The following is a 57,258-nucleotide window of genomic DNA, read 5'->3' as shown; positions in this document are numbered from 1 at the left end:
TCGGCGTCGCGGGTCGCGTACAGGCTGCCCTCGGCGCCCAGGGTGACGACGACCTGCGGGACCCGCTCCAGCAGGGCGAGGGCCGCTGAGCGCGGGTCGGTGCGGCCAGTGAGGGCGGCGGCCTCGTGTTCGTTGGGCAGCAACAGGTCGGTGGCGGCGAGGAGTTCGGGGAGCAGGGGCTGGGCGGGCGCCGGTGTGAGGATCGTCCGGACGCCGTGGGCGCGGGCCGCCTGGGCGCCGGCGAGAACGGCGGCGAGCGGGATCTCCAGCTGGAGCAGGAGGGCGTCGGCGGTGGCGATGAGGCCCTCGTCGCCGGGGACGAGGTGGTCGACGGTGCCGTTGGCGCCGGGGATCACCACGATCGCGTTGCCGCCGTGGTCGTCGACGACGATGTGGGCGGTGCCGGAGGAGCCCTCGGTGGTGCGCAGATGGTCGGTCTCCACGCCGGAGTGCTCCAGGGTGGAGCGCAGCCGGGCGCCGAAGGAGTCGTTGCCGACCGCGCCGATCATGGAGACGGTGGCGCCGGCCCGGGCGGCGGCGACGGCCTGGTTGGCGCCCTTGCCGCCGGGGATCGTACGGAACTCGCGGCCCGTGACCGTCTCCCCGCGCTGGGGGGCCTTCTCCACGAAGGCGACGAGGTCCATGTTGGTGCTGCCGAGTACGGCGATGTGGGTCATGGGCGGAGCGCCTCCCGGTGGGTGAGGTGGGCCAGGGTGTCGAAGCCGATGCCGTCGAAGTCGCCGACCGAGGTCGACAGCCGGTTCTTGAGCGGGGCCGTCCAGTGCTCGGGGAGCGCGTCGGGCCGGCCGGCCAGGAGCCCGGCGACGCTCCCGGCCGTGGCGCCGTTGGAATCGGTGTCCCAGCCGCCCGACACGGCCCGGGAGACGGAGCCGGTGAAGTCGCCGTCGGCGTGGGTGAGGGCGGCGGCGATCAGCGCGGTGTTGGGCACGGCGTGGACCCAGTGGTGGCTCGCGGAGTAGGTGGCGTGGAGCGTGTCCACGACCGTGTCGAAGTCGGTGTGCTCCGCGGCGAGCCGCACGGCGTCCCGGACGGCCGAGGCCAGCCGCGAGGCGGGCGGGACCACGGTGAGTCCGGTGCGCAGACAGGCGTGCACGTCGTGGGTGCCGGTGGCCGCCCGCGCGATGACGGCCGCGGCGAACATCGCCGCGTAGACGCCGTTGGCGGTGTGGGAGAGGGTCGCGTCGGCGTGGGCCCGTTCGGCCGCGGCCGCCGGGTCGCCGGGGTGGGTCCAGCCGTGCAGGTCGGCGCGGATCAGCGCACCGATCCACTCGCGGAACGGGTTGCGGTGGTGGGCCGTTCGCGGGGGTTCCAGACCGGAGAGCAGATTGCGGTAGGCGACGCGTTCCGCGGTGAAGGTGCGGCCGGCGGGGAGTTCGGCGAGCCAGAGTTCCGCGACGTCCGTGGTGGTGAAGCCGCTGCCGTGGCGCTGCCTCAGGAGCAGGTTGAGCAGCGGGTAGTTGAGGTCGTCGTCCTCGGGCATGCCGTCGATGTTCTCGGCGAGGGAGGTGCCGGCCGAGCGGCGGTTCCAGGGGTGTGCGGCGAGCAGGTCGCCGGGGACGCCCTTGGCGGTGAAGTACCGGGTCGGGGGCCAGTTGCCGGTCGGCCGGGCGAGGGCGCGGATGGCTTCCAGGGGGAGCTTCTCCACCGGTTTGCCGAGCAGGCAGCCCGCGGCCCGGCCGAGCCAGGCGGCCTCCAGGGCGGCGGGTCCCGGCGGGTCCGTCGTGGTGGGCGGGCCGGGCCAGTCGGGGCACAGGGCCTTGATCCCGGCGAGGTCCGTCGGTTCGTGCTCCCGCAGGCCGCTGGGCAGATCGGCCAGTTCGTCGAGAAGGTCCGCCGCGAGGAGCCGGAGGTAGCGGGAGGCCGGCTGGGGGGAGGCCCCGGCCCGTACGGGGGCCTCCAGCCCGCCCGCCGCCCTCCAGCGCGCCGCGATCCTCGACGGCTCGCGGCCGTCCTGGGCCGCCTGCCGCAGTTCGTGGCCGATCAGGTCCTCGGGCTGGACCCAGGTCAGTCGGAGCATCCGGCGCCTCCGAGCCCGGCGAACGCCGCTTCGTGGGCACGGTTGCGGCGGACGTCCCGGTCGAAGACCTCGCGGGTCACCCCGGCCAGGGTGCGGGCCGGTTCCCACAGGTCAAGGCGGCTGGCGTCGGCCACCCGCTTCGCCCACTCCTCCGGGACCGGGGAGCCGAGGGCGCCGGCCAGGGCGCCGGACATGGTGGCGATGGAGTCGCAGTCCCGGCCGTAGTTGACCGAGCCGAGGACCGTCCGCCGGTAGTCGCCCGCGGACAGCAGCAACATGCCGAGCGCGACGGGGAGTTCCTCGATCGAGTGCAGCCGGGAGGGGCGGCGGGCGCCCAGCGACGGGGAGCGGTAGTCGGGGCCCACCGTGTCGTAGGGGGCCACCGCCCGGCGCAGCGGGACCAGGGCGGACTCGAACTCGCCGTGCCGGGCGGCGACTTCGCAGACCTTCTCGATCGCCTCGCGGGTGCCGTCCTTGGCCAGCGACAGACAGGCGGAGATCACCGAGTCGGGTGTCGCGCCGGGCGCGCAGGCCGCCGCCACCGCCGCCGCGAACACCCCCGCCGCCTCGCGGCCGTACGAGGACTGGTGGGCGCCGGCGATGTCCAGGGCCTCGGCGTAGGCGGCGCGCGGGTTGGCCGCGTTGACCAGGCCCACCGGCGCCATGTACATCGCGGCACCGCAGTTGACGATGTTCCCGGTGCCGGCCTCCCGGGGGTCGACGTGGCCGTAGTGGATGCGGGCCACCAGCCACTTCTCGGCCAGGAAGACCCGGTGCAGGGGGAGTGCCTCCGCCTCCAGCTCCGGGATCCAGCGGGGCGTCGTCATCAGGTCCGGGACCAGGTGGTCGGCGACGGCGTAGGCGTCCAGGTGGTCGCGGACCGTGGCGTAGACCCGGATCAGGGCGTGTGTCATCAAGGTGTCGTCGGTGACGTGCCCGTCGCCCTTGTGGTACGGCGCGATGGGGCGGGCCGTGCGCCAGTCCTCGCCGTTCCAGGGGCCGACGATGCCGTGCACCCGCCCGCCGTGCCGTTCGCTGATCTGCTCGGGGGAGTAGCCCTCGACCGGGCCGCCCAGGGCGTCGCCGACGGCGGCACCGACGAGGGCCCCCGTGATCCGCTCGTCCAGGCCGACCGTTGTGCCGTTTTGTGGTGATTTCGAGTTCATGCGGCGCATCATCCTCCTGCTTCGGCCGGTTGCGTGGCTTCGAGGAGTTCGGCGAGTTCCACGAGGTCGGTGCCGGTGAGACGGGGGAGGGCGCAGCCGGAGAGGGTGCGGCAGGTGTCGCGCCAGGACGCGGGGATCGTGGCGCCGCCGCCCAGGGCGCCGGTGAGCGCGCCGGCCAGGGCGGGCGCGGAGTCGGCCACCCGGGACAGGCAGGCGGCGGCGGGCACGGCCTCCGCGATCCGGCCCTGGGCGGCGGTGGTCAGGGCGAGGGCCACGGGGACGGTCTCGGCGGCGGCGATGCCGTAGCTGTAGACGTGGTCGACGATCTGGTGCTCCAGGTGCGGGACCAGTGCGAAGGCGCTGTCGGCGTCGCGGGCGAGGGCCAGGGCGTGGCGGGCGTTGCGGCCGATCTCGGTCGTGGGCGGGAGTTCGGCCAGGGCGGCGGCGACGCAGGTGTCGGGGTCCGCGCCGGACAGGGCGAGGGCGAGGGCGGCGGCCATGGCGCGGGCGCCGTGCACGCCGTCGCCGTCCTGGGTGTAGCGGGCGTCGAACTCGGCCAGCTCCGCGGCGAGTCGCGGGTCGCCGGGGTGGGCGACGGCGAGGACGCAGGCGCGGACGCAGGCGGCGTCGTCGAAGTAGTGCGGGTTGTCGTGGCCGGTGGCGGGCGGGCGGAGCCCGGCGGCCAGGTTGCCGAGGCCCGCGCGGACGGAGATACGGGCGCGCAGCGGGAGTACGGCGGACTCGACCTCGGGGGCGCGGTCGGCCGCGGCGGCGACCTCGCTGGCCACGGCGTTCCAGGTGAGGTCGATCGCCGCGCGCATCCGGCGGTGGCGGCTGAGGTCGCCGAGGACGGTGTCGTCGCCGGCGCGGAGTACGGCCTCGGCGGCGAAGGCCGCCCACTCGGCGTCGTCGGAGGGGCCGAGGCGCAGCGGCTCGGGGGGCTGGTTGAGGGCGATGGGGACGGGGAGGGTGGTGGTGGCGTTCTGTTCGGCGAAGGTGTCGAGTTCGCGGGTGAGGCGGCGGGTCCACTCCGGCATCCGGGCGGCTCGGTGGCGGGCGGCGGGCCAGCCGGCGGCGTCGCCCGCGGCGAGGCCGAGGAGGAGGCCCTCGATTCTGCGGAGTCTCGGTCCTGCCCAAGGGGCTTCGCCCCCTGGACCCCCGTCGGCCCGAAGGGTCTCGTCCTCAAACGCCGGACGGGCCGGGTGGTGCGGGGTTTCGTCGTCCAGGGCCAGGCCGGTCGAGGGGGTCGTGGGGTGGTCCTCGAACGCCGGACGGGCCGGGTTGGGCGGGGCCTCGTCCAGGTAGAGGGAGGAAGAGTCGAGGGGCTCCGGGGTCATGCGGGGGTCTCCGTTTCCGCGGTGTCCGACGCCAGGACGTACTCGCCCGGGGTGAGGAGGTCCGCCACGTCCAGGACGTGGTGGCCGCGCATCGCCGGCAGGCAGGTGCCCCGGGCCGGGCCGATGGCCGCCGCCCAGTCGGCGGGGACCGCCGAGGCGCCCTGGGTCGCACCGGACAGAGCGCCCGCCACGGCCGCCGTGGTGTCGGCGTCCCGCCCCATGTTCACCGCGGTCAGCACGGACTGGACGAAGTCGCCGTCGGCCGCCGCGTACGCGCCGAAGGCCAGGGCCACCGCCTCGGGGGCCAGGTCGGTCCAGGGGTAGCCGCCGATGACCACCGCGGAGCGGACCGCCCGCTCGCCCCGGTGGGCCACCGCCACCGCCCGGCGCAGCGAACGGGCCGTCCAGGAGTCGTCGGGGACCACCGCGAGCGCGGAGGCCACCACCGCGATGGCCGGGGCGCCCGCCATCGCCGCCGCGACGCCCGCCGCCACCGCCTGGCCGCCGTAGATGCCCTCGCCGTCGTGGCTGACCGAGCCGTCGATGGCGACCAGGCGCGCCGCCTCGGCCGGGCGGCCCGCGGCGAAGACGCCGAACGGCGCCGCCCGCATCGCCAGCCCGTCGCTCCAGGCGTGCCGGTGCTGGGCGGAGATGGGGGCGGCGAGGCCGCGCCGCAGGTTCTCCAGGGTGCCGCGCTCGCTGAAGCCCGCGCCGCGGAAGGGGCCCTCGTCCCGGTCCGCGATCCACTCGTGCCAGGCCGCCTCCACATGCGCCGGGGTGAGCGCGGAACCGTGCCGGGCGAGCAGCAGCCCGGAGAAGATCGCGTACTCGGTGTCGTCGGTGCCGGACGGGCGGTCCACCACGTACCCCGTGATGCGGCCCCAGCGGGCCCGGATCTCCGACGGCTTCATGTTCTCCGCCGGGGCGCCGAGCGCGTCGCCCACCGCGAGACCGAGGAGCGCGCCGCGCGCCCTGTCGTGGAGTTCGGCGGCGTCCCCCGGCGCCGGGACCGAGGGAATGCAGGCGGTCGATGCCATGTGCGGCCTCTCCTCCGGGGGCTCGCAGGGCGCGGAGCCCTTTGCGCATGTGTCCCACGGGAGGGGGGCACCAGAGCCTCTCCGGTCCCAGCGTCACCCGGTCGACATCTGTGCGGACTCCATATCGAATGAGCGCTCGGATGGAAAACCGCAGGTTAGCCCAGCCTTTCCTTGCTGGCGGGAGGGGAATGCGAGGCGTAGATTGGGGGTTGTCAAAGTGTGGAACTTGTCCAAACTTAGCCTCACCTAAGCACTAGGGGGACCCCTTTCATGGCGATCATCGAGACCGAGGCCGCGCTCCACGAGGCGCACCGCGACAACCACACCCACCGTGATGTCAACGGCGGCTGGCTGCGCCCCGCCGTCTTCGGTGCCATGGACGGGCTCGTCTCCAACCTCGCCCTGATGACCGGTGTCGCCGGCGGGCAGGTCGGCCATCAGACCGTGGTGCTGACCGGCCTCGCGGGGCTGGCGGCCGGCGCCTTCTCCATGGCCGCGGGTGAGTACACCTCCGTCGCCTCGCAGCGCGAGCTGGTCGAGGCGGAGCTGGACGTGGAGCGACGGGAGCTGCGCAAGCACCCCGAGGACGAGCAGGCCGAGCTGGCCGCCCTGTACCGGTCGCGCGGGGTCGAGCCCGCCCTCGCGGCCGAAGTGGCCCGGCAGCTGTCCCGGGACCCTGAGCAGGCGCTGGAGATACACGCCCGTGAGGAGCTGGGGATCGACCCGGGCGACCTGCCCTCGCCCGCCGTCGCCGCCGTGTCCTCCTTCGGTGCCTTCGCGCTGGGCGCCCTGCTGCCCGTACTGCCCTATCTGTTCGGTGCCACCGCGCTCTGGCCCGCCGTGCTGCTCGCCCTCTTCGGGCTCTTCGCCTGCGGTGCGGTCGTGGCCCAGGTGACGGCGCGGACCTGGTGGTACAGCGGTTTGCGCCAGCTTGCCCTGGGTGGTGCCGCCGCCGGTGTGACGTACGCCCTGGGCAGCCTGTTCGGAATCGCCGTAGGATAGCGAACTGGAACTTATGCGTTGGGCCGCATAAATAACCGTTACTCGCTGGTTTCGAACGCTTAACCACCGGGCATGAGCCGTAAGCGCTGTGGGCAATGGTGCCTGCCGCGCACCTGTGCGAGAAGGGCGACGACGCCCCCCTCGCCGCCGTCCGACGGGCACCGATCTGATCGATCTTGCCCCAGTCGGTCCCCCCTGACTTCCGGCCGCCGAGCGCGGCCCCGCCGTCACCCCCCGGCGTCCGCATTTTGGAATGGTCTATCCGCTTCCCGAGAACCATCCCATCATGTAACCTGCACGAAATTTTGATCTCCTAGCAGATCACCCGCAGAGGGCCAACGTCGTCCCTCGGCACCAGCTCTATGCCACTGACGACGACGGGAGAGCCGATGCGTACGGCGCGCCCCACCGCGAGCGACCACCTGAACTGGTCGTTCATGGATGCTCGCCCTGCTGCGCAGGGTATGTACGACCCCCGCAACGAGCACGACGCCTGCGGCGTCGGCTTCGTGGCCACCCTCACCGGCGAGGCGAGCCACGCGCTGGTCGAGCAGGCGCTCACGGTTCTGCGCAACCTGGAGCACCGCGGTGCCACCGGCTCCGAGCCCGACTCGGGTGACGGCGCGGGCATCCTGTCCCAGGTTCCGGACAGTTTCTTCCGTGATGTGGCCGGCTTCGAGCTGCCCGCGGCCGGTGCGTACGCCGTCGGTATCGCCTTCCTCCCGGAGGAGGGCACCGCGGACGCCGTCTCACGCATCGAGACGATCGCCGACGAGGAGGGGCTCACCGTCCTCGGCTGGCGCGAGGTCCCCGTCGCCCCCGAACTGCTGGGCGCCACCGCCCGCTCGACGATGCCGGTCTTCCGGCAGATCTTCGTCGGCGACGGCGCCTCGGAGGGCATCGACCTCGACCGCCGCGCGTTCGTGCTGCGCAAGCGCGCCGAGCGCGAGGCCGACGTCTACTTCCCGTCGCTGTCGGCCCGCACCATCGTCTACAAGGGCATGCTGACCACCGGCCAGCTGGAGCCCTTCTTCCCGGACCTGTCCGACCGCCGCTTCGCCTCCGCGATCGCGCTCGTGCACTCCCGGTTCTCCACCAACACCTTCCCGTCGTGGCCGCTCGCCCACCCGTACCGCTTCGTCGCGCACAACGGTGAGATCAACACCGTCAAGGGCAACCGCAACTGGATGCGCGCCCGGGAGTCGCAGCTCGTCTCCGACCTGTTCGGCGAGCGCGAGCTGGACCGTGTCTTCCCGGTCTGCACCCCGGACGCCTCCGACTCCGCGTCCTTCGACGAGGTCCTCGAACTGCTGCACCTGGGCGGCCGTTCGCTGCCGCACTCGGTGCTGATGATGATCCCGGAGGCGTGGGAGAACCACGACTCCATGGACCCGGCCCGGCGCGCGTTCTACCAGTTCCACTCCACGATGATGGAGCCCTGGGACGGCCCGGCCTGTGTCACCTTCACCGACGGCAAGCAGGTCGGCGCCGTGCTGGACCGCAACGGTCTGCGCCCCGGCCGCTACTGGGTCACCGACGAGGGCCTGGTCGTCCTCGGCTCCGAGGTCGGCGTCCTCGACATCGACCCCGCCAAGGTCGTCCGCAAGGGACGCCTCCAGCCCGGCCGGATGTTCCTCGTCGACACCGTCGAGCACCGCATCATCGAGGACGACGAGATCAAGGCGCAGCTCGCCGCCGAGGCGCCGTACGCCGAGTGGCTCGAAGCCGGTGAGATCGAGCTGTCCGACCTGCCCGAGCGTGAGCACATCGTGCACACCCACGCCTCGGTCACCCGCCGCCAGCAGACCTTCGGCTACACCGAGGAGGAGCTGCGGGTCCTCCTCGCGCCGATGGCCAAGGCCGGTGCCGAGCCGATCGGTTCGATGGGCACCGACTCGCCGATCGCCGCGCTCAGCGAGCGCCCGCGCCTGCTCTTCGACTACTTCACCCAGCTGTTCGCGCAGGTCACCAACCCGCCGCTGGACGCCATCCGGGAGGAGCTGGTCACCTCCCTGCGCTCCTCGCTCGGCCCGGCCGGCAACCTGCTCGACCCGACGGCCGCCTCCTGCCGCTCGGTCACCCTGCCCTTCCCGGTGATCGACAACGACGAGCTGGCCAAGCTCATCCACATCAACGCCGACGGCGACATGCCCGGCTTCAAGGCCGCGACCCTGTCCGGTCTGTACCGGGTCTCCGGCGGCGGCGACTCCCTCGCCGCGCGCATCGAGGAGATCTGCGCCGAGGCCGACGCCGCCATCGAGAACGGCGCCCGCCTGATCGTCCTGTCGGACCGGCACTCCGACGCCGAGCACGCGCCGATCCCCTCGCTGCTGCTCACCGCCGCCGTCCACCACCACCTCATCCGCACCAAGCAGCGCACCCACGTGGGCCTGCTGGTCGAGGCCGGTGACGTCCGCGAGGTCCACCACGTCGCCCTGCTCATCGGCTTCGGCGCCGCCGCCGTCAACCCCTACCTGGCGATGGAGTCGGTCGAGGACCTGGTCCGGGCCGGCACCTTCCTGCCCGGCATGGAGCCCGAGAAGGCCATCCGCAACCTGATCCACGCCCTGGGCAAGGGCGTGCTGAAGGTCATGTCGAAGATGGGCATCTCGACCGTCGCCTCCTACCGCGGCGCCCAGGTCTTCGAGGCCGTCGGCCTCGACCAGGCGTTCGTGGAGAAGTACTTCAACGGCACCGCGACCAAGATCGGCGGCGTCGGCATCGACGTCGTCGCCAAGGAGGTCGCCGCCCGCCACGCCAAGGCCTACCCCGCCTCCGGCATCGCCCCGGCGCACCGCGCGCTGGAGATCGGCGGCGAGTACCAGTGGCGCCGCGAGGGCGAGCCGCACCTGTTCGACCCGGACACGGTCTTCCGCCTCCAGCACTCCACCCGCACCGCGCGCTACGACATCTTCAAGCAGTACACGGACCGGGTGAACGAGCAGTCCGAGCGCCTGATGACGCTCCGCGGCCTGTTCGGCTTCAAGTCCGACCGCCCGTCGATCCCCGTCGACGAGGTCGAGCCGGTCTCCGAGATCGTCAAGCGCTTCTCCACCGGCGCCATGTCGTACGGCTCCATCTCCAAGGAGGCGCACGAGACCCTCGCCATCGCCATGAACCAGCTGGGCGGCAAGTCCAACACCGGTGAGGGCGGCGAGGACCCCGAGCGCCTGTACGACCCGGCGCGGCGTTCGTCGATCAAGCAGGTCGCCTCCGGCCGCTTCGGTGTGACCTCCGAGTACCTGGTCAACGCCGACGACATCCAGATCAAGATGGCCCAGGGCGCCAAGCCCGGCGAGGGCGGTCAGCTGCCCGGCCACAAGGTCTACCCGTGGGTCGCCAAGACCCGGCACTCGACGCCCGGTGTGGGCCTGATCTCCCCGCCGCCGCACCACGACATCTACTCCATCGAGGACCTCGCCCAGCTGATCCACGACCTGAAGAACGCGAACCCGCAGGCGCGGATTCACGTGAAGCTGGTCTCCGAGGTCGGCGTCGGCACGGTCGCCGCGGGCGTCTCCAAGGCCCACGCGGACGTGGTCCTGATCTCCGGTCACGACGGCGGCACCGGCGCCTCCCCGCTGACCTCGCTCAAGCACGCGGGCGGCCCCTGGGAGCTGGGCCTCGCCGAGACCCAGCAGACCCTGCTGCTCAACGGCCTGCGCGACCGCATCGTGGTGCAGACCGACGGTCAGCTGAAGACCGGCCGCGACGTCGTCATCGCCGCGCTGCTCGGCGCCGAGGAGTTCGGTTTCGCGACCGCGCCGCTCGTCGTCTCCGGCTGCGTCATGATGCGCGTCTGCCACCTGGACACCTGCCCGGTCGGCATCGCCACCCAGAACCCGACCCTCAGGGACCGGTTCTCCGGCAAGGCCGAGTACGTCGTGAACTTCTTCCGGTTCATCGCCGAGGAGGTCCGCGAGATCCTCGCCGAGCTGGGCTTCCGCTCCATCGAGGAGGCCGTCGGCCACGCCGAGACGCTCGACGTCACCCGCGCGGTCGACCACTGGAAGGCACAGGGCCTGGACCTGGCCCCGCTGTTCCACGTGCCCGAGCTGCCCGAGGGCGCGGTCCGCCACCAGCTGGTCGAGCAGGACCACGGACTGGAGAAGGCGCTCGACAACGAGCTGATCAAGCTCGCCGCCGACGCCCTCGCCGCCGACTCCGCCACCGACGCCCAGCCGGTCCGCGCGCAGATCGCCATCCGCAACATCAACCGCACGGTCGGCACCATGCTCGGCCACGAGGTGACGAAGAAGTTCGGCGGCGCGGGCCTGCCCGACGACACCGTCGACATCACCTTCACCGGCTCGGCCGGCCAGTCCTTCGGCGCCTTCCTGCCGCGCGGTGTCACCCTCCGCCTGGAGGGCGACGCCAACGACTACGTCGGCAAGGGCCTCTCCGGCGGCCGCGTGATCGTCCGCCCGGACCGGGGCGCCGACCACCTCGCCGAGTACTCCACCATCGCGGGCAACACCATCGCCTACGGCGCGACCGGCGGCGAGCTGTTCCTGCGCGGCCGGACCGGTGAGCGGTTCTGCGTCCGCAACTCCGGTGCCCTGGTGGTCTCCGAGGGCGTGGGCGACCACGGCTGCGAGTACATGACCGGCGGCCACGCGGTGGTCCTCGGCGAGACGGGCCGCAACTTCGCGGCCGGCATGTCCGGCGGTGTCGCCTACGTCATCGACCTCGACAAGGACAACGTCAACGTCGGCAACCTCGACGCGGTCGAGGCCCTCACCGACGAGGACCGGCAGTGGCTGCACGACGTGGTGCGCCGGCACGCCGAGGAGACCGGCTCCACGGTCGCCGAGAAGCTGCTCGCCGACTGGGACGCGTCCGCCGAGCGCTTCAGCAAGATCATCCCCAGCACGTACAAGGCAGTGCTCGCCGCCAAGGACGCCGCCGAGCGAGCCGGTCTCACCGAGACCGAGATCACCGAGAAGATGATGGAGGCGGCGACCAATGGCTGATCCCAAGGGCTTTCTCAACCACGGGCGCGAGGTCGCCAAGTCCCGCCCCGTCGGGGAGCGGCTGCGTGACTGGAACGAGGTCTACGTCCCCGGCTCCCTGCTGCCGATCATCAGCAAGCAGGCCAGCCGCTGCATGGACTGCGGCATCCCGTTCTGCCACAACGGCTGTCCGCTCGGGAACCTGATCCCGGAGTGGAACGACTACGCCTACCGCGAGGACTGGACGGCCGCCTCCGACCGCCTGCACGCGACCAACAACTTCCCGGAGTTCACCGGTCGCCTCTGCCCGGCCCCCTGTGAGTCGGCGTGCGTGCTCGGCATCAACCAGCCGGCCGTCACCATCAAGAACGTCGAGGTCTCGATCATCGACAAGGCGTGGGAGACCGGTGACGTCGCCCCGCAGGCCCCCGAGCGGCTCTCCGGCAAGACCGTCGCCGTCATCGGCTCCGGCCCCGCCGGCCTGGCCGCCGCCCAGCAGCTGACCCGGGCCGGCCACACCGTCGCCGTCTACGAGCGCGCCGACCGCGTCGGCGGACTGCTGCGCTACGGCATCCCCGAGTTCAAGATGGAGAAGCGGCACATCAACCGCCGTATCGAGCAGATGCGCGCGGAGGGCACCCGCTTCCGGACCGGTATCGAGATCGGCCGCGACCTCAAGGCGACCGACCTCAGGAAGCGCTACGACGCCGTCGTGATCGCAGCCGGCTCCACCACCGCCCGCGACCTGCCCGTCCCCGGCCGCGAACTCAAGGGCATCCACCAGGCCATGGAGTACCTGCCGCTGGCCAACAAGGTCCAGGAGGGCGACTACGTCGCCCCGCCGATCTCCGCCGAGGGCAAGCACGTCGTCGTCATCGGCGGCGGCGACACCGGCGCCGACTGCGTGGGCACCGCCCACCGCCAGGGCGCCGCCTCGGTGACGCAGCTGGAGATCATGCCCCGCCCGAACGACGAGCGGAACAAGGTCTCCCAGCCCTGGCCGACCTTCCCGATGCTCTACAAGGTCACCTCCGCGCACGAGGAGGGCGGCGAGCGGGTCTACTCCGTCTCGACCACCCACTTCGAGGGCGACGAGGACGGCAACGTACAGTGGCTGCACCTGTCCGAGGTGGAGTTCGTCGACGGCAGGCTCACCCCGAAGCCGGGCACCGAGCGGAAGATCCCCGCTCAGCTGGTCACCCTGGCGATGGGCTTCACCGGCATCGACCGGGAGAACGGTCTGGTCGAGCAGTTCGGCCTGGACCTCGACGAGCGCGGCAACGTCGCCCGCGACGCCGAGTTCCAGACCAACGTGCCCGGCGTGTTCGTCGCCGGTGACGCCGGCCGCGGCCAGTCGCTGATCGTGTGGGCCATCGCCGAGGGCCGCTCCGCCGCCCGCGGTGTGGACCGCTTCCTGACCGGGGCCAGCGACCTGCCGGCCCCGATCCGCCCGACCGACCGGGCCCTGACGGTCTGACGGTCCTCCCGCGAGGACCGCTCAAGAAACGTCCCGTACAAAGGCGTACGGAACACTGATGGCGTCTGCCCCCCTGTCCCCGACCGGACGACCGGGCAGACGCCGTCGCATGTCCACCGGGCCGCGAGCACGGCCTAGGGAAGTTCGTAGCGCTCTCCGTACATCCGCCAGGTCAGCGGGGTGCGCAGCTCCAGGTTGCCGTTGTACAGCCACTCCCGCTGCGCGGTGTCGATGCGGGAGGTGTCCGCCGTGGACTTCTTGCGGAGCATGGCCTGCTTGCGGATGTCGAGGAAGACGTCGAGGTACGCCTTCTCCGAGCCGCCCTTGGCGGGCAGCTTCGCCTCGTGCAGGGCCCGCTCGCGCAGACCGTAGAAGCCGTTCGGGCTCGGGTCCGGGCCGTGCAGGACCATCGCGTCGAAGTAGATGAACTGCCCGAGCGGGCCGAGGCCGTCGAGCTTGGCGAGGCGGACCGCGGGGTCGAAGTAGACGCGGTCGCGCTCCTCGTCCTGGGCGTCGCGGAACTCCTGCCGCTGCGACTCCGCCTTCCAGGCCGCGGGGAAGCCCTCCAGGCCCGCGTGCGAGTCCGTGCCGTCCACCTCGCGCAGCGCGGGCAGGAAGCGGGCCAGGCCGTTCTCCGGGTGCGCCTCGGTGTACCGCTCGACCAGGACGAGCAGGTCGTGGGTGCCGGTGCAGAAGCCGACCACGCCGGCCGTGTAGCCGCACCCGTCGGCGTTGTCCTCCACGCTGCCGTAGCCCAGGCGCCAGTTCAGGCTGGAGAACTCGGCGGTGGCCGTGATCTTCAGGGCGAGTTCCTTCGCGACGGGCGCCGCGAGGCCGGGCGGGAGGCTCGCGAGGGTCTTCTCGTCCGCGGCGCGTTCCGTCTCCGCCCGCTCCTTCGCCTCCTCACGGGCCAGCTGGGACGCCGAGATGGGGCTCGCCGGGCTCTGCGCGGAGTCGGTCGGCATCAGGAAGTACGCCGCCGCCGTGAGGGCGACGGGCACCGCCGCGAACACCAGGATTCCCTTGCGTCTCACTTGAGCCCTCCCACTCGTATCGCCGCCGCCAGGACCAGCAGCGCCAGGACCGCCGCACAGGCCGCCCCCTGGATCACCGTCCGCCGCGGACCGCGCGGCACGTACGCGTACGCCGCCGCCACCGCCCCGCCGGTCAGCAGTCCGCCCAGATGCCCCTGCCAGGAGGTCAGCCCCGCCGACAGCAGCAGCCACAGCAGCAGGAACCCCATGAACCGGTTGACCCCGCGCATGTCGGCGCCGATCCGGCGGGCCAGCACGTAGTACGCGGCACCCAGACCGAAGACCGCGCCGGACGCGCCCAGCGAGGACTCCCCGGGGTCGGCCAGCAGCAGCGCGCAGACGGAACCGCCGAGCGCCGAGAGCAGGTACAGCGCCAGATACCGGGACCGGCCGAGCATGGGCTCCACGACCCGGCCCAGCGTCCACAGCGAGACCATGTTCATCACGATGTGCAGCAGCCCGAAGGTGCCCCCGGTCGGCTCCAGGTGCAGGAACGCGCCGGTGATCAGCCGCTCCCACTCCCCGGCGACGACACCCTCGGCCCGGAAGCCGTCCGGGTACGGCGACTGGTACACGTAGAGGCCGCCGTCCGGGCCCACCAGCCGCGCCGCGACCAGGGAGAACCGTTCGACGATCTCCGGCCGCACCACCTCCGCCAGGTACGCCAGCACGTTCAGGGCGATCAGCGCGATCGTCACCACCGGCGGGCCCGAGATCCGGCCGCCGACGACGGTGCGCGCCTGCCGGACCGACCGGGCGCCCTCCCGTACGCACTCCACGCACTGGTGGCCCACGGCCGCCTCGCGCATGCAGTCCGGGCAGATGTACCGCTCGCAGCGGACGCAGCGAACATGCGACTCCACCGCCGGATGGCGGTAGCAGGTGGTCACGGCGGACTCGGGTTCCAAGCCGGCTCTCCTCGACGGGCATGTGGACGGACTGTGAGCCGGTGGGGCGGCGGCGAACAAAATAACGAACACCTGTGGACAGGGGGAGAGGCGGGTCGGCGGTGACGTAGCCTCGGCAGCCTGACGGTCGAGATCCAGGGGGAGCAGGATGGCCGCTATCAGTCTCAGCAAGGTGCGGGAGACCGCGCCCGCGCTGGTCGGTCCGTACACGAGCGCCGGGGTGTCACTGGCCAAGCACGGCCTGGACGGGCTGCGGGCCGCGGTCTACCTCGTGATCGACTACTCCGGGTCGATGAAGCCGTACTACAAGGACGGCAGTGTGCAGGCGCTCGCCGACCGGGTGCTCGGTCTCTCCGCGCACCTCGACGACGACGGGCGGGTGCCGGTGGTGTTCTTCTCCACCGACGTCGACGCCGAGACCGACATCGCCCTCGCCGACCACCAGGGGCGGATCGACCGGATCGTGGCCGGGCTCGGCCACATGGGCAAGACCAGCTACCACCTGGCCATGGACGCCGTCATCGACCACTACCTCGACAGCGGTTCCCGCGCGCCCGCCCTGGTGGTCTTCCAGACCGACGGCGGCCCGATCAACAAGCTCGCCGCGGAGCGGTACCTGTGCAAGGCGGCCCGGCTGCCGCTGTTCTGGCAGTTCATCGGCTTCGGCGACCCGAACAGCAAGCAGTTCGACTATCTCCGCAAGCTCGACGAGCTGTCCGTGCCGGACAAGCGGCCGGTGGACAACGCGGGCTTCTTCCACGCCGGACAGGACCCGCGCAAGGTGTCCGACGCGGACCTCTACGACCGCCTGGTGAGCGAGTTCCCGCAGTGGCTGACGGCCGCGCGGGCTCAGGGCATCCTCCCGCCGGGGGTCTGACGGGCCTCTTCTCACCAGTGGCGCACCGCTCCTCACCAGCGGCGGTCACCGCCCCTCAGCACGGCGTCCCGGCACTCGTCCGGGCCGCCCCAGGCGGTACGCAGGGCACGCGCCTTGGTCAGCCAGAGCGACAGGTCGCACTCCGAGGTGTAGCCGATCGCGCCGTGCAGCTGGAGCGCGGTGCGCGCGGTGGCGTACGCCGCCTCGCAGGCCGCGAGCTTGGCCGCGGCGACCTCGGCGGGGGACAGGGTGAGGGCGGCGCCGAGGACCAGCGGGCGGGCGAACTCCAGGGCGGTCATGGCGTCGGCGAGCCGATGCTTGACGGCCTGGAACGAGCCGACGGGGGCGCCGAACTGGGTGCGCCGGCGGACATGGGCGACGGTCCGGTCGAGCAGGGCGAGCCCCACGCCGAGGGACTGGGCGGCGGTGGCGAGCCGCGCGAGCGCGAGGGCGCGGTCGGTGGGCGGCTCGGTGGAGAGCGGTTCACCCCCCTTCGGTGTGATCGACCGTCCTGCGGGGGCGGGGGCGGGGGCGGGGGCGAGGGCGAGTGGTTCGGGATCCTCCAGCGTGGTCAGCCGCCGGGCGGGGTCCAGCGAGTGGCGCACGGGGCCGTGCCCGGCGCAGCGGAACAGGCCCTCGGAGGTGAGGAGGAGCCGCAGGTCGGCGACATCGCCGTCGAGGGCGTACGGGACGCGGCCTAGGCCGTGCCGCCCCTTCCCGGGGCTGTCGCGCCCGGTACTGAGCGCGGGCTGTCCGGGGGGTGCGTGCCCACTGGGCTGTCTGGGGGATGCGTGCCCACTGGGCTGTCTGGGGGGTGCGTGCCCACCGGGGTTGTCCTGCCGCCCGCCGTCGCCGCGTGCGCGTTCGCCCCGGCTGCCGGGCCCGGCGTCGGGTGCGCCCTCGTGCGGGTCGTCCGGGCCGGCGGCGGGTGTGCCCTCGTGCGGGATGTCCGGACCGGCGTCGGGTGCGCCCCCGTGTGGGTCGTCCGGGCCGGTGGCGGGTGTGCCCCAACCTCTGTCGCCAGGCCCGCCGCCGATGCCGTAGGCCATCGTTGCCATCAGTTCGCCGGAGACGAGGCGTTCGGTCAGTTTCGGGTCGGGGAGCAGGGCGGCCGCCGTCACCGTCTCCACCAGGGGGCCGGGGACCGCGTGCCGGCCCAGCTCCACGAAGGCCAGCGCGAGTTCCACGGGCCGCAGGCCGACCCCGCCCGCCTCCTCTTCGGCGGCGAGCGAGAACAGCCCCGCCCCGGCGAGGCGCCGCCACAGCGCCCGCCCGCCCGCGTGCTCGCCCCGGCTCCACTCCCGTACGACGGCCGGGGTGTCCGCGCGGCTCAGCATGGCGTCCAGGGAGGCCGCGAACGCCGACTGCTCGCGGTCGGGCAGGAACCGCATCAGCGCCGTCCCTTGGGCAGGCCCAGCAGGCGCTCGGCGATGATGTCCCGCTGGATCTCGTTCGTACCGGCGTAGATCGGGCCCGCGAGGGAGAAGACATAGCGCTCCGCCCAGTCGGAGTCGGCCAGTTCGCCCTCCTCGCCCAGCAGGTCCAGAGCCGTCTCGTGCAGGGCGATGTCGTACTCCGACCAGAAGACCTTGTTCAGGCTGGACTCGGGGCCCAGCCGCCCGCCGTCCAGGACCCGGGAGGCGGCGGCGAAGGTGAAGAGCCGGTGGGCGCGGGCGCCGACCAGGGCGTCGGCGACCCGGTCCCGCAGCGCGGCGGGGCGGCCCCGCTCCTCCCACAGCCGCAGCAGCCGGTCCGCGGCGGCGAGGAAGCGGCCCGACGAACGCAGCATCAGCCCCCGTTCGTTGCCCGCCGTGGACATCGCGATCCGCCATCCCTGGCCGGGCTCGCCGATCACGTCCTCGTCCGGTACGAAGACCTCGTCCAGGAACAGTTCGGCGAAGGCCGGCCTGCCGTCCAGCCGGCGGATCGGGCGGACGGTGACGCCGGGGGCCCGCAGGTCGAACATCAGGTAGACCAGGCCCTGGTGGGGGCTCGGCGCGTCAGGGTCGCTGCGGAACAGGCCGAACGCGCGGTCCGCGAAGGCGGCCCGGGACGACCAGGTCTTCTGGCCCGAGAGCAGCCAGCCGCCCCGGGCGCGCTCCGCCCGAGCCCGCAGCGACGCCAGGTCCGAGCCCGCCTCCGGCTCCGACCACGCCTGCGCCCAGACCACCTCCGCGGTGGCCATCGGGGGCAGCACCCGCGCGCGCTGCTCGGCGGTGCCGAAGTCGAACAGGGTCGGCGCGAGCAGGCTGATGCCGTTCTGCCCGACCCGGCCCGGTGCGCCGGCCGCGTAGTACTCCTCCTCGAACAGCAGCCACTGCACCAGCGAGGCACCCCGGCCGCCGTACTCCACCGGCCAGTGCACCACCGACCAGCGGTCCGCGGCGAGTTCGGCCTCCCACGCGCGGTGGGCCGCGAACCCCTCCTCGGTCTCCAGGGAGGGCAGCGGCGGGGACGGCACCCGGGCGCGCAGCCAGGTCCGGGCCTCGGCGCGCAGGGCCGTCTCCTCCTCGGTGAACGTGAGATCCATCGGCCGCCACTCCTTCCCTAACAAGTGTTTGGTAGGTTAGCGTGCCCCTATGACAGGCGTCGAGAGCCCGGCGTACGTCCCGGGGCACGGGCTGCTGAAGGGCCGTACCGCCGTCATCACGGCGGCCGCGGGAGCCGGCATCGGCGGGGCCACCGCCCGCCGCTTCCTGGAGGAGGGCGCCCGTGTGCTGGTCAGCGACGCGCACACCCGGCGGCTGGAGGAGCACGCGGCCGCGCTGACCGCGGAGTTCGGCGCCGACCGGGTCACGGCCGTGCCCTGCGACGTCACCGACGAGGACCAGGTGCGGAACCTCTTCGACACCGCCCTGGCCGACCACGGCAGGCTCGACGTCGTCGTCAACAACGCCGGACTCGGCGGGACTTCGACCCTGGTCGAGATGAGCGACGAACAGTGGTCGAGGGTGCTCGACGTGACCCTGGGCGGCACCTTCCGCTGCACCCGGGCCGCCCTGCGCCGGATGCGGGACACCGGCGGGGCGATCGTCAACAACGCCTCGGTCCTCGGCTGGCGGGCCCAGGCGGGCCAGGCCCACTACGCCGCCGCCAAGGCCGGCGTGATGGCACTGACCCGCTGCGCGGCGATCGAGGCCGTCGCCTACGGGGTGCGCGTCAACGCCGTCGCGCCCAGCCTCGCCCTGCACCCCCACCTCGCGAAGGTGACCTCGCCCGAACTCCTCGCGGAACTCACCGAGCGGGAGGCCCTCGGGCGGTACGCCGAACCCTGGGAGGTGGCCAACGCGATCGTCTTCCTGGCGTCCGGCTACTCCTCCTACCTCACCGGCGAGGTCGTCTCCGTCAGCAGCCAGCACCCGTAGGACGAGAATGGATCCGTGCCGACCAAGAAGAAGCCCCAGGTGACCGCCGCACCCGCGCGGCGCCGTGAACTCCTGGAGACCGCCGCCGAGGTCTTCGCCGAGCAGGGCTACAACGCCACCACCGTCCGCAAGATCGCCGACCACGCGGGCATGCTCGCGGGCAGCCTCTACTACCACTTCGACTCCAAGGAGTCGATGCTGGAGGAGATCCTGCGCACCTTCCTCGACGAGCTCTGGGACGGCTACGACACCGTCCTCGAAGCCGGCCGCGGCCCGCGGGAGACCCTCGAAGCACTGGTCACCGAGTCCTTCCGGGAGATCGACCGGCACCGCGCCGCCGTCGCGATCTACCAGAAGGAGAGCAAGCAGCTGGTGGCGCAGGAACGGTTCGCGTTCCTCGCCGAGTCCCAGCTGAGGTTCGAGAAGGCGTGGCTGTCCACGCTGGAGCGCGGGGTCGCCGACCGGGTCTTCCGGGCCGACCTCGACGTCCGGCTCACCTACCGGTTCGTGCGGGACACGGTGTGGGTCGCCGCGTCCTGGTACCGGCCCGGCGGACACCACAGCCCGGAGGAGATCGCCCGGCAGTACCTGTCGATGGTGCTGGACGGGATCGCCGTACGCACATAACGCCCGTCCCGGGGAGAGGGAGTCGTCATGGCCGAGGCCTACATCGTCGAAGCGGTCCGCACGCCCGTGGGGCGGCGCGGGGGAGGGCTCGGCCGGGTCCATCCGGCCGACCTCGGCGCGCATGTGCTCAAGGAACTCGTGGCGCGCGCGGGCATCGACCCCGCGGCCGTCGACGACGTCGTCCTCGGCTGCCTGGACGCCGTCGGACCGCAGGCCGGGGACATCGCGCGGACCTGCTGGCTGGCGGCCGGACTGCCCGAGGAGGTGCCCGGCGTCACCGTCGACCGGCAGTGCGGATCCTCCCAGCAGGCCGTGCACTTCGCGGCCCAGGGCGTGCTCTCCGGCACCCAGGACCTGGTGGTCGCCGGTGGAGTGCAGAACATGTCCATGATCCCGATCGCCTTCGCCACCCGGCAGGCCGCCGAGCCGCTCGGACTGACCGAGGGCCCCTTCGCGGGCAGCGAGGGCTGGCGGGCCCGGTACGGCTCCCGGCCGGTCAACCAGTTCGCCGGCGCCGAGATGATCGCCGCGAAGTGGGGGATCACCCGCCGCGACCAGGAGGAGTTCGCGCTGCGCTCCCACGAGCGGGCCGTCCGCGCGCTCGACGAGGGCCGCTTCGACCGCGAACTCGTCGCCCTCGGCGAGGTGGTGGCCGACGAGGGCCCGCGCCGGGACACCTCACTGGAGAAGATGGCCGCCCTCAAACCGGTGATCGAGGGCGGCACCGTCACCGCCGCCTGCTCCTCGCAGGTCTCCGACGGGGCGGCGGCGATGCTGCTCGCCTCCGAGCGGGCGGTGCGCGAGCACGGGCTGACGCCCCGGGCCCGGGTGCACCACCTCTCGGTGCGCGGCGAGGACCCGATCCGCATGCTCACCGCGCCGATACCGGCCACCGCGCACGCCCTGAAGAAGACCGGCCTGACCATCGACGGGATCGACCTCGTCGAGATCAACGAGGCCTTTGCCCCGGTCGTCCTGGCCTGGCTCAAGGAGACCGGCGCCGACCCCGCCCGGGTCAACGTCAACGGCGGCGCCATCGCCCTCGGCCACCCCCTGGGCGCCACCGGCGTACGGCTGATGACGACCCTGCTGCACGAACTGGAGCGCACCGGCGGCCGGTTCGGGCTCCAGACGATGTGCGAGGGTGGCGGCCAGGCCAATGTGACGATCATCGAACGCCTGTAGACGGCCCGCCGCCCGTTGGCCGTTGACGGCGTCCGTCAGGCGGGTGGCAGCGCGCCCATGGTGTGTGCCGCCTCGGCCATGATCCGGTCCACCAGCTCCCGGCACGAGGGCAGGTCCTCGATCACCCCGGCGACCTGCCCGGACGCCATCACCCCGAGATCCGTACGGCCGTCCACCATCGACGCCTTGAGCAGCATCGGGGTGTTCGCGGCGAGCAGGACCTGGCTCCAGGTCAGCTCCTCGCCGTGCCGCAGGGCCCGGCCGTCCCGGAGCATCCCGCGCCAGGACGCCCCCGACAGCCGCCGCAGGGCCGCCGCCCGCCGCACCGCGCCGAGCAGGGACCGGGCCCGGCCGGAGCGCTCCAGGGAGTCGACCAGTTCCGTGCGGAGCATGCGGTGCGGCAGCCCGTCGACCGCCCGGGTCACGGTGACGTCCCGGACCGTCGCCGCCAGATAGCGCGCCTTGACGGCGTCCGGGACCGTCGAGTCCGAGGTCAGCAGGAAGCGGGTGCCCATCGCGACACCCGCGGCCCCGTACGCCAGCGCCGCGACCAGCCCCCGCCCGTCGAAGAAGCCGCCCGCCGCCACGACGGGGATCCGCACCGCGTCCACCACCTGCGGCAGCAGCACCGTCGTCGCCACCTCGCCGGTGTGCCCGCCGCCCTCGCCGCCCTGCACGATCACCGCGTCCGCGCCCCAGGCCGCCACCTTCTCGGCGTGCCGCCGCGCCCCGACCGTCGGGATCACCACCACGCCCGCCTCCTTCAGCGCCGCGATCAGCTCGGCGGAGGGCGCCAGCGCGAAGGAGGCGACCCGCACCCCCTCCTCGACGATCACCCGCACCCGGTCCCCGGCGTCGGCCGCGTCCGCCCGGAGATTGACCCCGAAGGGCTCCCCGGTACGGGACTTGACCTCGCGGACCGCCTCCCTCAGCCGGTCGACGGTCATGGTGGCCGAGGCCAGTACCCCGAGGGCGCCCGCGTTCGCCGCCGCCGAGACCAGCCGCGGCCCCGCCACCCAGCCCATGCCGGTCTGCACCAGCGGATGCCGCACTCCGACCAGCCGGGTCAGCGCCGTCTCCATCAGTGGTCCACCTCCCGCGCCCGGGTGTCCCGCGGATCGATCACCTCGCGGATCAGCCGCAGTTCGGCCGGGCTCGGGTCACGGGTGTACGGCACCTCGTCCGCGGCCGCCAGCGGGAAACCGGTCGCCTCGCGGACCTCCTCGACGCTCACCCCGGGGTGCAGCGAGGCCAGCCGCATCGACCCGTCGGGGGTGTCGAAGTCGAAGACACCGAGGTCGGAGACGACCCGGCCCAGACGGTGGTGACGGGCACCGGCGGCCCGGTCGTTGCCCACCCCGCACACCAGGTCGACGCGCTCCACGAAGACCCGCCGGGAGTGCCGGGGCACCCAGTAACTCGTCGGATTGTTGAGCGTGTTGACCGGCGCTCCGCGCACCCCGAGCAGCTGCCGCCGCGGCTTCTCCCACGGTCCGACGCACGCGATGTTCTGGTTGCCGAAGCGGTCGATCTGGCTCGCGCCCATCATCACGTGCCGCCGCCCCCCGGTCACCAGGTCCAGGTGGAGGCGGTAGGGCAGCCAGCCCTCCACGGAGCCGTCCGCGCCGACCAGCATCGCCTCCCCGTCGGTGAGCAGCAGCTCGGGCGCGAACGTGAGCCGGGCCAGCCGGGCGCCCACGGACGGCACCAGGCCCATGGGGCTCGCCAGGACCTCCCCGGCGCCGCGCCAGGTCTCGGCACAGGCGATCACACAGTGCTCGGCGCGGGTGACGGTCATCGCTCCTCCGGTGCGTGCGGCGGACGTGCGGCGTACTCCGCCCACGGCGTGGTCGCGTACACCCGCTGGGCTTCCTCGTCCCGGCCGTAGTCGGGTGCGCAGGAGGTGAAGTGCGCGCCGCCCGGCGCCTCGATCACCCCGGTCACGGTGTGCCGCCCGATCAGCAGCGTCTGCGGCGCCCCGGCCTTCGCCAGCTCGGCGGTGTCCACGATCCGCTCGCAGGAGACGTACGCGGCCTTCGCCGCCGCGCAGAAGAGGTCGTCGAAGTACGGGTCGGGGCCCAGGTACTGACCGTTGCCCCACCGGTCGGCGCGGTTGACGTGCACCAGGGCCGCGTCCAGCCGCAGGGCGGGCACCGCGACGAAGGTCTCGCCGTCCTCGTACGGCGAAGTCACCGTGCGCAGGCCGGGGTTGACCCGCATCACGTCCGAGCCGAGTCCCGCGCGCACCGGCAGGAACGGCATGCGGTGCGCGGCGGCGCGCAGGCCCCACAGGAACATCGCCTCGTCCAGCTCGGTCAGTTCGAGGGTGCCCCGCTCCCGGGCCGCGCGGTAGTTCGGCTCCAGGGGGATGGAGTCGAGGGTGACGAAGGGGGCCACCAGCCGGCGGATGCGTCCGGCGGCGGCCAGCATGCCGACGTCCGGCCCGCCGCAGGAGACCACGGTGAGATCGGTGATCCGAGTCCGGAGCAGTGCTCTGACCAGGGACATCGGTTTGCGGCGGGAGCCCCAGCCGCCGATGCCGAGGGTCATGCCGTCGGCCAGCCGGGAGACCGCCTCCTCGGCGGTGAGCGTCTTGTCCGTCCGGTCCGTCCGGTCCGTTCGGTTCGTCACTCGGCCACCGCCTCGCCGGTAGGTGTCCCGTCCTGCCCGAAGGTGTTCCGTACCCGGTCGCCGACGCCGCTGACGCTAGCCTCGAAGGTGAAGCCCTGCTCGAAGCGGTAGCCGCGGTGCACGTCGACCGGGTCGATGCCGTTGAGCGCCGCCTTGGCCAGGCGGAGCAGTTCCCCGTCCTTGGCGGCGATCTCGCGGGCCAACTCCAGTGCCGCCGACCGCAGTTCCTCGCGCGGCACCACGCGCCACACCGAACCGTGCCCGTGCAGCTCGGCGGCGGTGACCGTGCGGGCGGTGAAGTACAGCGTGCGCAACAGGTGCTGGGGGACCAGCCGGGCCAGGTGGGTGGCGGCGCCGAGGGCGCCCCGGTCCAGTTCGGGCAGGCCGAAGACGGCGTCCTCGCTCGCCACGATCGCGTCGGCGTTCCCGGCCAGCCCGACACCCCCGCCGAGGCAGAAGCCCTGCACGGCCGCCACCACCGGCACCTCGCACCGGTACACGGCCGAAAAGGCCTCGTAGCAGCCCCGGTTGGCCCCGATGAGGGTGTTCCCGTCGCCGTCGCGCAGCTCCTTGATGTCGACGCCCGCGTTGAAGCCCCGGCCGGCCGCCGCCAGCACCACGCACCGCACCCGCGGGTCGCGGCCGGCCGCGCGCACCGCGTCGGCCAGCGCGAACCAGCCTTCCACCGGCAGGGCGTTGACGGGCGGCCGGTCGACCGTGACCAGACGGATCCCCTTTTCCGGGGACGAGGTGGAGACACTCATGGGCGCATCAGCTACCTTCCACCTAACGTTTGTTAGGTGGAAGGTAGCAGCGGATCGCGGGGAAGGGGAGGCATCGCGATGGAGCTGAACGGGAAGCTCGCCGTCGTCACCGGCGGCACCCGAGGGGTCGGCGCCGGTATCGCGGCCGCCTTCGTCCGGGCGGGCGCCCGGGTCGTGGCCGGCGCGCGCAAACCACCCGAACTCCCTTCACCGGGAGTCGAGTTCCATCCCCTCGACGTGCGCGACCCGGCGTCCGTGGACCGCTTCCTCGCCGCCCTGCCCCGACTGGACGTCCTCGTCAACAACGCGGGCGGCACCCCCTACCGGCTGCTGACCGAGGCGGAGGCGGAGCGGCACGCACGCGTGGTGCAGCTCAACCTCGTCGCGCCCCTCACGGTCTCGCTGGCGGCCCACGGGCTCCTGCGGCGGTCCCGGGGCAACGTGCTGATGATCGGCAGCGTCAGCGGCGGCCGTCCCTCCCCGGGCTCCGCCGCGTACGGGGCGGCGAAGGCGGGGCTGGAGAGCCTCGCTCGCTCCATGGCCGCGGAGTGGGCGCCCGAGGTCCGGGTCAACACCCTCGTCGTCGGCATGGTCCGCACCGAACTGTCCCACCTGCACTACGGCGGCGGGCCCGGCCTGGCGGCCGTGGCCCGCACGGTCCCGCTCGGCCGGCTGGCGGAACCGGCCGACGTGGGCGCGGCGGCCGTCTTCCTCGCCTCGGACGCGGCCGCCTACGTCACCGGCGCGAGCCTCCAGGTGCACGGGGGCGGAGAGCGGCCCGCCTTCCTCGACGCGGCGGGCACGGCGGAGAAGGGAGCAGAGGGATGAGCGGTATCTGCGAGGGGCGGGTCGTCGCCGTCACCGGCGCGGGGCGGGGCCTCGGGCGGGCGCACGCGCTCGCCTTCGCCGCGGAGGGCGCGCGGGTCGTCGTCAACGACCTCGGCGTGGGCCTGGACGGCACACCGGACGCCGACAGTCCCGCGGCCCTGGTCGTGGCCGAGATCCGCGCGGCGGGCGGCGAGGCCGTGGCGCACGGCGGCGACATCGCGACGACCCCGGGCGCGGCCTCCCTGGTCGCCACGGCCCTGGACGCCTACGGCCGCCTCGACACCCTGGTCAACAACGCCGGGTTCCTGCGGGACCGGATGCTGGTCAACCTCGACGAGGAGGAGTGGGACGCCGTGCTCCGCGTCCACCTCAAGGGCCACTTCCTGCCGCTGAAGCACGCGGCGGCGCACTGGCGCGCCGAGGCGAAGGCGGGTCGGCTCCCGGTCGCCCGGATCGTCAACACCAGCAGTGGTGCGGGCCTGTTGGGCGCGGTGGGACAGGGCAACTACAGCGCGGCGAAGGCGGGCGTGCTGGCCCTGACCCTGGTCGCGGCCGCCGAACTCGCCCGCTACGGCGTCCAGGTCAACGCCGTCGCCCCCGCGGCCCGTACAAGGATGACGGAACGCACGTTCGCCGACCGGATGGCAGCGCCCGGGGCCGGCTTCGACGCGATGGCCCCGGAGAACGTCTCCCCCCTGGTCGTCTGGCTCGGCTCGGCGGCCGGCAGCGGCGTGACGGGTCGCGTCTTCGAGGCGGAGGGCGGCCGCATCACCGTGATGGACGGCTGGCGCAGAGGCCCCACCAGCGACAAAGCCGCCCGCTGGACCCCGACGGAAGCAGGAGAAACAGCACAAGCACTCCTGAAACAGACCCCAACCCCAGAACCGGTATACGGACAGTGACAGCCACGCCCCCAGGGGCGCGAGGAACTGCGCGACCAGCCACAACGCACCCGCACCCGCAAACCGGCCTCAGACCCACCCCACCCAGGGGCGCGGGGAACTGCGCGACCAGCCACGAACCCACCCGCACACGCCATCCATCCGCACCCCCCCCCGTGACGCGCCCTACGTGTCACACTCCAACACCGTCCGGCACAACCCGCACCGCACCCGCACCCGCCCCTTCACCGGCACCCGAATCCGCTGAAGACAGGTAGGACAGGGAAACGACACCCGCAACCGCCCCTCCCCGTCCGCGCTGAAGGAGTACGGCGCCCCCGGAGCCGACCCCTCACCCCCCTGCCGCCGTTCCCGCGCGTACCGGCGCCGCCCCGCCCACCCCGCGGCCGTCAGCGGCGGCCGCTCCCCGTCCCGGCGGGCCTCGGCCAGCCCCTTCCCGTACGCCGTGTACGCCTGCGCGCTGGTGAACCACACCGAGGGGTCCTCGCCGAAGAGCAGCGCCCGCTTGCCGAGGACGTACCCGAACTCCTCCGGCGTCAGATACCCCAGCTTCTGTGACGACGCCCCGTCCTCCCGGAACGCGTCCAGCAGCAGCCAACCGGCGCCCAGATACGTCGCCGCCGTGTCCGTGAGGATCTCGTTGTCCCGGGTACCGGGGAACGACAGGTCCAGCCGGTGCAGGTACACGTGCATGATCTCGTGCGCCAGCGCCGCCCCGATGTCCCGCCGATGCGTCCGGAACCGGTCGTTCAGCTCCACGAAGTACTCGGGCCCCGCGGCGAGTTCGACGCTCGCCGCATGGGTCATCTCGCGGAAGCTCACGATGATCCGCGCGTCCGGCAGCCCGTAGTGCCGGACCAGCTCGCGCGCCACCCGCTGGGCCCCCAGATGCAGGTCGTCCAGGTCGGAGAAGGCCACGTCGGCCGGGACCACGCTGCCGGCGAAGGTCCGCACCGTGTCGTACGACAGCCGCCTGTACAGGGCCGTGATCGCCGCCCGCACCGTCTCCAGGTGTGGGTAACCGTGCTCGACCGGTCCGCCGTTCGTCACGCCCCAACCCCCCAAGACGCCTGAACCCCAATCCACTCTACGGGGAGGTGAGGGATATTTCCCCGCTCGGGTTCCCTCCCGGGGGCGTGAGATCCGTCCTTGTCATGACCCCTCCTTGATCCTCATACTGCGGGCCGCCCAACCCCCCACGAAAGGACATGCGTTGACCCATAACCAGCCCAAGAGAAGTGCCGGCCTGACCCTGGTGAAGAGGGCCGCGGCCCTCGGCGCCGTGACTCTCGCCGTCGCCTCCCTCCAGCCCCTGAGCGCCGCCCAGGCCGCGGACACCCGCGTCGTGGGCGGATCGCCCGCGGTGGCGAACGAGTTCCCCTTCATGGTCCATCTCTCGATGGGCTGCGGCGGGGCGCTCTACAAGAAGGACATCGTGCTGACCGCCGCCCACTGCATGGACGGCTCCGGCAACAACAACCGCATCACCGTCACCGCGGGCGTCAACGACCTCAACTCCTCGGCGGCCATCAAGGTCAAGTCGACGAAGGTCAAGGTCGCCCCCGGCTACGACGGCACCGGCAAGGACTGGGCGCTCATCAAGCTCGCCAAGCCGATCGACAAGCCCACCCTGAAGCTCGCCACCACCGACCGCTACAACCGCGGCATGTTCACGATCGCGGGCTGGGGCGACACCCGGGAGGGCGCGGGCACCGGCAGCGACAAGCTGCTCAAGGCCACCGTGCCGTTCGTCGCCGACCGCGTGTGCAAGCGCCACTACGGCAACCGTCTGGTCGCCAAGGAAGAGCTCTGCGCCGGCTGGACGCGCGGCAGCGTCGACACCTGCCAGGGCGACTCCGGCGGGCCGATGTTCCGCAAGGACGACGCCGGCAAGTGGATCCAGGTCGGCATCGTCAGCTGGGGCGACGGCTGCGCCCGCGCGGGCGTGCCCGGCGTCTACACGCAGGTGAACACCTTCGCCGCCGACATAGCCCGGGCCGCGGCGGCCCTGTAGCCACCGGCCACCAGGCCACCAGGCCACCAGGCCACCAGGCCATCCGGTCACACGGGCCACCCGGCCACCACGGACCGCACGCCCCCACCGTCAGGGGAGGGCGTGCGGCCCGCTCGCACACGCCCCGGCCCCCGCGCCCCCGCTCGCGCACCTCCCGCAGCACCGGCGCCCCCGCGAGCACCGCACCCCGCGCCCGCGCCCCCGCTCGCCCCTCCCGCAGTACCCGCGCACCCGCGCACCCCGCGCCCCAGCCCCGCCCCCGCTCACACCCCCCGCAGCGCCGGCGCCCGCCCCGCCGTGCCCTCCAGTTCCAGCACCCGGACGTCGTTCGCGCCCTCGCGCAGCACCGGCCCCGGCACGTACAGCGCCCGCTGCGGGCCCGCCGACCAGTAGCGGCCCAGCGCGAACCCGTTCACCCAGACGAACCCCCGCGTCCAGCCGGGCAGTTCCAGCCGCGCGTCCCCCGCGTTCCGCACGTCCGCGACACCCCGGTACAGCCCCGGCGCGCCCGACCCGTCCAGGTCGCCGAACGGCACCGCCGACACGTCCTCCAGGGCGTCCAGCCGCAGCCCCCGCGCGCTCACGTCGTGCAGGAACTGCCGCTCGTGCAGGATCCCCCCGGTGATCCCCTTGGCCTCCCCGAGGCGCGGCCCGTAGTTGACCCGCCCGAGGGACTCCACCCACAGCTCCACGCGCGCGGGCCCGGCGACGGGCTCCTTCAGCCGCGGCTCCTCCTCGGTGAGCACCCCGGCCCGCTCCCCGTCGACGTACACCACGGCCAGGTCCCGCAGCCCGCGCGCCAGCAGCGGATACGGCTGCCGCGGCCCCGGCACGGTCACCGCGTAGCGCACCAGACCCCGGTCCACGTCCAACTCCTCGAAGGTCGGCGGCACCGGCCCGGACACCTCTTCGCCGCCGCACGCCTCCAGCACGGCCGCCAGCGGCGCCCAGGAGACCGGCACGGCCTCGCAGGGGCCGCCCAGCGCGGCGGGCGGCGCGGGCGGCTCCGGCAGCGGGCCGTCGGCGTACTCGGCGAGGACCTCACGGAACGCCCAGAACTTCGGCGTGGGCCGCCCCGCCTCGTCCACGGGCGCGTCGTAGTCGTAGGACGTCACGTCCGGCTCCAGCGGCCCGTCGTGCAGCGCGCCGCCACCCCGGTTGGCGCCCGCCCACCCGGCGAAACTCGTGCCGCCGTGCGCCATGTACAGATTGACCGACGCCCCGCACTCCAGGATCTCCCGCAGTGCCCCCGCCGCGTCCGCCGCCTCCCGCACCACGTGCTCCGCGCCCCAGTGGTCGAACCAGCCGCACCAGAACTCCATGCACATCAGCGGCCCGTCCGGCCGGTGCCGGCGCAGGACCCGGAACGCCTCCCGCGCCCCGGACCCGAAGTTCACCGTCGCCAGCACCCCCGGCACCGAACCCCCGGTGAGCATGTGGTCCTCCGGGCCGTCCGAGGTGAACAGCGGCACCGTCACCCCCAGCTCCCGCAGCAGCCCCGCCAGCCAGGACAGATACCGGGCGTCCGACCCGTAACTGCCGTACTCGTTCTCCACCTGCACCATGACCACCGGCCCGCCCCGGTCCGCCTGCCGGGCCACCACCTGGGGCAGCAGCCGGCCGAACCAGTCCGCCACCGGCCGCAGGAACCGCTCGTCACGGGTGCGCGCGTGCCCCGGCACCCAGTGCGGCAGCCCGCCGTTCTCCCACTCGGCGCAGATGTACGGGCCCGGCCGCACGACCGCCCACAGCCCCGCCGCCCGGACCGCGTCCAGGAACCGGCCGAGCGCCTCCACGTCCCGGAAGCCGCCGGGCCGCGGCTCGTGCAGGTTCCAGGGCACGTACGTCTCCACGCAGTTCAGGCCCATCGCCCGCAGCATGCCGAGCCGGTGCCCCCACTGCTCCTCGTGCACCCGGAAGTAGTGCAGCGCCCCGGACAGCAGCCGCACCGGGCGACCGTCCAGCAGGAAATCCTCGTCCCCGACCGTGAACTCGCTCATGCCGCCACCCTCACCCCTGGCGGCGGCCCGGTCCATGGACAAAGATCGACGCTGCTTGGACCGAAGCGCACCGCAGGCCACCGGAGAGGAGCGGCGCCGATGTACCGGACCTGGATGCGGTTCCTCACCCCCGGCCCCGCCCACCACCGGCTCGGCCTGGTCTGCCTCGGCGTCGGCCTCCAGCACGGCGCCCTGCCCACCGTCGGCCCCCGCACCCTCGACCACCACGTCGCCGTCGTCATCAGCGCCGGCCGCGGCTGGTACCGCGGCCCCGACGGCCGCCGCACGACCGTCACCGCGCCCGCCGTGCTCTGGCTCACCCCCGGCGTCCCGCACCACTACGGCCCCGACCCCGACACCGGCTGGGACGAGGGCTTCGTCGACTTCACCGGCCCCGCCACCGCCACCTACACCGAACTCGGCTGCATCGCACCCGACCACCCCGTCGCCCCGCTCGCCGACGCCGCCGGGCCGCGCGCCGTCGTCGCCCGCATCGCGCGCGCCGCCCGCCGCGACAACCCGCTGCTGGAGATCGAGACCTCGGCCGCCGTCCACGAACTCCTCGTCGCCCTGCGCCGCGCCCGCGCCGACCTCACCCCCGACGGCGACCAGCTCCTCAAGGCCCTCGCCCGCGACGCCTGCACCCCGATGACCGTCGCCGACCACGCCGCCCGGCACGGCCTGACCCCCGCCGAACTGCGGGCCGCCGTCCGCCGCGGCGCCGGGTGCAGCCCCAAGGACTACCTGCTCGGTATCCGGCTCGGCCGCGCCAAGGAACTCCTCGCCGCCACCGAACTGCCCGTCGCGGCCGTCGCCCGCCGCGTCGGATACGACGATCCGGCCTACTTCTCCCGGCTGTTCACCCGCCGTACCGGGATGCCACCCGTCCGCTTCCGCGCCCAGCAGGCCCGCACCGTCCCCGGCGGCTGGACCGACCACGTACCGGACCCGGCCGAACCACCGATGATCGAACCCGACCGCGCACCGTAGGCTTCACGCCCATGACCACCAGCAACACCACGAACGACGACGTCGACCCCGCCGTCCGCGCGGAGCTCGCGCGGCTGCGCGACAGCATCGACAACATCGACGCGGCCGTCGTCCACATGCTCGCCGAACGCTTCAAATGCACCCAGCAGGTCGGACACCTCAAGGCCGCCCACCAGCTGCCGCCCGCCGACCCGGCCCGCGAATCCAGCCAGATCGCCCGGCTGCGCACCCTCGCCGAGAACGCCAAGCTCGACCCGGCCTTCGCGGAGAAGTTCCTGAACTTCATCATCGCCGAGGTCATCAGACACCACGAGAGCATCGCCGAGGACACCCTCAACGACCCCGCGCCCACGGCCAACTGACGCCCCCCGTCCCTCCCCGCGCGTGACACGGCACGCCCCGACGGGGCATGCTGCGCTGTGCACTCCTTGTCAGCCGGCGGGCACAGCCCGTCAGCGTCACGGACCCGAGCAGGTCACGCCATGCGGGAGGGACGTCACGCCATGCCGTCGGATGCCAGGATCCTCATCGTCGACGACCACCAGGACACGCTGTACGCCCTGGAGAGCGCACTCGCCCCCCTCGGCTACCGGCTCAGCCGCGCCACCACCGGCGACGAGGCCCTCAAGCAGGTCCTGCGCGGCCAGGTCGGCCTTCTGCTCCTCGACGTCCGCATGCCCGGCGTCAGCGGCCTGGAAGTGGTGCGCTACATGCGCCGCCTGGAACAGACCCAGCACATTCCGGTCATTCTCCTGACCGGCTTCGGCCCGGACCAGGAACTCACCTCCGCCGCCTTCGGCCTCGGCGTCGCCGACCTCGTGACGCAACCCGTCGACCCCGGGGTGTTACGCACCAAGGTCCGCCACCTCTACGACACCCACCTCCGCCACCGCGCCCTGGAGACGGAGGTCCGCGAACTGCGCGCCCTGCTCGACGGCCGCGACGACCCCGGCCGGCCCGCCGCACCCCGCGTCGACGCCCGCGTACCCCCGCAACGCGACACCGCCGCCCGCCGGGCGCAGGACAGGACATAGACCGCATACCGGTCCGCCTCTGTGCCTCACCGACGCCATCAGGCAGCATGTCCTGCATGTCCGTACTGATGCGCGACGAAGCGCAGACCCGTGCCCAGCTCCTCGACGTCCGCCGGTACACGATCGAACTCGATCTGACCACCGGCGACGAGACCTTCGACTCCGTCACCGTCATCCGCTTCGCCACCCGCGCGGACGCGGACACCTTCGTCGAGGTCAAGCCCGCGGAACTGCGCTCGGTCACGCTCGACGGACAACCCCTCGACCCCGAATCCCTCGACGGCAACCGGCTCCCGCTGAAGAACCTCACCGCCGGCGAGCACGAACTGCGCGTCGACGCCGCCATGCGCTACTCCCGCACCGGCGAGGGCATGCACCGCTTCACCGACCCCAGCGACGGCGAGACCTACGTCTACACCCAGCTGTTCATGAACGACGTCCAGCGCGTCTTCGCCGCCTTCGACCAGCCCGACCTCAAGTCCGTCTTCGAGCTGACCGTCAAGGCCCCCGAGGGCTGGACCGTCCTCGCCAACGGCGTCACCGAACACACCGACGGCCTCTGGAAGGCCGCGGCCACCCCCCTGATCTCCACCTACCTCGTCGCCGTCGCCGCCGGCCCCTGGCACTCCGTCACCACCCGGCACCGCGGACTGCCCTTCGGCCTCCACTGCCGCGCCTCCCTCGCGCCCTACCTCGACACCGACGCCGACGAACTGTTCGAGATCACCAAGCAGTGCTACGACCGCTACCACGAGAAGTTCGACGAGCCCTACCCCTTCGACTCCTACGACCAGGCCTTCGTCCCCGAGTTCAACGCCGGCGCCATGGAGAACCCCGGACTGGTCACCTTCCGCGACGAGTTCGTCTACCGCTCCGCCGTCACCGACACCGAACGCCAGACCCGCGCCATGGTCATCGCCCACGAGATGGCCCACATGTGGTTCGGCGACCTCGTCACCCTCGCCTGGTGGGACGACATCTGGCTCAACGAGTCCTTCGCCGAGTACATGGGCTACCAGACCCTCACCGAGGCGACCCGCTTCACCGACACCTGGACCGACTTCGGCGTCGTCCGCAAGGGCTGGGGCTACGACGCCGACCAGCGTCCCTCCACCCACCCCGTCGCCCCCGACGCCGTCGACGACACCGCCTCCGCCCTCCTCAACTTCGACGGCATCTCCTACGCCAAGGGCGCCTCCGCACTGCGCCAACTCGTCGCCTGGCTCGGCGAGAAGGACTTCCTGGCCGGCATCAACACCCACTTCGAACGCCACCGGTTCGCCAACGCCACCCTCGCCGACTTCATCGAATCCCTCGCCGCGCACACCGACCGCGACGTCCACGCCTGGGCCGACGCCTGGCTGCGCACCACCGGCGTCGACACCCTCACCCCCACCGTCACCCGCGGCACCGACGGCACCCACACCCTCCGGGTCGAGCACACCGGCAGCCGCCCCCACCGCATCGCCGTCGGCCTCTACGACCTCGACGTCGCCGACGAGGGCCGCCACCTCGCCCTGCGCGAACGCCTCGACCTCGACGTCCCGCAGGCCGAACCGCAGCCCATCGGCAAGCGCCCCACCCTGCTCCTCCTCAACGACGGCGACCTCACCTACGCCAAGGTCCGCTTCGACGCCCACTCCTTCGACGGCGTCAGCACCGCCCTGTCCGGACTGCCCGAGCCGCTGAGCCGCGCCGTCGTCTGGAACGCCCTCCGCGACGCCGTCCGCGACGGCGAACTCCCCGCCACCGCCTACCTGGAGACCGCCCGCACCCACCTCCCGCGCGAAACCGACCTCGCCCTCGTCCAGGGCGTCCTCGGCTTCGCCTCCACCCAGGTCGCCGACCGCTACCTCACCCCCGAGCAGCGCCCCGCCGCCCTCGCGACCCTCTCCGCCCTGTGCCGCGACCTCATCCGCCGCACCGAGGACGGCGACCACCCCGGCCTGCGGCTCATCGCCGTACGCCACTACATCGACGTCGCCGGCCACCCCGAACCCATCGCCGGCTGGCTCTCCGACGGCACCGTCCCCGGCGGCCCCGAACTCGACCCCGACCTGCGCTGGCGCATCCTGTCCCGGCTCGCCGTCCTCGGCGAGACCGACGAGGCCGCCATCGCCGCCGAACTCGCGAGCGACCCCAGCGCCACCGGCCAGGAGGGCGCCGCCCGCTGCCGCGCCGCCCTGCCCGACCCCGAGTCCAAGGCCCGCGCCTGGGACGCCATGTTCAACGGCGACAGCCTCTCCAACTACCTCCTCACCGCCACCGCCCAGGGCTTCTGGCAACCCGAACAGGCCGAACTCCTCCAGCCGTACGTGGCCCGCTTCTACGAGGACGCCGTCGCCGTCGCCGACCGGCGCGGCCCCGCCATCGCCGACGTCCTCGGCCGCTGGGCGTTCCCCGTCCACGCCGTCGACCCCGAGACCCTCCGCCTGGGCGAGGCCACCCTGAAGAACGGCGACCTGATTCCGGCGCTGCGCCGCAAACTCGTCGACCAACTGGACGACCTCGGACGCGCGTTGCGCGTGCGCCAGGCGTAACCACCGGGACGGACGGGGGCGGACAGGGGGGCGGACGGAGGCCGTGGTGCCTCCGTCCGCCCCCTTCCGACAGGATTCCCCGCGCGAAAGTACCCCCTTTCGGGTTCCGCTCACCGGGCTTTTCGGACACAGCACTGCAACGGCGTACAAGCTGGACCGCATGAGCACGCCGCCTCTCGCCTCGGGTCCCCAAGGCCCGCACGCCCTCGGGCCGTTGCTCGACACCGTCCTCACCGCCCTCGGCGACGGCACCCGCGCCCGCGGCGGCCCCCTGCCCCGGGGCGGCCCGGACGCCGTCGCCGCCCGCCTGCGCGACGCCCTCGGCGACCTCCTCCCCGAGCAGGGCGACCCGACCGCCCTCTACACCCTCGTCCGAGCCGTCACCGAAGGCTCCGCCGACCCCGCCGACCCACTCTGCGCCGCCCACCTGCACTGCCCGCCCCTGGCCGTCGCCACCGCCGCCGACCTCGCCGCGAGCACCCTCAACCCCTCCCTCGACTCCTGGGACCAGGCCCCGGCCGCCTCGGAACTCGAAGCCCTCCTCGCCCGCGAACTCGCCGCCCTGACCTTCACCGAAGGACGCGCGGCCACCGCCCACGACGGCACCGGGGGACCACGCGACGCCTTCGTCACCACCGGCGGCACCGGGGGAGCACCCGACGCACTCGTCACCACCGGCGGCACCGAGTCCAACCAACTCGCCCTCCTCCTCGCCCGCGAGGCACACCCCGGCGTACGCCTCGTCCACGGCGCCAACGCCCACCACTCCCTGCCCAGAGCGGCCTGGCTCCTCGGCCTCCCCGACCCCGTCACCGTCCCCGCACCCGCCGGCACCCTCGACCCCGCCGCCCTCGACGAAGCACTCACCCGGCTGCCCGGCCCCCACCTCGTCGCCGCCACCGCGGGCACCACCGACGCCGGCCTCATCGACCCCCTGCCCGAGATCGCCGCCCTCTGCGCCCGCCACCACGCCCGCCTGCACATCGACGCGGCCTACGGCGGCGGCCTCCTCTTCAGCGACCGCCGCCGCCACCTCCTCACCGGCCTGGCCGCCGCCGCGACCGTCACCCTCGACCTGCACAAACTGGGCTGGCAGCCCGTCGCCGCCGGACTCCTCGCCGTCCGCGACCCCGACGACCTCCACGCCCTGCACCAGCACGCCGACTACCTCAACGCCGACGACGACACCGACGCCGGCCTCCCCGACCTCCTCGCCCGCTCCCCACGCACCACCCGCCGCCCCGACATCCTCAAGATCGCCGCCACCGTCGCGACCCTCGGCCGCCAGGGCCTCGGAGACCTCGTCGACCAGGTCTGCGACCGCGCCACCGACCTCGCCGACCTCATCGAGGCACACCCCCGCCTCGAACTCCACGACCGCTCCACCCTCAGCACGGTCCTCTTCCGCCCCGCCACCGCCACCGACGCCACCGTCGCCGCCCTGCGCCGCCACCTCCTCACCGACGGACAGGCCGTCCTCGGCCGCGCCCGCCTCGACGGCCGGCTCTGGCTCAAGGCCACCCTCCTCAACCCCCGCACCGCACCGGGCGACCTCACCACCCTGCTCGGACTCGTGGAAGGAACCACCCCCCGATGAGCCCCACCCCCGAAACCCCCCGCGACCTGGTCGGCATCGGCATCGGCCCGTTCAACCTCTCCTTCGCCGCCCTCGCCCACCCCCTCGGCGAACTCGACACCGTCTTCTACGACCAGCGCCCCGCCTTCGACTGGCACCCCGGCCTGCTCATCGACGGCACCACCGTCCAAGTCCCCTTCCTCGCCGACCTCGTCACCCTCGCCGACCCCACCAGCCCCTGGTCCTTCCTCAACTACCTCAGAGCCCGCGACCGCCTCTTCCCCTTCTACTTCGCCGAGCACTTCCACATCCAGCGCGCCGAATACGACGCCTACTGCCGCTGGGTCTCGCAGAACCTGCCCGCACTCCACTTCGGCCACCAGGTCGACGCCGTCCGCTTCAACCCCGAACGCGACGTCTTCGAAGTCGACTTCACCCAGCTCGACGCCGACGGAGAAGCCGAAGCCCTCGGCCGCACCCTCACCCGCAACATCGTCCTCGGCATCGGCACCGAGCCCTACGTCCCCGACCCGCTCAAACCCCTCGTCGACGCCCCCGGCGTCCCCGTCCACCACGCCGCCGACTACCTCGACCACCGCGCCGAACTCCTCACCGCCGGACACATCACCGTCGTCGGATCAGGACAGTCCGGAGCCGAGATCTTCCTCGACCTGCTGCGCGCCCGCCCCGCCGGCCGGGAACGCCTCACCTGGATCGGCCGCACCGAGGCGTTCGCGCCCATGGAGTACTCCAAGCTCGGCCTCGAACACTTCACCCCCGACTACACCCGCTACTTCCACGCCCTCGCCGAACCCGTCCGCGACCGGCTCGCCACCACCCAGTGGCAGCTCCACAAAGGCATCGGCGCCGACACCCTCGCCGCCATCCACGACGAGCTCTACCGCCGCACCCTGCACGGCGGCTGGCCCGACACCGTCCTCACCCCCGGCGTCCGCGTCCGCACCGCCGGCCGCATCGCCAACACCCGCGTCGAACTCCACCTCGAACACCTCGAACAGAACACCCGCGACCGGCTCACCACCGACGCCGTCGTCCTCGCCACCGGCTACCGCGAACGCCCCCTGGACCGCCTCCTCACCGGACTCGACCCCTACCTCCGCCGCGACAGCCGCGACCGCCCCCGCGTCGACGCGCAGTTCCGTCTCGACCTCGACCCCGCCGTCACCGGCGCCGGCTGCCACATCCACGTCCAGAACGCCGAACGCCACACCCACGGCGTGGGCGCCCCCGACCTCGGCCTCGCCGCCTGGCGCAGCGCCACCATCCTCAACTCCCTGACCGGCACGGAGCCCTACCCCCTGCCCGCCCGCACCGCCTTCACCAGCTTCGGCCTGGAAACACGACAGCCCCAGATCCCGTCCGCGCGCCGCCCTAAGACACTGACACCGCTGCTGGACGGGATCTGAGGCTCCCGAAAGCCCTACACCCCGGACCGGACTAGAACACCGGCGTACCGTCCCGCGTCAGCCTCCAGTCCACCGAAGCGAACTCCGCCGGGTCCAGCACACCCTTCGCCGTCACCCACTCGGCGATCCGGGTACGGATCTCCGTCGACTCCGACCACAGCTCCTGCGCCGACGCCACGTGCGGGAACGCGCCACCACCGTTGGCCCGGTAGTTGTTCACCGCGAACACGAACCGCTGCGCGTCGTCCAGCGCCACCCCGCCATAGGTCAGGTTCCTGATCCGCGAACCCGCCGGCTGCGCGATGTCGATGTCGTACGACAGACCCGACACGTAGTCGTAGTTGTAGTCCGGGCGGCCGGCCGCGTTGGTCAGCTTCTCCACGTCCACGGCCGCACCCGCCGCCGTCTGCGCGAAGTACTCCGCCGAATACTCCAGGTACGCCTTGACCTGCGCACCCGTCATCAACTTCGCGACCAGCGTGTTGTCGTACACGTACAGGCTCGACAGATCCCGGATGGTCACCTCGCCCGCCGGGATCTCCGAGGTCCGCGAGAACGGGGACGCCTGCGCGATCACCGGCAGCGCCGCGTACTCGGTGCTCGCCAGCGCCGCCCTGACCACGTCCTCCTGGACCTTGGTGATCAGGTCGATGATCGGCGCGTCCTTGTACCGGGCCTCCACCGTCGTCAGCGTCTCGGTGGCGGTACCGACGACCTGGTTGACGTACGCCACGACCTTCTCGTGCTCGTCGTCCAGCATCCTGGTGATCCTCGGGTCGTCCGCGACCGTCTTGGAGTCACGCACCGACGCCGCCACCGACTCCACCGTCCAGCGGCCCTTGGCGAAGACCAGCTCGATGTCGAACAGCGACAGCCGCTGCGCGTAGCAGAGCGGCTCCGACAGGACGACCGTCTTCCCCGTCTTCTCGTTCGTCACCTTCAACTCGACGATCTCCGTGTGCGCGTGGCCCACCAGGATCGCGTCGATCCCCGGCACCTGCTGCGCCACCAGCGCCGCCGAGTTCTCGACGTACGGCAGCTGGTCACCGTAGGAGGAGGTGCCCGAGGAACCCGAGTGCGCCGAGACCACCACCACGTCCGCGCCCATCGACCGCAGCTTCGGCACCCACTTCGCCGCCTGCTCCTCCAGCCCCGGGAACGTCAACTTGCCCTGGACGTAGGCCTTGTCCCAGATCGCGATACCCGGGTTGGTCAGACCCAGGACGGCGACCTTGACCGGCGGGGCGCCCTTCACATGGAACTTCTTCATGAAGTACGGCGGGAAGGCCGGCTTGAGCGTCTTCGCGTCCAGCGCGTTCGCACCCAGCAGCGGGAAGTCGCACTGGTCCTCGAACTTGCGCAGCGTCTCGATGCCGTAGTTGAACTCGTGGTTGCCGAGCGCCACCGCGTCGTACCCGATCGCGTTCATCGCCTGCGCCATCGGGTGCACCGGACCGCCCTTGGCGGTGATCGGCTCGACCTTGGCGTAGTAGTACGTCAGGGGCGTGCCCTGGATCGTGTCACCGGCGTCCAGGAGCAGCGTGTTCTCACGCCCCTTCTCCTTGCGGACCTGCGCCACCAGGGTGGCGATCCGGGCCAGGCCCTTGGCGTTGCCCTTGGTGTCGGTGTACTCGGCGTCCTTGAAGTAGTCCCAGTTGAAGACGTTGCCGTGCAGGTCGGTCGTGCCCATCACCGTCAGGGAGTACCGCTTGGCGGGCTTGGGGCCCTTCTTCGTCTCCGCGGCCTCCGCCGCCGGAGCCGCCGCGCCGGTCAGCGCCACTCCCGCTCCGGTCACGGCCGACTTCTTCAGGAACTTCCGACGGTTCAGGGGCATGTCTCGGTTCTCCTCGGGCTGGTTCGCGACGCGCGTAGATCCTGGATCGACTAGGACCGACGCGCGTAGATTCTGACCCGGACACGGCAACCGGCAACAGGTCCGGCAGGTTTCGATCCGATGACCGACCCTGTGAATCAACACCCCGTCAAAACCCCAACCGGTGACACAGTGGGACGTATGACCACCCCCGAAGAAGACCGCCCCCGGACCACCACCCCCCACGGCACCCCCGACGCCCCCCGACTCACGGTCCGCGGCGAGGCCCACGTCGAAGTCGACCCCGAGACCGGCCGCATCGGCATCACCGTCACCTCCCGCGGCAAGGACCGCCGCACCGCCCTCGACGACCTCACCCGCCGCAACACCACCGCCCTCGACCTCGTCAGGTCCTACGGCGACGCCGTCCGGCACATCGAGACCGGCACCTTCTCCGTCAGCCCCGAACTGACCAAACACGGCCGCGGCGACCGCGTCCGCACCTACCACGGCAGCGTCCACCTCACCGCGGAACTCACCGACTTCACCGCCCTCGGCGAACTCGCCACCCGCCTCGCCGACTTGGACCTCACCCGCGTCGACGGGCCCTGGTGGGACCTGCGCCCCGACTCCCCGGCCCACCGCCGCGCCCGCCAGGAAGCCGTCCACGACGCCGTCCGACGGGCCCGCGAATACGCCGAGGCGCTCGGCACCTCCCTCACGGCCCTCGTGGAACTCGCCGACACCGGCACCGAGGACGCGCCCCGGGCGGCCTCCCGGAGCCGGATGCGCGTGATGGCCTACGCCGAGGCCGCCGAGGACACCGCCGCCGCCCTCGACCTCGAACCCCAGCGCCAGCATGTTCACGCCGAAGTGACCGCCCGCTTCACCATGGCGCCGCCGCGCCTGTGATTTCGGTTCCTCAGGGGCATTTCAAGAAAACCCGGCCGACATTCGAATGCTCATCGGAGCACCCCCCTGCACAATTCAACACTTGTCAATAGCCCTTCATGAAAAGGTTGTTGGGTAGTCATGCAGGGCCAATTCACTACCCGCCGGTAAGACATAGGCTCGAAACATGCGCCGAGCAAAGATCGTTTGTACTCTGGGGCCCGCCACCGACTCGTACGACCAGATCAAGGAACTGGTCGAGGCCGGAATGGACGTCGCCCGCTTCAACCTCAGCCACGGCGGACACGCCGAACACGAGGAGCGCTACCAGCGCGTACGCAAGGCCTCAGACGAGACCGGCCGCAGCGTCGGCCTCCTCGCCGACCTTCAAGGCCCGAAGATCCGCCTCGGCCGCTTCACCGAAGGACCTGTACTCCTTGAACGCGGCGACACCTTCACCATCACCGTGGAGGAAGGCGCCGAGGGCGACCGCGAGAGCTGCGGAACCACCTACGCCGGCCTCGCCGCCGACGTCACCCCCGGCGAACGCGTCCTCGTCGACGACGGCAAGGTCTGCCTCGAAGTCACCGCCGTCGACGGACCCCGCGTCCGCACCACGGTCGTCGAAGGCGGCATGATCTCCGACCACAAGGGCCTCAACCTCCCCGGCGTCGCCGTCTCCGTCCCCGCCCTCTCCGACAAGGACGAGGCCGACCTCCGCTGGGCCCTGCGCACCGGCTTCGACGTCATCGCCCTCTCCTTCGTCCGCAGCGGCCGCGACATCGAGGACGTCCACCGCATCATGGACGAGGAAGGCCGCCGCCTCCCCGTCATCGCCAAGATCGAGAAGCCCCAGGCCGTCGAGAACATCGACGACATCGTCGCCGCCTTCGACGGCATCATGGTCGCCCGCGGCGACCTCGGCGTGGAAATGCCCCTGGAGCAGGTCCCGATCGTCCAGAAGCGCGCCGTCAAACTCGCCAAGCGCAACGCCAAGCCCGTCATCGTCGCCACCCAGATGCTCGACTCCATGATCGAGAACTCCCGCCCCACCCGGGCCGAGGCCAGCGACGTCGCCAACGCCGTGATCGACGGCACCGACGCGGTCATGCTCTCCGGCGAGACCAGCGTCGGCAAGTACGCCATCGAGACCGTCCGCACCATGTCCCGCATCGTCGAAGCGGCCGAGGAAGACCTCCTCGCCCAGGGCCTGCCCCCGCTCACCGAACGGAACAAGCCCCGCACCCAGGGCGGCGCCGTCGCCCGCGCCGCCGCCGAGATGGGCGACTTCCTCGGCGCCAAGTACCTCGTCGCCTTCACCCAGTCCGGCGACACCGTCCGCCGCCTCTCCCGCTACCGCTCACCCATCCCCCTGCTCGCCTTCACCCCCGAGCCGGCCACCCGCTCCCAGCTCAACCTGACCTGGGGCGTGGAGACCTTCCTCGGCCCGCACGTCGACTCCACGGACGCGATGGTCGACCAGGTCGACGAACTCCTCCTCAAGTACGGCCGCTGCAAGAAGGGCGACATCGTCGTCATCACGGCCGGCTCACCCCCCGGAGTCTCCGGCTCCACCAACCTGGTCCGCGTCCACCACATCGGCGAGGACGACAGCCCGAAGTAGGCGGGGGGTCAGTGCTTGGGGCCGACGTGGAGGTCCAGGAGGGCGACGGACGCCTTCCTGGCCACCGAGATGTTGTGCACGCCGCCCCGCGTCCACTCGACTCCGAGGCGGTCGAGGGTGTCCGTGTAGAGCTGCCGGATGTCGTCGGACACGTTGGTGAAGAAGTACCGCGGATACGCGTAGCGCTTGGGCTCGCCGCCGACGGTCCGGGTGGTCCAGTTGATCACCCGGCATCCGTCGGAGTGGATGAGTCCACGGACGAACTCCCAGGGACGGGCGTCCACGACGCGCCGCTGCCAGGGTTCGAGCACGATCCGGCGCTCGTGCTTCTTGCCGGGCCCGTGCTGCGGAAACAGACACGTCCAGTGCCTGCTGTAGCCGACCACGGACGTGTGGCCGACAGCCCGCACCCGGCTCGCCCTCCCGCTCGGATTGACCGCCTCGACCGCCGCCGCACACGCCTCGATGAGGCCGGGCCAAGCGTCGGCGCAGGCGATGCGCAGGTAGTAGCCCGCCCTGGCAGGGCTGATGCACCCGTCACCCAGGTACAGCCCGAGCAGATAGCTGTACGCCGCCTCGTCGGCAGGCGGCTCCGGCACGGGACCGCAGCGGGAACAAGGAGTTCGCCGCATTCGCGGCAGCGGGTCGATGCGGGTCAGCCACGCCCGAATCGCGGCCCGGGACACACCGGTCTCCTTGCTGACGGAGTTCAGACTGCGCCCCTGGCCCAGCAACGCCAGGGCTCGCTCACGAGTACTCAGGTCGTACATGCGCACACCCTGTTGACGGTGGTCGGCGGGGGTCAGTGTTTGGGGCCCACGTGGGTGTCGAGCAGGGCGACCGAGGCTTTGCGAGCGACGGAGATGTTGAACGGGTCGCTGCCGCGCGCCAGGGTCGTCCACTCGACACCGACCTTGTCGAGGGTGTCCGCGAAGAGCTTCCGGATGTCGTCTGACTTGTTGGAGAAGAAGTACCGGGGGTAGTCGTAGCGCTTGCGCTCACCGCCTACGAGGCGAGTGGTCCAGTTGACGACGCGGCATCCGTCGGAGTGGATGAGCCCACGGATGAACTCCCACGGGTGGGCGTCGACGATGCGTTGCTGCCAGGGTTCGAGCGTGATTCGGCGCTCGTGCTTCTTGCCGGGGCCGTGCTGAGGGAACAGGCAGTGCAGGTGCTTCGAGTACACCTTCACGTTGTGGCAGCCGGTCCTGCGGACGCGGCATACGGAGTTGCCCGGGAAGACCGCGCGCATGGCCTGCTCGCAGTCGTCCATCAGGCCAGGCCAGGAGTCGGCGCAGGTGATCATCAGATTCGGTACGCGATGCTGCGTGTACTGGCTGATGTGGCCGTCGCCGAGATAGAGGCCGAGAAGGTAGCTGTAGGCCGACTCGTCGAGTTTCCGCCCGTCGCACCGTGGGCATTTCGGATCGTGTTTGCCGGGACACTCGCCGCGTTTCGCACGGTCCAGGTGCTTCCAGTAGCTGATCGTTCCGACGGGCACCCTGAGGCCGCGCGCCACGTCGGCGTTGCTCATTCCGTCGCGGAGGAGGGTCAGTGCCTTCTGTCGCACGTCAGTGCCATAGGAGTTCACGTGAACACTCTGTTAAAGCTGCGGCCGCGCCACGCAGCAAAAAGCGGATGTTCACGAGAACGTGCACATCCGCTTGCTATTGCCGACCTTGGAATCTAAGGAAAAGTGCCCCAGGTGGGATTCGAACCCACACTGTCCGCTGTTTGAGAGCGGCCTCTCTAACCGGTTGGAGTACTGGGGCCTTAGAAAAGCAGGGGAATCACAACCCCCAGGCGGACCCACCATACCGCAGCTAGGTAGGCTCTTGGGAGCAGCACCCCTGCCCTGAACGAGGAGCCCAAGTGACCGCCCCCGAGTCGCCCCAGCCCGTAGACGTGCCCGACGACGACAAGTCGCACGTGCCTCCGCTGACGACCCGTGTCGTCATCGCCGAGGACGAAGCGCTGATCCGGCTCGACCTGAAAGAGATGCTCGAGGAAGAGGGGTACTCCGTCGTCGGCGAGGCCGGTGACGGGGAGCAGGCGATCGAGCTGGCCCGGGAGCACAAGCCCGACCTCGTCATCCTCGATGTGAAGATGCCGAAGCTGGACGGCATCTCCGCCGCCGAGAAGATCGCCGAGGAGAGCATCGCCCCGGTGCTGATGCTCACCGCGTTCTCGCAGCGCGACCTCGTGGAGCGGGCGCGCGACGCCGGCGCGATGGCGTACCTGGTGAAGCCGTTCAGCAAGAGCGACGTCGTGCCGGCGATCGAGATGGCCGTCTCGCGTTTCACGGAGCTGCGGGAGCTGGAGAAGGAGGTCGCCGACCTCACCCAGCGGCTGGAGACGCGGAAGCTGGTGGACCGCGCGAAGTCGGTGTTGCAGACGGAGTACGGGCTGTCCGAGCCGGCCGCGTTCCGGTGGATCCAGAAGACGTCGATGGACCGGCGGATGTCGATGCAGCAGGTCGCGGAGGCGGTCATCCTGGACGCCGAGGAGAAGAAGGCCGCGAAGGGCTGAGCCTCGGCGGCGAGCGTGTACGGCGAAGGCCCGCACCCCCGGAATTCCGGTGGGGTGCGGGCCTTCGCCGTGGAACCGGGGAGGGGGCTCAGTCCTCGCCGAGGTAGGCCTTGCGGACCGACTCGTCGTGGAGGAGGTCCTGGCCGGTGCCGGACAGGACGATGTTGCCGACCTCCATGACGTGACCCTGGTCGGCGAGGGAGAGCGCCGCCTGGGCGTTCTGCTCGACGAGCAGGATCGTGGTGCCCTGCGACTTCAGCTCGGCGATCGTCGCCATGATCTTCTGCATCATGATCGGCGACAGGCCCATGGAGGGCTCGTCGAGCATCAGCAGCTTCGGCTGGGACATCAGGGCGCGACCCATGGCGAGCATCTGCTGCTCACCGCCGGAGAGGGTGCCGGCCGCCTGGTTGCGGCGCTCTCCGAGGATGGGGAACAGGTCGTACGCCTTCTGGATGTCCTTCTCGATGCCCTCCTTGTCCTTCCTGAGGAAGGCGCCGAGCTGGAGGTTCTCGAAGATGGTCAGGCGCGGGAAGATGTGCCGGCCCTCGGGGGAGTGGGCCAGGCCCAGCGCGACGATCTTGTGGGCGGCGATGCCGGTGAGCGGCTGGCCGTCGAACAGGATCTTCCCGGAGGTGGGCTTGAGCAGGCCCGAGAGGGTGCGCAGGGTCGTGGTCTTACCGGCGCCGTTGGTGCCGATGAGGGTGACGACCTGGCCGGCCTCGACGCTGAAGGAGATGCCCTTGACGGCTTCGATCTTGCCGTAGGAGACCCTGAGGTCCTCGACCTCTAGCAGTGCGGTCACTGGGCTTCTCCCTTGGTGCTGGTGGTGCTCGGCGCCTCGTCCTCGGCCGCGTCCTCCGGGGCGTCGCTCTCGGCGGTCGGGGCGGAGGCGGCACCGGCCTCGGCGGCCTCGACCTCGGCGGCCTCGGCCGCTCCGGGCGCGCCCTCGAAGGGCTCGCCCAGGTAGGCGGCGACGACGCGCTCGTCGGCCTGGACGACCTCGGAGGTGCCCTCGACGAGCTTCTCGCCCTGGACGAGGACGGCGACGCGGTCGCTGAGGTTGAAGACGAAGCGCATGTCGTGCTCGATGAGGAGGACGGCGATGCCCTTGTCGCGGATGGCGAAGACGAGGTCCTCGGTGGCCCGCGTCTCCTGGGGGTTCATGCCGGCCGTGGGCTCGTCGAGGAGGAGCAGGCCGGGGTCGGAGGCGAGGGCGCGGGCGATCTCCAGCTTGCGCTGCTCGCCGTAGGGGAGGTTGCGGGCGAGGTGGTCGCGCTTGTGGGCGAGACCGATGAACTCCAGGAGTTCCATGGCCCGTTCCTCGCTGGCCGCTTCCGCCTTCTTGAAGCCGGGTCCGCGCAGCAGCGCCGACCACAGGCCCTCCTTGGTCCGCGTGTGGCGGCCGACGAGGACGTTCTCCAGGACCGTCATGTTGGCGAAGAGGCGGATGTTCTGGAACGTACGGGCGATGCCCGCCTTGGTCACCAGGTGCGGCTTGGGCGGCAGGACCGTGCCCTGGTAGGAGACCGTGCCCTCGGTGGGGACGTACAGGCCCGTGAGGCAGTTGAAGAAGGTGGTCTTGCCGGCGCCGTTGGGGCCGATCAGGCCGACGATTTCACCGGCGTTGACCGTGAAGTCGACCGAGCGGACGGCGGTGAGGCCGCCGAAGCGCATGGTGACGCCGCGTGCTTCGAGTACAGGTGTCGTCATGGTTCGTTACGCCCCTGCCTTGGTGACGGCCGGTTCGTCGGTCAGCGTCGCTTGTTGTGGTACGTCGAGTTGGCCGGTCTCGTGGAACTCCAGCTGCCGGCGGCGGTTGGCGATGATGCCTTCCGGGCGGAAGCGCATCAGCAGCACCAGCGCGATGCCGAAGGCGAGCAGCGACTTCTCCTGGAGGAAGTTGAGCTTCTCCGGGAGGAGGTAGAGCAGTGCGGCGCCGAGGAGCGGGCCGGCGACGGTGCCCATGCCGCCGAGGACGACGGCCGCGAGCAGGAACGCCGAGTTGGGCGGGGTGGAGCCGGCGAACTGGTACGGCGTCGGGACGACGGAGTAGGTGACGTGGGCGCTGACGGTGCCGGCGAGGCCGGCGAGGGCGGCGCCGAGGGCGAAGGCGACGAGCTTGACCCGGAAGCCGTTGATGCCCATGGCGGTGGCGGCGGTCTCGTCCTCGCGGATGGCGATCCAGGAGCGGCCGATGCGGGAGTCCGCGGCGCGTGTGTAGACGAGGACGACGATGGCCATGATCAGGACCATCAGCAGGTAGTAGTTGGCGAAGCGGCCGAGGGTGAAGCCGGCGATGTCGTGCGATTCGCCCATGTTGAACCCGAAGAAGTTCAGGTCGGGGATGGACGGGATGCCGTTGGGGCCGTTGGTGATGTCGGGGCCGGAGTCGCCGTCCATGTTGTTGACGGCGATGCGGAAGATCTCACCGAAGCCGAGGGTGACGATGGCGAGGTAGTCGCCGCGCAGTCGCAGGGTCGGGGCGCCGATCAGGACGCCGAACAGCAGGGAGGCTGCGGCGCCGGTGAGGGCGGCGGCCCAGAAGGGGAACTGGACGCCGGAGAACCGGGAGAACTCGGAGCCGGAGACCAGGGCGGCGGTGTAGGCGCCGACGCCGAGGAAGGCGACGTAGCCGAGGTCGAGCAGGCCGGCGAGGCCGACGACGATGTTCAGACCGAGGGCGACCGTTCCGAAGATCAGGATGTTCACGCCGAGGTTGGCGTAGTGGTCGTCGGTCTGGGTGAAGGGGAACGCGATGGCGGCGACGAAGCCCATGGCGAGCGTGAAGCTGCGGTTGTGGGCGACGATCCGGGAGAAGTGGTCGAGTACGCCGCCGGTGTGCAGGGCCCACAGGGAGAAGCTGACCAGGATCAGGTAGCCGACGAAGAGTTCGCCGTACTCGGTGTCGATGCCGTAGGTGAAGACGAAGAGGCCGAGTGCGGTGACCGCGGTGATGACGGCTCGCTCCGCCCAGGGGGCGAGGGGCTGCGCGGCGGGGATCCGCTCGGCCTTGGCGACGTAGGCCTTGAGGTTGTCCTTGGTGTCCTCGCCGAGCTGCTCGGGCAGGGAGAGGGCGCCGAGGACCGGCAGCAGGGAGGCGATGGCGGCGATGTAGGCGCCGGGCTCCAGGTTGACGACACCGCCGAGTTCGACGCAGATCGAGATGACGGTGTACCAGGTGGTGCCGAGGCCGCCGAGTGCGATGAGTGCCAGGGGCGCGTTGTTCCTGGCGGGCAGGAGCCAGCCGAGTCCGCGGACGCCGTAGGCGGAGAGCGCGAACAGGGTGGTGAGGACGCCGGCGACGAGGGTCAGCCACTGCAGGCCGCCGGGGTAGCCGTAGTAGGTGAGGTCGCCGGGGAACTCGGAGGTCCAGGTCCAGGCGAGGAAGGCCGAGGCCGCGGTGGCGATGCCGCCGGCCAGGAGCAGGGCGCGCGCGGTGGCGAGCGGGAGGGGGAGCAGGCCGCGGGGGGCGGGTGCGGCGGGGGCCGCCGCGGTGTCCGGGGAGGTCTTCTCGATCTCGGTCACGTGATCACGCCCTGTCCGCGACGCGCTCGCCGAGCAGGCCCTGTGGCCTGACCAGGAGTACGAGGATGAGGAGGCAGAAGGCCCAGACGTTGGCCCAGCTCTGGCCGCCGAGCTGCTGCATGCCGGGGATCTCGTCGATGTAGGCGGAGGCGAGGGTCTCGGCGACGCCGAGGACGAGTCCGCCGAGCATGGCGCCGTAGATGTTGCCGATGCCGCCGAGGACGGCCGCGGTGAACGCCTTGAGGCCCATGAGGAAGCCCATGCGGTAGTCGATGTTGCCGTACTTCAGGCCGTAGGCGACTGCGGCGACGGCGGCGAAGAAGCCGCCGATCGCGAAGGCGATCACGATGATGCGGTTGGTGTCGATGCCCATGAGCTGGGCGGTGTCCGGGTCCTGGGCGGTGGCCTGCATGGCGCGGCCGGTGCGGCTCTTGCGGACGAAGAAGGCCAGGGAGGCCATGCACAGGAGGGCGGCGACGATCAGGAAGATGTCGGCGTCCTTGATGGTGACGGAGCCGATCTCGTGGGTGGCGTCGAGGCCGGGGAAGGCGATGGCTCGGTCGGCGCCGGGGTAGAAGTTCCGGACGACTTCCTGGAGGGCCAGGGAGAGGCCGATCGCGGTGATGAGCGGTGCCAGTCGTGGTGCTCCGCGCAGTGGTCGGTAGGCGAACCGTTCCGCCCCGACGGCGATGAGGATGGCGACGAGGCCGCCGCCTATCAGCATGAGGGGGACGGCGACGGCCATCGCGGTGCCGTCGGGAAGGATGTAGAAGTAGACCGTGAACGCGCCGAAGGCGCCGGTCATGAAGATCTCGCCGTGCGCGAAGTTGATGAGCTGGACGATGCCGTACACCATCGTGTAGCCGATGGCGATCAGCCCGTACATCGAGCCTAGAAGCAGCCCGTTGGCCAGCTGCTGCGGCAGGGTGTTCACCGCATGGCCTCCATGTCGCTGGATGTCGTGTGCACTGGTCTCGTGCAAGGTCGTGGGTGCACTGAACGTGTGCAGGTCCGGGTGTGAGAACGGGCCGCGCGGTCGGGGTCCCCTCCCGCGCGGCCCGCGTTGCTGCGGAGCTGCCTGGGTCAGCCGAGGTCGGCGGTGCCGGTCTTCACAGCCTTCCACGCACCGTTTTCAACCTGGTAAACCGTCAGCTGCTTGTTGGTGGTGTCGCCGTACTCGTCGAAGGAGACCTTGCCGGAGAGACCCTCGAAGTCCGACTTCTGGACCTCGGCGACGACCTTGGCACGCAGGTCGTTGATGTCGCTGGGGACCTTGCCGTCGTTGGCGTCCACGACCGCCTTCACGGCCTTGATGATGGCGGTGGTGGCGTCGTAGGAGTACGCGCCGTAGGCGCCGTAGTCACCCTTGTAGCCCTTGGACTTGTAGGTCTCGATGAACTGCTTGGCGGCGGGCAGGGTGTCCGCGGGGACACCGATCGCGGTGGCGAGGTCGCCCTCGGTGGGCTTGCCGCCGGCCTCGATGTAGGTGGTGGCGAACATGCCGTCACCGCCGAACAGCGGGATCTTCACGCCGCCGTCCTTCATCTGCTTGGTGAGCAGCGCGGACTCGTCGTACTGGCCGCCGTAGTAGAGGATGTCGGCCTTGGAGTTCTTGATCTTGGTGACGAGCGAACCGAAGTCCTTGTCACCGGTGTTGACGTGGTCCGTCTCGACGACCTTGCCGCCGAGCTTCTTGAACTGCTCGCTGAAGATCTTCGCCAGGCCGGCGCCGTACGTCTGCTTGTCGTCGACGACGAAGACGCTCTTCTTCTTGAGGCCGTTGTAGGCGTAGTCCGCGGCGAAGCTGCCCTGGAGCTCGTCCGTGGTGGCCGTGCGGAAGTAGGTGTCGAACGGCCGCTTCTTCTCGCCCTGCCAGTCCTTGCCCTGGGTGAGCTCGGGGTTGGTGTTGGACGGGGAGATCTGGACCATGTTGGCGGAGGCGAAGACCTGCTGCATGGTCTGGGCGACGCCGGAGTTCAGCGGGCCGACGGCGCCGACGGCCGTCTTGTCGCCGGTGATGGCGGTGGCGTTGGTCTGGCCGGTGGCCGGCTGCGCCTTGTCGTCGTAGGCCTTCAGCTTGAAGGTCACGCCCGGGACGAGCTTGTTCTTGTTCGCGTCGTCGACAGCGATCTGGGCGCCGTACTGGATGCCGAGGCCGGTGGTGGAGTTCTCACCGGAGAGCGGGGCGTCGACACCGATGGTCAGCGTCGTGGTCTCGCCGCTGTTGCTGTCGCCGCCGCCGTTGTCGTCTCGGGAGCCGCAGGCGGTGAGGGACAGCGCTCCGGTCGCGAGGACGGAGGTAAGTATCACCAAGGAACGTCGCACAATCAGTCCTTTCCGCAGTCACACCCGCCCCTGTTGGGGGCGAAGAGTGCCGCGCTGGTACCGAACTCCCGATGGAGCGGTGACTGGCCGTGACTCTAAGCCCGGTATGTGGAGATGGGCATCGGCGTGGGCTTCCTTGTGACTTTCTTGTTATGACGGGGTGGAGCGAGGCCTTCGGTGGGGGGTGCTCTCAGCCGTTTTGGCGGAATTTCCGCTCGGTCCGCATTCTGAGAACCCGCACTTCCGGTTGGCAGTGGGGCAGGTCGGGCGGGTTCGGGGCCGCGGGCCCCGTGGAGGGGGCCGGAAACGCCGCCGGGGAATGCGTGGCCGAAGTCGGGGCCGCCGCGTTGTATTGCGCGAGTGTTACGCAGCGTTACGCCGGGAAAGGGAAGCTCCGCATTCAGGGGCAGTTCCGAACAGTCGGATACGGAAATCTCCGCCGTGATGCGCCGAGTTGTGCCACCGAGGAAGGCGAACTCGGTTTTCGGGCCTCGTGAGCCGGTGATCATCCCTGGGATCCGTGGGGTGACGTCGGGGTCGGGCGCGGTGGCTCGGGCGAGAGTGCAACGACCCCTGGTGAGAAAGGAGTTGAGCTTCTCTTGAGGTCGGTTCGGTCCCGTGTGGTGACGTCGGAGGGCCGGGGTGCGGGAGGGTGGTCCGATGATCGTCGGGGCTCGGGGGGACCGCTCGGGCCGCGGGGACGGTGACGGCGGGCGATGCGCCCAGCGTGACGACGCGGGCCCGGGGGAGTGCCGGCGAGGGCGCGCCCGTCAATGATCGAATACCGGGCGGGAGTTCGGGCCGGGCCGTGGTGCGGTGATCCACGGCCCGGCCCGCCGGGTGATCGAGTGGTGCCGGGCGGGTCAGCCGGTGGCGCCCACGGGCTCGCCGTCGCCGGGGCGGACGTCGCGCAGCAGGCAGGTCAGGCGGGCGGTGCAGACGCGCTTGTCGTTCTCGTCGGTGATCACGACCTCGTAGGTCGCGGTCGTCCGGCCCCGGTGCACCGGTGTGGCCACGCCCGTCACCAGGCCCGACCGGACGCCCCGGTGGTGGGTGCAGTTCAGGTCGACGCCGACGGCGATCTTCGTCGACCCGCCGTGCAGCATGGACCCCACGGAGCCGAGCGTCTCGGCGAGGACGGCCGAGGCGCCCCCGTGCAGCAGACCGTACGGCTGGGTGTTCCCCTCCACCGGCATCGTGCCGACGACCCGGTCCGCCGAGGCCTCCAGGATCTGCACGCCCATCCGGTTGCCCAGATGCCCCGCCGAGAACAGTGCCGGAAGGTCCACCCCGAGCGCGGCGTACTCGTCGATGATCTCCTGCGGGAACTTCACCTGCTGCTGCTCGCCCATGGGGCCTGACTCCGTTCGTCGGTCCGGTCCGGCGTCCGCCGGCACCTGAGCAAACGCTCAGTCGGTCGCCGATTGTTCCAGACGCACCACGACGGACTTGCTGGCCGGGGTGTTGCTGGTGTCCGCGGTGGAGTCCAGCGGCACCAGCACATTGGTCTCCGGGTAGTACGCCGCCGCGCACCCCCGGGCCGTCGGATAGTGCACGACCCGGAAGCCGGGCGCGCGCCGTTCGACGCCGTCCCGCCACTCCCCGACCAGGTCCACGTAGGCCCCGTCGGCCACTCCGAGGGCCGCCGCGTCCTCCGGGTTCACCAGGACCACCCGTCGGCCGTTCCGGATCCCCCGGTAACGGTCGTCGAGCCCGTAGATCGTGGTGTTGTACTGGTCGTGCGAGCGCAGCGTCTGGAGCAGCAGCCGTCCCTCGGGCAGCTCCGGGTACTCCACGGGCGCCGCGGTGAAGTTGGCCTTGCCGGTGGCGGTCGGGAACCGCCGTTCGTCGCGCGGGGCGTGCGGCAGGGCGAAGCCGCCGGGGTCGGCCACGCGCGCGTTGAAGTCCTCGAACCCCGGGATGACCCGGGCGATGCGGTCGCGGACGGTCGCGTAGTCCTTCTCGAACTCCTCCCACGGCACCCGGCTGTCCGCCCCGAGCACCCGGCGCGCCAGCCGGCACACGATGGCCGGCTCGGACAGCAGGTGCCCGCTCGCCGGTTCCAGCCGCCCGCGCGAGGCGTGCACCATGCCCATGGAGTCCTCCACGGTCACGAACTGCTCGCCGCTCGCCTGGAGATCGCGTTCGGTGCGGCCCAGCGTCGGCAGGATCAGCGCCCGCGCACCGGTGACCGCGTGCGAGCGGTTCAGCTTGGTCGACACGTGCACGGTCAGCCGCGCCCGCCGCATCGCCGCCTCGGTCACCTCCGTGTCGGGGGAGGCGGACACGAAGTTGCCGCCCATCGCGAAGAACACCTTCGCCCGGTCGTCGCGCATCGCACGGATGGCCTCGACGACGTCATGGCCGTGCTCGCGCGGGGGAGCGAACCCGAACTCCCGCTCCAGGGCGTCGAGGAAGGCCGGCGCGGGCCGCTCGAAGATGCCCATCGTCCGGTCGCCCTGGACGTTGGAGTGGCCGCGCACCGGGCAGACGCCCGCGCCGGGCCGGCCGATGTTGCCGCGCAGCAGCAGGAAGTTGACCACCTCGCGGATGGTCGGCACCGAGTGCTTGTGCTGGGTGAGTCCCATCGCCCAGCACACGATGGTCCGTTCGGAGTCGAGGACCATCCGCAGCGCCCGCTCGATCTCCTCCCGGGCGAGGCCGGTCGCGGTGAGCGTCTCGCCCCAGTCGGCGTCCCGGGCCGCGGCGGCGAACTCCTCGTAGCCGTGGGTGTGTTCGCGCACGAAGTCCTCGTCCACGGCGCCCGAGGCGGGGTCGCGCTCCTGCTCGGCGAGGATCAGCTTGTTCAGCAGCCGGAACAGGGCCTGGTCGCCGCCGATGCGGATCTGCAGGAACAGGTCGGTGAGCGCGGCGCCGCGGATCATGCCCTGCGCGGTCTGCGGGTTCTTGAACCGCTCCAGCCCGGCCTCGGGCAGCGGGTTGACGCTGATCACCCGGGCGCCGCCGGCCTTGGCCTTCTCCAGCGCCGAGAGCATCCGGGGGTGGTTGGTGCCCGGGTTCTGCCCGGCGACGATGATCAGGTCCGCCCGGTGGAGGTCCTCCAGCAGGACGCTGCCCTTGCCGATGCCGATCGTCTCGTTCAGCGCCGAACCGGACGACTCGTGGCACATGTTCGAGCAGTCCGGCAGGTTGTTGGTGCCGAACTCGCGGGCGAAGAGCTGGTACAGGAACGCGGCCTCGTTGCTGGTCCGGCCCGAGGTGTAGAAGAGGGCCTCGTCGGGGGAGGCGAGCGCGGTCAGCTCCTCGGCGACGATGTCGAAGGCGCGTTCCCAGGTGACCGGCTCGTAGTGGTCGCCGCCCTCGGGCAGGTACATGGGATGGGTCAGCCGGCCCTGCTGTCCCAGCCAGTAGCCGCTGCGGCCGGCGAGGTCGGTCACGGAGTGCGCGGCGAAGAACTCAGGGGTCACCCGGCGCAGGGTGGCCTCCTCGGCGACCGCCTTGGCGCCGTTCTCGCAGAACTCGGCGGTGTGCCGGTGCTCCGGCTCCGGCCAGGCGCAGCCGGGGCAGTCGAAGCCGTCCTTCTGGTTGACGCGCAACAGCGTCAGCGCGGTCCGCCTCACGCCCATCTGCTGCCGGGCCATTCTCAGGGTGTGCCCGATGGCGGGCAGTCCCGCGGCGGCGTGCTGGGGTCCGGCGACCTGCGGTGCGTCCTGGACGGGATCGCCCTTGGGTGGCTTCGTCGCCATCGCACGCTCTCCTTACGACTGCACGGCCGCACGGCCGTGTGTGTGAGGTACCTCTTCGATCCTCGCACGTGTCGGTGACGGCGTCCGGGGTGGGGCCGAGGGCGGCCCCCGGGTGTGCGCGGCACCGACTGTCAGTGCGGCGTGGCAGGATCGGGGACGTGGCAGAGACAGCATCGAAGAAGACCGAGACGAACCCCGGCGCCGGCCGTCCGCGGCTGATGCTCATGGACGGGCATTCCCTTGCGTACCGCGCGTTCTTCGCGCTGCCCGCGGAGAACTTCACGACCGCGACGGGGCAGCCGACGAACGCCATCTACGGCTTCGCGTCGATGCTGGCCAACACGCTGCGCGACGAGGCGCCCACGCACTTCGCGGTCGCCTTCGACGTGTCGCGCAAGACCTGGCGCTCCGAGGAGTTCACGGAGTACAAGGCGAACCGTTCCAAGACCCCGGACGAGTTCAAGGGGCAGGTCGAGCTGATCGGCGAGCTGCTCGACACCATGCACGTCTCCCGGTTCGCGGTCGACGGCTTCGAGGCCGACGACGTGATCGCGACGCTCGCCACCCAGGCCGAGGCCGAGGGCTTCGAGGTGCTGATCGTCACCGGAGACCGGGACTCCTTCCAGCTGGTCAGCGAGCACACCACGGTGCTGTACCCGACGAAGGGCGTGTCGGAGCTGACCCGGTTCACTCCGGAGAAGGTCGTCGAGAAGTACGGGTTGACGCCCGCGCAGTACCCGGACTTCGCGGCCCTGCGGGGCGACCCGTCCGACAACCTGCCCGGTATCCCGGGTGTCGGTGAGAAGACCGCGGCGAAGTGGATCAACCAGTTCGGTTCGTTCGCGGAGCTGGTCGAGCGGGTCGAGGAGGTCAAGGGCAAGGCGGGCCAGAACCTCCGGGACCACCTGGAGGCGGTCAAGCTCAACCGTCGTCTGACGGAGATGGTGCGCACCGTCGAGCTGCCGAAGACGGTCACCGACCTGGAGCGGACCGCGTACGACCGCAAGGCGCTCGCGATGGTTTTGGACACCCTGGAGATCCGCAACCCCTCCCTGCGGGAGCGGCTGCTGGCCGTCGACCCCGGCGCGGAGGAGGCCGAGGAGGCGCCGGTCGTCGCGGAGGGCGTGGAGCTGGACGGCGCGGTCCTGGGCACCGGTGAGCTGGCCCCGTGGCTGGCCGAGCACGGTGGCGGGACCCTCGGGGTCGCCACCGTCGACACCTGGGCGCTGGGCGCCGGCTCGGTCGCCGAGGTGGCGCTGGCCGCCGCGGGCGGTCCCGCGGCCTGGTTCGACCCGTCCCAGCTGGACGAGGCCGACGAGACGGCGTTCGCGGAGTGGCTGGCCGACGCCGGCCGTCCCAAGGTCTTCCACAGCGCCAAGGGCGCGATGCGCGTCTTCGCCGAGCACGGCTGGACCGTGGCGGGCGTGTCCATGGACACCGCCCTCGCCGCCTACCTGGTCAAGCCGGGCCGCCGCTCCTTCGACCTGGACGCGCTGTCCCTGGAGTACCTCCACCGCGAGCTGGCGCCGGCCGCCGCGGCCGACGGGCAGCTGGCCTTCGGGGCCGACGAGGGCGCCGAGGCCGAGGCGCTGATGGTGCAGGCCCGCGCCGTCCTCGACCTGGGCGAGGCGTTCGAGGGCCGGCTGGAGGAGGTCGGCGCGGCCGATCTGCTGCGCGACATGGAGCTGCCCACCTCCGCGCTGCTGGCCCGGATGGAGCGGCACGGCATCGCCGCGGACCGGGCGCACCTGGAGTCCATGGAGCAGATGTTCGCGGGCGCCGTGCAGCAGGCGGTGAAGGAGGCGCACGCGGCGGCGGGCCACGAGTTCAACCTGGGCTCGCCCAAGCAGCTCCAGGAGGTCCTCTTCGGCGAGCTGGGGCTGCCGAAGACGAAGAAGACCAAGACCGGCTACACCACCGACGCGGACGCCCTGGCCTGGCTGGCCGGCCAGACCGACAACGAACTCCCGGTGATCATGCTCCGCCACCGTGAGCAGGCGAAGTTGCGGGTCACGGTCGAGGGCCTGATCAAGACGATCGCGGCGGACGGCCGTATCCACACCACCTTCAACCAGACGGTCGCCGCGACCGGCCGGCTCTCCTCCACCGACCCGAACCTCCAGAACATCCCCGTCCGCACGGACGAGGGCCGGGCGATCCGCCGCGGCTTCGTCGTCGGCGAGGGTTTCGAGTCGCTGATGACGGCGGACTACAGCCAGATCGAGCTGCGGGTGATGGCCCACCTGTCCGCGGACGCGGGCCTGATCGAGGCCTTCACCTCGGGCGAGGACCTGCACACCACCGCCGCCTCCCAGGTCTTCGGCGTCGAGCCGTCCGCGGTGGACGCGGAGATGCGCCGCAAGATCAAGGCGATGTCGTACGGGTTGGCGTACGGCCTGTCGGCCTTCGGCCTCTCGCAGCAGCTGAACATCGAGGCGGGCGAGGCGCGCGCCCTGATGGACGCCTACTTCGAGCGCTTCGGCGGCGTACGGGACTACCTGCGCCGCGCGGTCGACGAGGCCCGCGCGACGGGCTACACGGCCACGCTCTTCGGCCGCCGCCGCTATCTGCCCGACCTCAACAGCGACAACCGCCAGCGCCGTGAGGCGGCCGAGCGGATGGCGCTGAACGCCCCGATCCAGGGCACCGCGGCCGACATCGTGAAGATCGCCATGCTCAAGGTCGACGAGGCCCTGCGCGAGGCCGGTCTGAAGTCCCGGATGCTCCTCCAGGTCCACGACGAAATCGTGCTGGAGGTGGCCCCGGGCGAACGGGAGCGCGCGGAGACCCTGGTCCGCGACCAGATGTCCACCGCGGTCACCCTGGACGTCCCCCTGGGCGTCTCAGTCGGCGACGGCCCCAACTGGGAATCCGCAGCCCACTAACCCCCCACAGGGGGAAAGAGGGCGGCACGCCAGTGCCGTCCAGGGGCGCGGGGAACTGCGCGCCAAGCCACACACGACCCGCGCCCCACCCACGACACCGGCCACCCCGCCACGGGAGTGCCCCGCAACAAAGACGGCGGCACAACAGCGCCGTCCAGGGGCGCGGGGAACTGCGCGCCAAGCCACACACGACCCGCGCCCCACCCACGACACCGGCCACCCCGCCACGGGAGTGCCCCGCAACT

The 57,258-nt window shown here is 71.7% G+C and carries 45 protein-coding genes and 1 tRNA gene (1 of these 46 cut by a window edge); 20 read left to right on the top strand and 26 right to left on the bottom strand.

All coding sequences use genetic code 11. From position 1 onward, the window contains the following. The 5 genes in view from rbsK to AB0E07_RS00315 are tightly spaced (at most 8 nt apart) and all read right to left on the bottom strand, a layout consistent with a single transcriptional unit that may run on beyond the window. Positions 1-677, bottom strand: partial view of a ribokinase gene (gene rbsK, locus AB0E07_RS00335; protein WP_362244739.1) — the 5' portion only. The gene continues 217 nt to the left of window position 1, outside the view; the window shows 677 of its 894 coding nt (coding positions 1-677); its start codon is at positions 675-677; its stop codon lies off the left edge, out of view. After that, on the bottom strand, positions 674-2,038 hold the full coding sequence (locus tag AB0E07_RS00330; protein ID WP_362244737.1) for an ADP-ribosylglycohydrolase family protein: 1,365 nt from the start codon (positions 2,036-2,038) through the stop codon (positions 674-676). Before AB0E07_RS00330 ends, rbsK begins: the two co-directional genes overlap by 4 nt. After that, the gene (locus AB0E07_RS00325; protein WP_362244735.1) at positions 2,026-3,204 is read right to left on the bottom strand and encodes an ADP-ribosylglycohydrolase family protein; all 1,179 of its coding nucleotides are present in this window, start codon (positions 3,202-3,204) and stop codon (positions 2,026-2,028) included. The genes AB0E07_RS00330 and AB0E07_RS00325 overlap by 13 nt, the downstream gene beginning before the upstream one ends. 8 nt (positions 3,205-3,212) lie before the next feature. Beyond that, positions 3,213-4,541 carry an ADP-ribosylglycohydrolase family protein gene (locus AB0E07_RS00320; RefSeq protein WP_362244733.1) on the bottom strand — a complete coding sequence of 443 codons (1,329 nt, stop codon included), beginning with the start codon at positions 4,539-4,541 and terminating at the stop codon, positions 3,213-3,215. Continuing rightward, positions 4,538-5,578, bottom strand: a complete 1,041-nt coding sequence (locus AB0E07_RS00315; RefSeq protein ID WP_362244731.1) for an ADP-ribosylglycohydrolase family protein — start codon at positions 5,576-5,578, stop codon at positions 4,538-4,540. The genes AB0E07_RS00320 and AB0E07_RS00315 overlap by 4 nt, the downstream gene beginning before the upstream one ends. 270 nt (positions 5,579-5,848) lie before the next feature. Here AB0E07_RS00315 and AB0E07_RS00310 point away from each other — a divergent pair, with 270 nt between their 5' ends. The 3 genes from AB0E07_RS00310 (at position 5,849) to AB0E07_RS00300 (ending at position 13,009) form a co-directional block, all read left to right on the top strand. Beyond that, complete coding sequence (locus AB0E07_RS00310) at positions 5,849-6,580, top strand: VIT1/CCC1 transporter family protein (RefSeq protein ID WP_362244729.1); 732 nt, start codon at positions 5,849-5,851, stop codon at positions 6,578-6,580. Positions 6,581-6,969: 389 nt separating this feature from the next. Next, entirely contained in the window at positions 6,970-11,553 is a 4,584-nt protein-coding gene (gene gltB, locus AB0E07_RS00305; RefSeq protein ID WP_362244727.1) for a glutamate synthase large subunit, read from the top strand. Next, complete coding sequence (locus AB0E07_RS00300; protein WP_362244725.1) at positions 11,546-13,009, top strand: glutamate synthase subunit beta; 1,464 nt, start codon at positions 11,546-11,548, stop codon at positions 13,007-13,009. The genes gltB and AB0E07_RS00300 overlap by 8 nt, the downstream gene beginning before the upstream one ends. A gap of 134 nt (positions 13,010-13,143) precedes the next feature. On the opposite strand, the gene AB0E07_RS00295 is transcribed toward AB0E07_RS00300, so the two are convergent. Together AB0E07_RS00295 and AB0E07_RS00290 are read right to left on the bottom strand one after the other, a co-directional pair. Continuing rightward, complete coding sequence (locus tag AB0E07_RS00295; RefSeq protein ID WP_362244723.1) at positions 13,144-14,043, bottom strand: chitosanase; 900 nt, start codon at positions 14,041-14,043, stop codon at positions 13,144-13,146. Continuing rightward, complete coding sequence (locus AB0E07_RS00290) at positions 14,040-14,951, bottom strand: rhomboid family intramembrane serine protease (RefSeq protein WP_362244721.1); 912 nt, start codon at positions 14,949-14,951, stop codon at positions 14,040-14,042. The genes AB0E07_RS00295 and AB0E07_RS00290 overlap by 4 nt, the downstream gene beginning before the upstream one ends. Before the next feature lie 148 nt (positions 14,952-15,099). Here AB0E07_RS00290 and AB0E07_RS00285 point away from each other — a divergent pair, with 148 nt between their 5' ends. Continuing rightward, the gene (locus AB0E07_RS00285; protein ID WP_362244719.1) at positions 15,100-15,828 is read left to right on the top strand and encodes a VWA domain-containing protein; all 729 of its coding nucleotides are present in this window, start codon (positions 15,100-15,102) and stop codon (positions 15,826-15,828) included. Between the two features lie 32 nt (positions 15,829-15,860). Here the strand turns inward: AB0E07_RS00285 and AB0E07_RS00280 are convergent, their stop codons facing one another. Both AB0E07_RS00280 and AB0E07_RS00275 read right to left on the bottom strand, forming a co-directional pair. After that, a complete protein-coding gene (locus tag AB0E07_RS00280) occupies positions 15,861-17,219 on the bottom strand; it encodes an acyl-CoA dehydrogenase (RefSeq protein WP_362244717.1) in 1,359 nt (452 codons plus the stop codon). Further along, positions 17,219-18,358 carry an acyl-CoA dehydrogenase family protein gene (locus tag AB0E07_RS00275; protein WP_362244715.1) on the bottom strand — a complete coding sequence of 380 codons (1,140 nt, stop codon included), beginning with the start codon at positions 18,356-18,358 and terminating at the stop codon, positions 17,219-17,221. The genes AB0E07_RS00280 and AB0E07_RS00275 overlap by 1 nt, the downstream gene beginning before the upstream one ends. A 49-nt stretch (positions 18,359-18,407) precedes the next feature. On the opposite strand from AB0E07_RS00275, the gene AB0E07_RS00270 reads away from it, so the two are divergent. From AB0E07_RS00270 to AB0E07_RS00260, 3 genes are read left to right on the top strand one after another with little or no spacing between them, the layout of a single operon-like run. Continuing rightward, positions 18,408-19,193, top strand: a complete 786-nt coding sequence (locus tag AB0E07_RS00270) for an SDR family oxidoreductase (protein WP_362244713.1) — start codon at positions 18,408-18,410, stop codon at positions 19,191-19,193. A gap of 15 nt (positions 19,194-19,208) precedes the next feature. Further along, positions 19,209-19,820 (top strand): TetR/AcrR family transcriptional regulator, encoded by a 612-nt coding sequence (locus AB0E07_RS00265; RefSeq protein WP_362244711.1) that lies wholly within the window; start codon positions 19,209-19,211, stop codon positions 19,818-19,820. 27 nt (positions 19,821-19,847) lie between these two features. Next, complete coding sequence (locus AB0E07_RS00260) at positions 19,848-21,005, top strand: acetyl-CoA C-acetyltransferase (RefSeq protein ID WP_362244709.1); 1,158 nt, start codon at positions 19,848-19,850, stop codon at positions 21,003-21,005. Positions 21,006-21,040: 35 nt separating this feature from the next. Here the strand turns inward: AB0E07_RS00260 and AB0E07_RS00255 are convergent, their stop codons facing one another. From AB0E07_RS00255 to AB0E07_RS00240, 4 genes are read right to left on the bottom strand one after another with little or no spacing between them, the layout of a single operon-like run. Then, positions 21,041-22,087, bottom strand: a complete 1,047-nt coding sequence (locus AB0E07_RS00255; protein WP_362244707.1) for a nitronate monooxygenase — start codon at positions 22,085-22,087, stop codon at positions 21,041-21,043. Next, complete coding sequence (locus AB0E07_RS00250; protein ID WP_362244705.1) at positions 22,087-22,803, bottom strand: CoA-transferase; 717 nt, start codon at positions 22,801-22,803, stop codon at positions 22,087-22,089. The genes AB0E07_RS00255 and AB0E07_RS00250 overlap by 1 nt, the downstream gene beginning before the upstream one ends. Then, on the bottom strand, positions 22,800-23,636 hold the full coding sequence (locus AB0E07_RS00245; protein WP_362244703.1) for a CoA-transferase: 837 nt from the start codon (positions 23,634-23,636) through the stop codon (positions 22,800-22,802). Before AB0E07_RS00245 ends, AB0E07_RS00250 begins: the two co-directional genes overlap by 4 nt. After that, positions 23,633-24,400, bottom strand: a complete 768-nt coding sequence (locus AB0E07_RS00240; protein ID WP_362244701.1) for an enoyl-CoA hydratase family protein — start codon at positions 24,398-24,400, stop codon at positions 23,633-23,635. Before AB0E07_RS00240 ends, AB0E07_RS00245 begins: the two co-directional genes overlap by 4 nt. Before the next feature lie 78 nt (positions 24,401-24,478). Between AB0E07_RS00240 and AB0E07_RS00235 the strand changes: the two genes are divergently transcribed. Together AB0E07_RS00235 and AB0E07_RS00230 are read left to right on the top strand one after the other, a co-directional pair. Next, positions 24,479-25,228 (top strand): SDR family oxidoreductase, encoded by a 750-nt coding sequence (locus AB0E07_RS00235; RefSeq protein WP_362244699.1) that lies wholly within the window; start codon positions 24,479-24,481, stop codon positions 25,226-25,228. Beyond that, complete coding sequence (locus AB0E07_RS00230; protein WP_362244697.1) at positions 25,225-26,130, top strand: SDR family oxidoreductase; 906 nt, start codon at positions 25,225-25,227, stop codon at positions 26,128-26,130. The genes AB0E07_RS00235 and AB0E07_RS00230 overlap by 4 nt, the downstream gene beginning before the upstream one ends. 165 nt (positions 26,131-26,295) lie before the next feature. Here AB0E07_RS00230 and AB0E07_RS00225 read toward each other — a convergent pair whose 3' ends face one another. Further along, the gene (locus AB0E07_RS00225) at positions 26,296-27,180 is read right to left on the bottom strand and encodes a hypothetical protein (protein WP_362244695.1); all 885 of its coding nucleotides are present in this window, start codon (positions 27,178-27,180) and stop codon (positions 26,296-26,298) included. 163 nt (positions 27,181-27,343) lie between these two features. Between AB0E07_RS00225 and AB0E07_RS00220 the strand changes: the two genes are divergently transcribed. Further along, entirely contained in the window at positions 27,344-28,144 is an 801-nt protein-coding gene (locus AB0E07_RS00220) for a serine protease (RefSeq protein ID WP_362244693.1), read from the top strand. 263 nt (positions 28,145-28,407) lie between these two features. Here the strand turns inward: AB0E07_RS00220 and AB0E07_RS00215 are convergent, their stop codons facing one another. After that, entirely contained in the window at positions 28,408-30,144 is a 1,737-nt protein-coding gene (locus AB0E07_RS00215; RefSeq protein WP_362244691.1) for a beta-galactosidase family protein, read from the bottom strand. 99 nt (positions 30,145-30,243) lie between these two features. Between AB0E07_RS00215 and AB0E07_RS00210 the strand changes: the two genes are divergently transcribed. The 6 genes from AB0E07_RS00210 to AB0E07_RS00185 all read left to right on the top strand — a co-directional run bounded on the left by AB0E07_RS00210 (position 30,244) and on the right by AB0E07_RS00185 (position 37,711). After that, complete coding sequence (locus AB0E07_RS00210; RefSeq protein ID WP_362244689.1) at positions 30,244-31,134, top strand: AraC family transcriptional regulator; 891 nt, start codon at positions 30,244-30,246, stop codon at positions 31,132-31,134. A gap of 11 nt (positions 31,135-31,145) precedes the next feature. After that, positions 31,146-31,496: a chorismate mutase gene (locus tag AB0E07_RS00205; protein ID WP_362244687.1), complete on the top strand. Its 351-nt coding sequence runs from the start codon at positions 31,146-31,148 to the stop codon at positions 31,494-31,496. Between the two features lie 141 nt (positions 31,497-31,637). After that, positions 31,638-32,168: a response regulator gene (locus tag AB0E07_RS00200; protein WP_362245718.1), complete on the top strand. Its 531-nt coding sequence runs from the start codon at positions 31,638-31,640 to the stop codon at positions 32,166-32,168. 56 nt (positions 32,169-32,224) lie between these two features. Then, on the top strand, positions 32,225-34,708 hold the full coding sequence (gene pepN, locus AB0E07_RS00195) for an aminopeptidase N (protein WP_362244685.1): 2,484 nt from the start codon (positions 32,225-32,227) through the stop codon (positions 34,706-34,708). 160 nt (positions 34,709-34,868) lie between these two features. Further along, a complete protein-coding gene (locus tag AB0E07_RS00190) occupies positions 34,869-36,305 on the top strand; it encodes an aminotransferase class V-fold PLP-dependent enzyme (protein ID WP_362244683.1) in 1,437 nt (478 codons plus the stop codon). Continuing rightward, positions 36,302-37,711 carry a SidA/IucD/PvdA family monooxygenase gene (locus AB0E07_RS00185; protein ID WP_362244681.1) on the top strand — a complete coding sequence of 470 codons (1,410 nt, stop codon included), beginning with the start codon at positions 36,302-36,304 and terminating at the stop codon, positions 37,709-37,711. The genes AB0E07_RS00190 and AB0E07_RS00185 overlap by 4 nt, the downstream gene beginning before the upstream one ends. Positions 37,712-37,742: 31 nt before the next feature. Here the strand turns inward: AB0E07_RS00185 and AB0E07_RS00180 are convergent, their stop codons facing one another. After that, positions 37,743-39,545 carry a 5'-nucleotidase C-terminal domain-containing protein gene (locus tag AB0E07_RS00180; protein ID WP_362244679.1) on the bottom strand — a complete coding sequence of 601 codons (1,803 nt, stop codon included), beginning with the start codon at positions 39,543-39,545 and terminating at the stop codon, positions 37,743-37,745. 180 nt (positions 39,546-39,725) lie between these two features. On the opposite strand from AB0E07_RS00180, the gene AB0E07_RS00175 reads away from it, so the two are divergent. Both AB0E07_RS00175 and pyk read left to right on the top strand, forming a co-directional pair. Continuing rightward, a complete protein-coding gene (locus tag AB0E07_RS00175) occupies positions 39,726-40,436 on the top strand; it encodes an SIMPL domain-containing protein (protein WP_362244677.1) in 711 nt (236 codons plus the stop codon). 166 nt (positions 40,437-40,602) lie between these two features. Next, positions 40,603-42,039 carry a pyruvate kinase gene (pyk, locus tag AB0E07_RS00170; protein ID WP_362244675.1) on the top strand — a complete coding sequence of 479 codons (1,437 nt, stop codon included), beginning with the start codon at positions 40,603-40,605 and terminating at the stop codon, positions 42,037-42,039. Positions 42,040-42,047: 8 nt separating this feature from the next. Here pyk and AB0E07_RS00165 read toward each other — a convergent pair whose 3' ends face one another. The 3 genes from AB0E07_RS00165 to AB0E07_RS00155 all read right to left on the bottom strand — a co-directional run bounded on the left by AB0E07_RS00165 (position 42,048) and on the right by AB0E07_RS00155 (position 43,811). Then, complete coding sequence (locus AB0E07_RS00165; RefSeq protein ID WP_362244673.1) at positions 42,048-42,809, bottom strand: transcriptional regulator; 762 nt, start codon at positions 42,807-42,809, stop codon at positions 42,048-42,050. A 32-nt stretch (positions 42,810-42,841) separates the two neighbouring features. Then, positions 42,842-43,630 carry a helix-turn-helix domain-containing protein gene (locus AB0E07_RS00160; protein ID WP_362244671.1) on the bottom strand — a complete coding sequence of 263 codons (789 nt, stop codon included), beginning with the start codon at positions 43,628-43,630 and terminating at the stop codon, positions 42,842-42,844. A gap of 106 nt (positions 43,631-43,736) precedes the next feature. After that, positions 43,737-43,811: transfer RNA gene (locus AB0E07_RS00155), tRNA-Leu, on the bottom strand. Positions 43,812-43,911: 100 nt separating this feature from the next. Between AB0E07_RS00155 and AB0E07_RS00150 the strand changes: the two genes are divergently transcribed. Then, a complete protein-coding gene (locus AB0E07_RS00150) occupies positions 43,912-44,568 on the top strand; it encodes a response regulator (protein WP_362244669.1) in 657 nt (218 codons plus the stop codon). 88 nt (positions 44,569-44,656) lie between these two features. On the opposite strand, the gene AB0E07_RS00145 is transcribed toward AB0E07_RS00150, so the two are convergent. The 7 genes from AB0E07_RS00145 to AB0E07_RS00115 all read right to left on the bottom strand — a co-directional run bounded on the left by AB0E07_RS00145 (position 44,657) and on the right by AB0E07_RS00115 (position 54,128). Then, on the bottom strand, positions 44,657-45,373 hold the full coding sequence (locus AB0E07_RS00145) for an ABC transporter ATP-binding protein (protein WP_362244667.1): 717 nt from the start codon (positions 45,371-45,373) through the stop codon (positions 44,657-44,659). Beyond that, the gene (locus tag AB0E07_RS00140; RefSeq protein ID WP_362244665.1) at positions 45,370-46,281 is read right to left on the bottom strand and encodes an ABC transporter ATP-binding protein; all 912 of its coding nucleotides are present in this window, start codon (positions 46,279-46,281) and stop codon (positions 45,370-45,372) included. Before AB0E07_RS00140 ends, AB0E07_RS00145 begins: the two co-directional genes overlap by 4 nt. 6 nt (positions 46,282-46,287) lie before the next feature. Next, positions 46,288-48,096, bottom strand: coding sequence for a branched-chain amino acid ABC transporter permease (locus AB0E07_RS00135; protein ID WP_362244663.1), 1,809 nt, complete (start codon positions 48,094-48,096; stop codon positions 46,288-46,290). Positions 48,097-48,100: 4 nt separating this feature from the next. After that, positions 48,101-49,030, bottom strand: coding sequence for a branched-chain amino acid ABC transporter permease (locus AB0E07_RS00130; protein ID WP_362244661.1), 930 nt, complete (start codon positions 49,028-49,030; stop codon positions 48,101-48,103). A 149-nt stretch (positions 49,031-49,179) separates the two neighbouring features. Next, positions 49,180-50,409 (bottom strand): branched-chain amino acid ABC transporter substrate-binding protein, encoded by a 1,230-nt coding sequence (locus AB0E07_RS00125; protein ID WP_362245716.1) that lies wholly within the window; start codon positions 50,407-50,409, stop codon positions 49,180-49,182. A gap of 875 nt (positions 50,410-51,284) precedes the next feature. After that, positions 51,285-51,773 carry a hotdog fold thioesterase gene (locus AB0E07_RS00120; RefSeq protein WP_362244659.1) on the bottom strand — a complete coding sequence of 163 codons (489 nt, stop codon included), beginning with the start codon at positions 51,771-51,773 and terminating at the stop codon, positions 51,285-51,287. Positions 51,774-51,830: 57 nt separating this feature from the next. Continuing rightward, positions 51,831-54,128 (bottom strand): FdhF/YdeP family oxidoreductase, encoded by a 2,298-nt coding sequence (locus AB0E07_RS00115; protein ID WP_362244657.1) that lies wholly within the window; start codon positions 54,126-54,128, stop codon positions 51,831-51,833. Between the two features lie 158 nt (positions 54,129-54,286). Between AB0E07_RS00115 and polA the strand changes: the two genes are divergently transcribed. Beyond that, positions 54,287-57,013, top strand: coding sequence for a DNA polymerase I (gene polA, locus AB0E07_RS00110; protein ID WP_362244655.1), 2,727 nt, complete (start codon positions 54,287-54,289; stop codon positions 57,011-57,013). The last annotated feature ends 245 nt before the right edge of the window (positions 57,014-57,258 follow it).

It is taken from the genome of Streptomyces sp. NPDC048002 (assembly GCF_040653275.1).
Lineage (GTDB): Bacteria > Actinomycetota > Actinomycetes > Streptomycetales > Streptomycetaceae > Streptomyces.
Note: the sequence above shows the minus strand (reverse complement) of the source record. Positions and strands in the feature narration are given on the sequence as shown.

What these genes read in the sequence shown, in the direction of transcription:
- AB0E07_RS00330 (WP_362244737.1), bottom strand. Translation starts at nt 2,038, where the DNA reads ATGCTCCGACTGACCTGGGTCCAGCCCGAGGACCTGATCGGCCACGAA.
- AB0E07_RS00325 (WP_362244735.1), bottom strand. Translation starts at nt 3,204, where the DNA reads ATGAACTCGAAATCACCACAAAACGGCACAACGGTCGGCCTGGACGAG.
- AB0E07_RS00320 (WP_362244733.1), bottom strand. Translation starts at nt 4,541, where the DNA reads ATGACCCCGGAGCCCCTCGACTCTTCCTCCCTCTACCTGGACGAGGCC.
- AB0E07_RS00315 (WP_362244731.1), bottom strand. Translation starts at nt 5,578, where the DNA reads ATGGCATCGACCGCCTGCATTCCCTCGGTCCCGGCGCCGGGGGACGCC.
- AB0E07_RS00310 (WP_362244729.1), top strand. Translation starts at nt 5,849, where the DNA reads ATGGCGATCATCGAGACCGAGGCCGCGCTCCACGAGGCGCACCGCGAC.
- gltB (WP_362244727.1), top strand. Translation starts at nt 6,970, where the DNA reads ATGCGTACGGCGCGCCCCACCGCGAGCGACCACCTGAACTGGTCGTTC.
- AB0E07_RS00300 (WP_362244725.1), top strand. Translation starts at nt 11,546, where the DNA reads ATGGCTGATCCCAAGGGCTTTCTCAACCACGGGCGCGAGGTCGCCAAG.
- AB0E07_RS00285 (WP_362244719.1), top strand. Translation starts at nt 15,100, where the DNA reads ATGGCCGCTATCAGTCTCAGCAAGGTGCGGGAGACCGCGCCCGCGCTG.
- AB0E07_RS00280 (WP_362244717.1), bottom strand. Translation starts at nt 17,219, where the DNA reads ATGCGGTTCCTGCCCGACCGCGAGCAGTCGGCGTTCGCGGCCTCCCTG.
- AB0E07_RS00275 (WP_362244715.1), bottom strand. Translation starts at nt 18,358, where the DNA reads ATGGATCTCACGTTCACCGAGGAGGAGACGGCCCTGCGCGCCGAGGCC.
- AB0E07_RS00270 (WP_362244713.1), top strand. Translation starts at nt 18,408, where the DNA reads ATGACAGGCGTCGAGAGCCCGGCGTACGTCCCGGGGCACGGGCTGCTG.
- AB0E07_RS00260 (WP_362244709.1), top strand. Translation starts at nt 19,848, where the DNA reads ATGGCCGAGGCCTACATCGTCGAAGCGGTCCGCACGCCCGTGGGGCGG.
- AB0E07_RS00255 (WP_362244707.1), bottom strand. Translation starts at nt 22,087, where the DNA reads ATGGAGACGGCGCTGACCCGGCTGGTCGGAGTGCGGCATCCGCTGGTG.
- AB0E07_RS00250 (WP_362244705.1), bottom strand. Translation starts at nt 22,803, where the DNA reads ATGACCGTCACCCGCGCCGAGCACTGTGTGATCGCCTGTGCCGAGACC.
- AB0E07_RS00240 (WP_362244701.1), bottom strand. Translation starts at nt 24,400, where the DNA reads ATGAGTGTCTCCACCTCGTCCCCGGAAAAGGGGATCCGTCTGGTCACG.
- AB0E07_RS00235 (WP_362244699.1), top strand. Translation starts at nt 24,479, where the DNA reads ATGGAGCTGAACGGGAAGCTCGCCGTCGTCACCGGCGGCACCCGAGGG.
- AB0E07_RS00230 (WP_362244697.1), top strand. Translation starts at nt 25,225, where the DNA reads ATGAGCGGTATCTGCGAGGGGCGGGTCGTCGCCGTCACCGGCGCGGGG.
- AB0E07_RS00215 (WP_362244691.1), bottom strand. Translation starts at nt 30,144, where the DNA reads ATGAGCGAGTTCACGGTCGGGGACGAGGATTTCCTGCTGGACGGTCGC.
- AB0E07_RS00210 (WP_362244689.1), top strand. Translation starts at nt 30,244, where the DNA reads ATGTACCGGACCTGGATGCGGTTCCTCACCCCCGGCCCCGCCCACCAC.
- AB0E07_RS00205 (WP_362244687.1), top strand. Translation starts at nt 31,146, where the DNA reads ATGACCACCAGCAACACCACGAACGACGACGTCGACCCCGCCGTCCGC.
- AB0E07_RS00200 (WP_362245718.1), top strand. Translation starts at nt 31,638, where the DNA reads ATGCCGTCGGATGCCAGGATCCTCATCGTCGACGACCACCAGGACACG.
- pepN (WP_362244685.1), top strand. Translation starts at nt 32,225, where the DNA reads ATGTCCGTACTGATGCGCGACGAAGCGCAGACCCGTGCCCAGCTCCTC.
- AB0E07_RS00190 (WP_362244683.1), top strand. Translation starts at nt 34,869, where the DNA reads ATGAGCACGCCGCCTCTCGCCTCGGGTCCCCAAGGCCCGCACGCCCTC.
- AB0E07_RS00185 (WP_362244681.1), top strand. Translation starts at nt 36,302, where the DNA reads ATGAGCCCCACCCCCGAAACCCCCCGCGACCTGGTCGGCATCGGCATC.
- AB0E07_RS00180 (WP_362244679.1), bottom strand. Translation starts at nt 39,545, where the DNA reads ATGCCCCTGAACCGTCGGAAGTTCCTGAAGAAGTCGGCCGTGACCGGA.
- AB0E07_RS00175 (WP_362244677.1), top strand. Translation starts at nt 39,726, where the DNA reads ATGACCACCCCCGAAGAAGACCGCCCCCGGACCACCACCCCCCACGGC.
- pyk (WP_362244675.1), top strand. Translation starts at nt 40,603, where the DNA reads ATGCGCCGAGCAAAGATCGTTTGTACTCTGGGGCCCGCCACCGACTCG.
- AB0E07_RS00165 (WP_362244673.1), bottom strand. Translation starts at nt 42,809, where the DNA reads ATGTACGACCTGAGTACTCGTGAGCGAGCCCTGGCGTTGCTGGGCCAG.
- AB0E07_RS00140 (WP_362244665.1), bottom strand. Translation starts at nt 46,281, where the DNA reads ATGACGACACCTGTACTCGAAGCACGCGGCGTCACCATGCGCTTCGGC.
- AB0E07_RS00120 (WP_362244659.1), bottom strand. Translation starts at nt 51,773, where the DNA reads ATGGGCGAGCAGCAGCAGGTGAAGTTCCCGCAGGAGATCATCGACGAG.
- AB0E07_RS00115 (WP_362244657.1), bottom strand. Translation starts at nt 54,128, where the DNA reads ATGGCGACGAAGCCACCCAAGGGCGATCCCGTCCAGGACGCACCGCAG.